This window comes from Roseomonas sp. BN140053 (genome assembly GCF_047690175.1).
Taxonomy (GTDB): Bacteria; Pseudomonadota; Alphaproteobacteria; order Acetobacterales; family Acetobacteraceae; genus Roseomonas.
In genome coordinates, this window is sequence record NZ_JBLLEB010000026.1 from 1 (window position 1) to 57671 (window position 57671).

Annotated in this window: 50 protein-coding genes (1 of these 50 running past the window's edge); 18 read left to right on the top strand and 32 right to left on the bottom strand. The window is 71.9% G+C overall.

Going from position 1 to position 57671, the window contains the following annotated elements; translation table 11 throughout:
* Window positions 1-291: 291 nt before the first annotated feature.
* The 5 genes from ACLIBK_RS18805 to ACLIBK_RS18825 form a co-directional block, all read right to left on the bottom strand.
* Window positions 292-1035, bottom strand: a complete 744-nt coding sequence (locus ACLIBK_RS18805) for an SDR family NAD(P)-dependent oxidoreductase (RefSeq protein WP_415388886.1) — start codon at window positions 1033-1035, stop codon at window positions 292-294.
* Between the two features lie 14 nt (window positions 1036-1049).
* Window positions 1050-2531: an amidophosphoribosyltransferase gene (purF, locus tag ACLIBK_RS18810; protein ID WP_415388831.1), complete on the bottom strand. Its 1482-nt coding sequence runs from the start codon at window positions 2529-2531 to the stop codon at window positions 1050-1052.
* A 13-nt stretch (window positions 2532-2544) separates the two neighbouring features.
* On the bottom strand, window positions 2545-3105 hold the full coding sequence (locus ACLIBK_RS18815) for a CvpA family protein (protein ID WP_415388832.1): 561 nt from the start codon (window positions 3103-3105) through the stop codon (window positions 2545-2547).
* A gap of 100 nt (window positions 3106-3205) precedes the next feature.
* A complete protein-coding gene (locus tag ACLIBK_RS18820; protein WP_415388833.1) occupies window positions 3206-3637 on the bottom strand; it encodes a hypothetical protein in 432 nt (143 codons plus the stop codon).
* Window positions 3638-3828: 191 nt separating this feature from the next.
* Window positions 3829-5184: a dihydroorotase gene (locus ACLIBK_RS18825; protein WP_415388834.1), complete on the bottom strand. Its 1356-nt coding sequence runs from the start codon at window positions 5182-5184 to the stop codon at window positions 3829-3831.
* 498 nt (window positions 5185-5682) lie between these two features.
* Between ACLIBK_RS18825 and ACLIBK_RS18830 the strand changes: the two genes are divergently transcribed.
* The 4 genes from ACLIBK_RS18830 to ACLIBK_RS18845 all read left to right on the top strand — a co-directional run bounded on the left by ACLIBK_RS18830 (window position 5683) and on the right by ACLIBK_RS18845 (window position 11871).
* A complete protein-coding gene (locus tag ACLIBK_RS18830; RefSeq protein WP_415388835.1) occupies window positions 5683-7485 on the top strand; it encodes a PatA/PatG family cyanobactin maturation protease in 1803 nt (600 codons plus the stop codon).
* 1282 nt (window positions 7486-8767) lie between these two features.
* On the top strand, window positions 8768-10474 hold the full coding sequence (locus tag ACLIBK_RS18835; protein WP_415388836.1) for a stimulus-sensing domain-containing protein: 1707 nt from the start codon (window positions 8768-8770) through the stop codon (window positions 10472-10474).
* A gap of 285 nt (window positions 10475-10759) precedes the next feature.
* Window positions 10760-11572, top strand: a complete 813-nt coding sequence (locus ACLIBK_RS18840; RefSeq protein ID WP_415388837.1) for an RNase A-like domain-containing protein — start codon at window positions 10760-10762, stop codon at window positions 11570-11572.
* A 14-nt stretch (window positions 11573-11586) separates the two neighbouring features.
* The gene (locus tag ACLIBK_RS18845; RefSeq protein ID WP_415388838.1) at window positions 11587-11871 is read left to right on the top strand and encodes a contact-dependent growth inhibition system immunity protein; all 285 of its coding nucleotides are present in this window, start codon (window positions 11587-11589) and stop codon (window positions 11869-11871) included.
* Window positions 11872-12188: 317 nt separating this feature from the next.
* Here the strand turns inward: ACLIBK_RS18845 and rpsO are convergent, their stop codons facing one another.
* From rpsO to ACLIBK_RS18890, 9 genes are all read right to left on the bottom strand, one after another.
* Entirely contained in the window at window positions 12189-12458 is a 270-nt protein-coding gene (gene rpsO, locus ACLIBK_RS18850) for a 30S ribosomal protein S15 (protein WP_415388839.1), read from the bottom strand.
* On the bottom strand, window positions 12442-13500 hold the full coding sequence (gene truB, locus ACLIBK_RS18855; protein WP_415388840.1) for a tRNA pseudouridine(55) synthase TruB: 1059 nt from the start codon (window positions 13498-13500) through the stop codon (window positions 12442-12444). The genes rpsO and truB overlap by 17 nt, the downstream gene beginning before the upstream one ends.
* A gap of 326 nt (window positions 13501-13826) precedes the next feature.
* Window positions 13827-14708: an alpha/beta fold hydrolase gene (locus tag ACLIBK_RS18860; RefSeq protein ID WP_415388841.1), complete on the bottom strand. Its 882-nt coding sequence runs from the start codon at window positions 14706-14708 to the stop codon at window positions 13827-13829.
* Window positions 14709-14822: 114 nt separating this feature from the next.
* A complete protein-coding gene (locus ACLIBK_RS18865; protein ID WP_415388842.1) occupies window positions 14823-15800 on the bottom strand; it encodes a Bug family tripartite tricarboxylate transporter substrate binding protein in 978 nt (325 codons plus the stop codon).
* Between the two features lie 116 nt (window positions 15801-15916).
* Entirely contained in the window at window positions 15917-16393 is a 477-nt protein-coding gene (locus tag ACLIBK_RS18870; RefSeq protein ID WP_415388843.1) for a cupin domain-containing protein, read from the bottom strand.
* A 197-nt stretch (window positions 16394-16590) separates the two neighbouring features.
* On the bottom strand, window positions 16591-18165 hold the full coding sequence (gene purH, locus ACLIBK_RS18875) for a bifunctional phosphoribosylaminoimidazolecarboxamide formyltransferase/IMP cyclohydrolase (RefSeq protein ID WP_415388844.1): 1575 nt from the start codon (window positions 18163-18165) through the stop codon (window positions 16591-16593).
* Between the two features lie 82 nt (window positions 18166-18247).
* On the bottom strand, window positions 18248-18847 hold the full coding sequence (locus tag ACLIBK_RS18880) for a hypothetical protein (RefSeq protein WP_415388845.1): 600 nt from the start codon (window positions 18845-18847) through the stop codon (window positions 18248-18250).
* A 152-nt stretch (window positions 18848-18999) separates the two neighbouring features.
* The gene (locus tag ACLIBK_RS18885; RefSeq protein ID WP_415388846.1) at window positions 19000-19749 is read right to left on the bottom strand and encodes a sulfite exporter TauE/SafE family protein; all 750 of its coding nucleotides are present in this window, start codon (window positions 19747-19749) and stop codon (window positions 19000-19002) included.
* 139 nt (window positions 19750-19888) lie between these two features.
* Entirely contained in the window at window positions 19889-21226 is a 1338-nt protein-coding gene (locus ACLIBK_RS18890; protein ID WP_415388847.1) for a Rieske 2Fe-2S domain-containing protein, read from the bottom strand.
* A 224-nt stretch (window positions 21227-21450) separates the two neighbouring features.
* Between ACLIBK_RS18890 and ACLIBK_RS18895 the strand changes: the two genes are divergently transcribed.
* From ACLIBK_RS18895 to ACLIBK_RS18920, 6 genes are all read left to right on the top strand, one after another.
* Window positions 21451-22416: a PDR/VanB family oxidoreductase gene (locus ACLIBK_RS18895; RefSeq protein ID WP_415388848.1), complete on the top strand. Its 966-nt coding sequence runs from the start codon at window positions 21451-21453 to the stop codon at window positions 22414-22416.
* Between the two features lie 14 nt (window positions 22417-22430).
* A complete protein-coding gene (locus ACLIBK_RS18900) occupies window positions 22431-23621 on the top strand; it encodes a Gfo/Idh/MocA family oxidoreductase (RefSeq protein ID WP_415388849.1) in 1191 nt (396 codons plus the stop codon).
* Window positions 23622-23635: 14 nt separating this feature from the next.
* Complete coding sequence (locus ACLIBK_RS18905; RefSeq protein WP_415388850.1) at window positions 23636-24616, top strand: Bug family tripartite tricarboxylate transporter substrate binding protein; 981 nt, start codon at window positions 23636-23638, stop codon at window positions 24614-24616.
* Between the two features lie 13 nt (window positions 24617-24629).
* A complete protein-coding gene (locus tag ACLIBK_RS18910) occupies window positions 24630-24824 on the top strand; it encodes a hypothetical protein (RefSeq protein ID WP_415388851.1) in 195 nt (64 codons plus the stop codon).
* A gap of 15 nt (window positions 24825-24839) precedes the next feature.
* Window positions 24840-25829, top strand: coding sequence for an ABC transporter substrate-binding protein (locus ACLIBK_RS18915; RefSeq protein WP_415388852.1), 990 nt, complete (start codon window positions 24840-24842; stop codon window positions 25827-25829).
* Window positions 25830-25913: 84 nt separating this feature from the next.
* Window positions 25914-26381, top strand: a complete 468-nt coding sequence (locus ACLIBK_RS18920) for a MarR family winged helix-turn-helix transcriptional regulator (RefSeq protein WP_415388853.1) — start codon at window positions 25914-25916, stop codon at window positions 26379-26381.
* A gap of 187 nt (window positions 26382-26568) precedes the next feature.
* Here the strand turns inward: ACLIBK_RS18920 and ACLIBK_RS18925 are convergent, their stop codons facing one another.
* From ACLIBK_RS18925 to ACLIBK_RS18990, 14 genes are all read right to left on the bottom strand, one after another.
* A complete protein-coding gene (locus ACLIBK_RS18925) occupies window positions 26569-27969 on the bottom strand; it encodes a M20/M25/M40 family metallo-hydrolase (RefSeq protein ID WP_415388854.1) in 1401 nt (466 codons plus the stop codon).
* 79 nt (window positions 27970-28048) lie between these two features.
* Window positions 28049-29539, bottom strand: coding sequence for an ABC transporter substrate-binding protein (locus ACLIBK_RS18930; RefSeq protein WP_415388855.1), 1491 nt, complete (start codon window positions 29537-29539; stop codon window positions 28049-28051).
* A 242-nt stretch (window positions 29540-29781) separates the two neighbouring features.
* Complete coding sequence (locus tag ACLIBK_RS18935) at window positions 29782-30240, bottom strand: PaaI family thioesterase (RefSeq protein ID WP_415388856.1); 459 nt, start codon at window positions 30238-30240, stop codon at window positions 29782-29784.
* A 49-nt stretch (window positions 30241-30289) separates the two neighbouring features.
* The gene (locus ACLIBK_RS18940) at window positions 30290-31399 is read right to left on the bottom strand and encodes a glycosyltransferase family 4 protein (protein WP_415388857.1); all 1110 of its coding nucleotides are present in this window, start codon (window positions 31397-31399) and stop codon (window positions 30290-30292) included.
* A gap of 271 nt (window positions 31400-31670) precedes the next feature.
* Window positions 31671-33311 carry a heparinase II/III family protein gene (locus ACLIBK_RS18945; protein ID WP_415388858.1) on the bottom strand — a complete coding sequence of 547 codons (1641 nt, stop codon included), beginning with the start codon at window positions 33309-33311 and terminating at the stop codon, window positions 31671-31673.
* Window positions 33308-33985, bottom strand: a complete 678-nt coding sequence (gene rpe, locus ACLIBK_RS18950; protein ID WP_415388859.1) for a ribulose-phosphate 3-epimerase — start codon at window positions 33983-33985, stop codon at window positions 33308-33310. The genes ACLIBK_RS18945 and rpe overlap by 4 nt, the downstream gene beginning before the upstream one ends.
* 334 nt (window positions 33986-34319) lie before the next feature.
* A complete protein-coding gene (locus ACLIBK_RS18955; RefSeq protein ID WP_415388860.1) occupies window positions 34320-34448 on the bottom strand; it encodes a hypothetical protein in 129 nt (42 codons plus the stop codon).
* A 67-nt stretch (window positions 34449-34515) separates the two neighbouring features.
* On the bottom strand, window positions 34516-35490 hold the full coding sequence (locus ACLIBK_RS18960) for an ABC transporter permease (protein WP_415388861.1): 975 nt from the start codon (window positions 35488-35490) through the stop codon (window positions 34516-34518).
* Window positions 35491-35795: 305 nt separating this feature from the next.
* On the bottom strand, window positions 35796-36881 hold the full coding sequence (locus tag ACLIBK_RS18965; RefSeq protein WP_415388862.1) for an ABC transporter permease: 1086 nt from the start codon (window positions 36879-36881) through the stop codon (window positions 35796-35798).
* The gene (locus ACLIBK_RS18970; protein ID WP_415388863.1) at window positions 36878-38422 is read right to left on the bottom strand and encodes an ABC transporter ATP-binding protein; all 1545 of its coding nucleotides are present in this window, start codon (window positions 38420-38422) and stop codon (window positions 36878-36880) included. The genes ACLIBK_RS18965 and ACLIBK_RS18970 overlap by 4 nt, the downstream gene beginning before the upstream one ends.
* A gap of 103 nt (window positions 38423-38525) precedes the next feature.
* On the bottom strand, window positions 38526-39536 hold the full coding sequence (locus ACLIBK_RS18975) for a BMP family lipoprotein (RefSeq protein WP_415388864.1): 1011 nt from the start codon (window positions 39534-39536) through the stop codon (window positions 38526-38528).
* Window positions 39537-39962: 426 nt separating this feature from the next.
* Window positions 39963-41516 carry a sensor histidine kinase gene (locus ACLIBK_RS18980; RefSeq protein WP_415388865.1) on the bottom strand — a complete coding sequence of 518 codons (1554 nt, stop codon included), beginning with the start codon at window positions 41514-41516 and terminating at the stop codon, window positions 39963-39965.
* Window positions 41517-41526: 10 nt separating this feature from the next.
* Window positions 41527-41889, bottom strand: a complete 363-nt coding sequence (locus tag ACLIBK_RS18985; RefSeq protein ID WP_415388866.1) for a hypothetical protein — start codon at window positions 41887-41889, stop codon at window positions 41527-41529.
* Window positions 41890-42113: 224 nt separating this feature from the next.
* Window positions 42114-42890 carry a response regulator transcription factor gene (locus ACLIBK_RS18990; protein WP_415388867.1) on the bottom strand — a complete coding sequence of 259 codons (777 nt, stop codon included), beginning with the start codon at window positions 42888-42890 and terminating at the stop codon, window positions 42114-42116.
* Between the two features lie 143 nt (window positions 42891-43033).
* On the opposite strand from ACLIBK_RS18990, the gene creD reads away from it, so the two are divergent.
* Window positions 43034-44452: a cell envelope integrity protein CreD gene (creD, locus tag ACLIBK_RS18995; protein ID WP_415388868.1), complete on the top strand. Its 1419-nt coding sequence runs from the start codon at window positions 43034-43036 to the stop codon at window positions 44450-44452.
* Entirely contained in the window at window positions 44449-45342 is an 894-nt protein-coding gene (locus tag ACLIBK_RS19000; protein WP_415388869.1) for a hypothetical protein, read from the top strand. Before creD ends, ACLIBK_RS19000 begins: the two co-directional genes overlap by 4 nt.
* A gap of 444 nt (window positions 45343-45786) precedes the next feature.
* Here ACLIBK_RS19000 and ACLIBK_RS19005 read toward each other — a convergent pair whose 3' ends face one another.
* The 3 genes from ACLIBK_RS19005 to gshB form a co-directional block, all read right to left on the bottom strand.
* On the bottom strand, window positions 45787-47742 hold the full coding sequence (locus ACLIBK_RS19005) for a bifunctional 2',3'-cyclic-nucleotide 2'-phosphodiesterase/3'-nucleotidase (RefSeq protein ID WP_415388870.1): 1956 nt from the start codon (window positions 47740-47742) through the stop codon (window positions 45787-45789).
* 448 nt (window positions 47743-48190) lie between these two features.
* Window positions 48191-49012 carry a mechanosensitive ion channel family protein gene (locus ACLIBK_RS19010; protein ID WP_415388871.1) on the bottom strand — a complete coding sequence of 274 codons (822 nt, stop codon included), beginning with the start codon at window positions 49010-49012 and terminating at the stop codon, window positions 48191-48193.
* Between the two features lie 431 nt (window positions 49013-49443).
* Window positions 49444-50412 carry a glutathione synthase gene (gene gshB / locus ACLIBK_RS19015; RefSeq protein ID WP_415388872.1) on the bottom strand — a complete coding sequence of 323 codons (969 nt, stop codon included), beginning with the start codon at window positions 50410-50412 and terminating at the stop codon, window positions 49444-49446.
* Between the two features lie 87 nt (window positions 50413-50499).
* Between gshB and ACLIBK_RS19020 the strand changes: the two genes are divergently transcribed.
* From ACLIBK_RS19020 to ACLIBK_RS19045, 6 genes are all read left to right on the top strand, one after another.
* Window positions 50500-51354 (top strand): shikimate dehydrogenase, encoded by an 855-nt coding sequence (locus ACLIBK_RS19020; protein ID WP_415388873.1) that lies wholly within the window; start codon window positions 50500-50502, stop codon window positions 51352-51354.
* Window positions 51355-51364: 10 nt separating this feature from the next.
* Complete coding sequence (gene coaE / locus ACLIBK_RS19025; RefSeq protein WP_415388874.1) at window positions 51365-52024, top strand: dephospho-CoA kinase; 660 nt, start codon at window positions 51365-51367, stop codon at window positions 52022-52024.
* A gap of 37 nt (window positions 52025-52061) precedes the next feature.
* A complete protein-coding gene (gene dnaQ / locus ACLIBK_RS19030; RefSeq protein ID WP_415388875.1) occupies window positions 52062-52751 on the top strand; it encodes a DNA polymerase III subunit epsilon in 690 nt (229 codons plus the stop codon).
* Window positions 52752-52867: 116 nt separating this feature from the next.
* On the top strand, window positions 52868-53833 hold the full coding sequence (locus ACLIBK_RS19035) for an acetamidase/formamidase family protein (RefSeq protein ID WP_415388876.1): 966 nt from the start codon (window positions 52868-52870) through the stop codon (window positions 53831-53833).
* 229 nt (window positions 53834-54062) lie between these two features.
* Complete coding sequence (locus ACLIBK_RS19040) at window positions 54063-54572, top strand: GcrA family cell cycle regulator (RefSeq protein ID WP_415388877.1); 510 nt, start codon at window positions 54063-54065, stop codon at window positions 54570-54572.
* 93 nt (window positions 54573-54665) lie between these two features.
* Entirely contained in the window at window positions 54666-55757 is a 1092-nt protein-coding gene (locus tag ACLIBK_RS19045) for a molybdopterin-dependent oxidoreductase (RefSeq protein WP_415388878.1), read from the top strand.
* Window positions 55758-55813: 56 nt separating this feature from the next.
* Here the strand turns inward: ACLIBK_RS19045 and ACLIBK_RS19050 are convergent, their stop codons facing one another.
* Window positions 55814-57671 carry the 3' portion of a PAS domain-containing protein gene (locus tag ACLIBK_RS19050; protein WP_415388879.1) on the bottom strand. It continues 281 nt past the right edge of the window, so 1858 of the gene's 2139 nt are visible here — the last part of the coding sequence; its start codon lies off the right edge, out of view; the stop codon is at window positions 55814-55816.

The following is a 57671-nucleotide window of genomic DNA, read 5'->3' on the forward strand; positions in this document are numbered from 1 at the left end:
CGTCTGGCTTTACCTGCGCGAGCGCTTTCTCTCCCATCGCTTGCTCCACAGCAACGCCGCCATCGTCGACGCCTGCTGCCAAGCCTGGAATGCCCTGACGCCAGATCGCCTCCGCTCCCTCACTAGCTATCCCTGGATTGGAAAAGTCACTTCATAAGCGCGCCGGCATAAGGTCGGGGGAGTGAACTCCCCCGAGCCCCCTCCTTTTTTCGGGAGTTTGGGGTGCCCTTGCGGCACCCCAAACTCCCGAAAATAGATGGGGGTCCGGGGGAATACCTTCCCCCGGCTTTCTTACCGCCGGACCACCGCGCCCTGGCGGCCCTCACCCGGCAGGCACAGCGCCGCCACGTCGGGCGCCACCTGCGCGGGCGTGGGCAGCGTCGCCGGGTCCTCGCCCGGCATGGCCGTGGCGCGCAGCCGCGTCGCCACCGCGCCGGGGTCGAACAGGTTCACCCGCAGCGGCGACCCCGCCACCTCCTGCGCCCAGGTCAGCACCAGGTGCTCCATGCCCGCCTTGCTGGCGCCGAAGGGCCCCCAGTAGGCCTTGGGCTCCGCCGCCCGCGCGCTGGTCAGGAACACCGCCCGCCCGGCCTCGGCCGCGCGCAGCGGCGGGTCGCAGGTGCGGATCAGCCGCCAGGCGGCGGTCAGGTTCACCCCCACCACCTCGTCCCAGTCGCGCGGGGTGATGTGCCCCACGGGGGTCAGCGCCCCCAGCACGCCCGCGGCGTGCACCAGGATGTCCAGCCGCCCGAAGCGCTCCACGATCGAGGGCCCGATCGCGTCGATCCGCTCCGCCCCCTTGCCGAGGTCGAAGGGCAGCAGCACCGCCCCTTCCCCGCCGGCGGCGCGGATCGCGTCGTCCGTCTCCTCCAGCCCGCCCTGCGAGCGCGCCACCAGCACGCAGCGCGCGCCCAGCCGGCCCAGCTCCACCGCCACCGCCGCGCCGATGCCGCGCGACGCGCCGGTCACCAGCGCCACCCGCCCGGCCAGCGGCTGCGGCCCGGTGCCGGTGGCCTCGGGCTGGGCGGGGTCGATCACCAGGGTCTGGCTCACGCGCCGTTCGCCATCAGCAGGGAGGGCACCCGCGCCGGGTCCTCCTGCACGTCGGTCAGGGGGATGGCGTAGTCGCCGGTGAAGCAGGCGTCGCAGAAGCTCGGCGCCCGCGGGTCGCGCCCCGGCTTGCCCAGGGCGCGGTACAGCCCGTCGAGCGAGATGAAGGCCAGGCTGTCCGCCCCGATGAAACGTGCCATCTCCTCCACCGAGTTGTTCGCCGCCAGCAGCTTGTCGCGGTCCGGCGTGTCGATGCCGTAGAAGCAGGGATGCGTGGTCGGCGGTGCGGCGATCCGCATATGCACCTCCGAGGCGCCGGCCTGGCGCACCATCTCCACGATCTTCTTGCTGGTGGTGCCGCGCACGATGGAATCATCCACCAGCACCACGCGCCGCCCCTGGATCATCACCCGGTTGGCGCTGTGCTTCAGCTTCACGCCGAGGTGGCGGATCTGATCGGTGGGCTCGATGAAGGTGCGGCCGACGTAGTGGTTGCGGATGATCCCCAGCTCGAAGGGGATGCCCGCTTCCGCCGCGTAGCCCATCGCCGCCGGCACCCCGCTGTCGGGCACCGGCACGATCACATCCGCCGGCACGCCGGATTCCCGCGACAGCTCCGCCCCGATGCGCTTGCGCGTGTCGTAGACGGAGGTGCCCTCGATCACGGAATCCGGCCGGGCGAAGTAGATATACTCGAAGATGCAGAACCGCCCCTGCTGCCGGCCGAAGGGCTTGATGCTGCGCAGGCCCTGGGCGTCGGCGATCACCACCTCGCCCGGCTCGATGTCGCGCACGAACTCGGCGCCCACGATGTCCAGGGCGCAGGTCTCGCTGGTCATCACCCAGGCGTTGCTCTCGGGCCCGCCCAGCCGCCCCAGCACCAGCGGCCGCACGCCCAGCGGGTCGCGCGCCCCGATCAGCGCGCCGTCATGCAGCGTCACCAGGGAATAGGCCCCCTGCACCTGCTTCAGCGCGTCGATCAGCCGGTCCAGCACGGTGGAATACAGGCTGATGGCGATGAGGTGCACGAAGACCTCGGAATCCGTCGTGCTCTGGAACAGGCAGCCCCGCCGCACCAGCGCCCGCTTCAGGGCGAAGGCGTTGGTCAGGTTGCCGTTATGCGCCACCGCCAAACCGCCGAACTCGAAATCGGCATAGAGCGGCTGCACGTTGCGCAGCGCCGACTCCCCCGTGGTGGCGTAGCGGTTGTGCCCGATCGCGGCGTGCCCCTTCAGCGAGGCCATCACCTTGGCGTCGCTGAACGTGTCCCCCACCAGCCCGCGCCCCTTGTGCGCGTGAAACTGCCCCTCTCCCGAGAAGGACACGATCCCCGCCGCCTCCTGCCCGCGGTGCTGCAGCGCGTGCAGCCCCAGCGCGGTCAGCGCCGCGGCATCCTGGGCGCCCCACACGCCGAACACGCCGCATTCCTCGTGGAAGGCGTCGTCCTCGGTCCGGGCGTGGGGATTGGTGGAAACATCCATGCTCAAGCGGTCCTCAGGTCCGGCTGCGCGGCGGCGGGCGCAGCAGGTCCTCCATGGGCGGCAACGGCCGGTTCGGCGCGTCCGGCACCCGGGGTCGGTAATCGGGCGGCAGGCTGGCCGCCAGCCACCGCGCCCCGTCGGCCACGAGGGGCAGCGCGCGGGCATCGCGCACCGGCTCGGGCCAGCGATCGGCGGAGGGCAGGAACAGCCCGCCCACGATGTAGGCGACCACCGCCAGGAATGCACCCCTGGCCAGGCCGAACACCGTGCCCAGCGCCCGGTCCACCCCGCCCAGCACCGAATTCTGCACCCGACGCGCAACGGCCGAGATCACCAGCTTCAGCACGATCAGCGCCACCACGAAGACCCCGCCCACCGCCACCACGTCCCGCAGCCAGTCCGGCTGCACGGCCGTGGCCAGCGCCGAGCGCATCCCCGGCAGCAGCAGGAAGGCGAAGAACAGCGCCCCCACCCAGGCGCCGACGCCCAGCACCTCCCGCACCAGGCCGCGCGAATAGGCGATCAGCGCCGACACGGCGAGCACCAGCAACAGGACGCCATCGACCCAGGTCATGCGCCGGCCCCATAGCAGGCCCGGCGGATTCCCGTCACGCGGAGTCGGCACGGCTGGGGTGTGGCGCCGCGCGGCCCGCGGGAAAGCGCGGGAGCCCGGATTACGGCACCCCGGGCACGCAGCGCAGCCGCACGGCCCAGTTCTGCCGCCGCTCGGTCCAGACCCGTCCGCTCCAGCGCTCCACCAGGAAGATGCCGGGTTCCTCCACGGTGACGAGGCGGAACTGCCAGTCCGTCGCCTCGCGCGACCCGGCCGGCGACTCCATGGAGAAGCCGTAACTGCTACTGGTCGTGTGGGGAACCGGCTCCATCGGGGCGATGGTGTCGTAGCCGCCCCCGCGCGTGAACAGGCGGCTCACCCGCCCCTCGGTCACCTCCACCCGGAATTCGCTCGGCAGCCCCTCGGTTTCCGACCCCTCGATCAGCGCCACCCGGCACGGCGTCATCCATTCCTGCGACCGCGCCGGCGCCGGCGCGAGCACGACCGGGGCGAGCAGGCAGAGGAGGGGCGCGGCGGCGGCGACGGGCTTCATGGATGCTCTCTCCTGCTCCGGCAGCGGACCCCGGGGGTCCCGGCGCGGCGCGCGGTGCGGGCGACCGGGCGCGGGCCGGAAGGCTACATCGCCCCGTCGGGCGCGGCAAAACTCGTTACGGTTCCCGAGAAAGCCGGGCAGCCCCGGCGGAGAACCCCGGGAGCGGCGCCCCCCCGGCCCGGACGGCCCCGCTACCCTTCCCCGCCGCGCGCCTCCGCGAAGCGCACCGGCGCGCCGCGCGGGGCGCCGAGGATCTCGTCCTCCCGCATCACCGCCTCGCCGCGCAGGATGGTCATGACAGGCCAGCCCGTGCAGGTCATGCCCGCGAAGGGCGTCCACCCGCAGGGCGAGGCGATCCAGCTGTCCTCGATCGTCCGCCGCCGTCGCAGGTCCACCACCGTGAAGTCCGCGTCATACCCCGCCGCCAGCCGCCCCTTGCCGGTCACGCCATAAACCCGCGCCGGCCCCGCGCTCATCAGGTCCACCAGCCGCGCCAGGCTCAGCCGCCCGGCGGCCACGTGGTCCAGCATGATCGGCACCAGCGTCTGCACCCCCGTCAGCCCCGCCGCCGTGGCGGGCCAGGGCCGCTCCTTCGCCGCGCGCGGGTGCGGCGCGTGGTCGGAGCCGATGCAGTCCACCGTGCCGTCCCGCACCGCGGCCCAGGCCGCTTCCCGGTGGCGCTCGTCCCGGATCGGCGGGTTCATCACGGCATAGCCGCCCAGGCGGTCATAGGCGTCCGGCGCCACCTGGGTCAGGTGGTTCACCAGCAGCTCCGCCGTGGCGAGCTCCCGGTAGTCCTTGAGGTAGTCCAGCTCCTCGGCCGTCGAGACGTGCAGGATATGCGCGGGCCGCCCGGTCTTGTGCGCCAGCGCCATCAGCCGCCGCGTGCCCAGGAAGGCGCATTCCACGTCCCGCCATTCCGCGTGCAGCGCGTAGGGGCCGCCCCCCGCGAATTCCGGCTTGCGGGCCTGGAGGCGGAACTCATCCTCGGAATGAAAGGCGATGCGGCGGCGGCCGGCGCGCATTACCGCCTCCAGGCTGGCATCGTCCTCCACCATCAGGTCGCCCGTGGAGGAGCCGGCGAAGACCTTGATCGCGCAGACATTGGGCTGCAGCTCCAGCGAGGGCAGCTCGGCGATGTTGCCCTTGGTGGCGCCCACGTAGATGCCCAGGTCGCACCAGGCGTGCCCGGCCACGTAGTCCCGCTTGTTGTCCAGCGTGGTGCGGTCGGTGATGGCCGGCGAGGTGTTGGGCATGTCGAACACCGCGCACAGCCCGCCCAGCACGCCGCCGCGCGTGCCGCTCTCCAGCGTCTCGACGCTGTTGTCCGCCCCGGTGCCCTGGCAGGGGTCGCGCAGGTGGACATGCGGGTCGATCAGCCCGGGCAGGATGTGCAGGCCGGAACAGTCCAGGGTTTCCGCGGCGGAGGCGGTGCGCAGGTCCCCCAGCGCGGCGATGCGGCCGTCCCGGACGCCGATATCGGTCGACTCGGCGCCCCAGGGCAGGACGCAGGTGCCGTTGCGGAGGAGGAGGTCGTAGTGGGGCATGGCGAGTGGCCTCGGGTGACGTGGAGGAGGTGTGCCACTCGGAGGGACGCAGAAGAAGAGGCGTCAAGACCGTAACCAGAGAGTGTGACAAGCCCAAAATCTGACCAAAACAGGCAAAGAAATAGTACTGCTTTGATCTGTCTAGACTAGCCCTTTTCTGCGTTGCAATTTTGATGATTATTCTGAAGTGGAAGCAGAAACAGATATTGCAGCACCGCTAGTATACTTGGCTGTTTCGCTTCTGTGTTAGCCGTTGATTCGGAGCGGTCGATGTCCCTGACGCAACTGTTCTTGCCAGCTATTTGATTGCAGCCATCAGTACCACCATCCCGGAAAATCTCAGGAGCAGGAAAATTCTGGTAGCGTTACGAAAACAAATTGTGGTTTCGTAACGTCGCTTCATCTCTGGTGAGGGTGTCGTTGGAACTAACGACAGAGTGGGAAGCACGGCTTCCCGGACTTTCGCAACTGTGGGCCGCCACAAAGGGTGACCCTCGCGTGCGCGTCGCTGTGCTTGACGGACCGGTCGATCCAGCTCTTTTCGAAGGCGCTGGTATCTTACCGGCAGGTGCAAGTGAGCACGGCACATTGGTCACCTCGATTCTTTCCGGAACAGCCGCAGGTAATATCCCGGGGCTATCCCCCAAATGCACAATTTTAAATATCGAGATATTTAAAGATGGGAACGGATATGTTCTACCCTGCTCACAAAGCGATTTAGCTGAAGCGATAAACAAAGCCACCGACCTAGGAGCTCATATAATAAATATAAGTGCCTCGAAGCTGCTAGATGCAGCTGATGTTTCAGTTGACCTTCTGATGGCGGTAGAAGCCGCAACGAACCGCGGCATCCTCATTATCGCCGCAGCGGGCAATCAAGGATGTTCCTGCGACACAATACCCGCATCCATATCAGGCGTTCTAGCAGTAGGCGCACACGACTCGGAAAAGCTCCCACTTCCAATTAGTAATTGGGGGCAAAGTCATCGATCCGAGGGGTTAATCGCGCCTGGTCTTGCCATTCCAGGAGCCTGCGTTGACGGCGGGGTCTGTCGGAACACAGGCACAAGTTTCGCCTCTGCTGTTGTTGCCGGAATAAGTGCTCTCCTCATGAGTTTTCTCCTCAAGCGCGGGGAAAAACCAGATGGAATGCGCATTAAGCGCGTCCTCCTTGGTACATGTGATCCGTGTCGGCCTGAGAGCACAGAATTATGCGCCCCATTCTTGAGGGGAACTCTCAACGTCGAGAGCGCGTTCAACAATCTATCCAGTGGCTTTGCATCAGATTGCAACCCGGAGATGCCCATGGCCTCGCACACAACTGACCTCAGCCAGAACAGCCAACCAGCCCTAAAAGGCGCTCTCCTTGAGCCGTTGAGCGTGAACGCCGTTTCTTCCTTCCATCCTTTCGCCCCTGACGGCATTGTTCCTGCCGATTGTGGCTGCAGTTGTGCCAACAAAGCTGAGAAGGGGACAAAATGCACTTGCGAGGGAGCAAAGCGCCCCCAACTTGTCTACGCAATTGGCCGCCTAGCCGTAAGTTTCACTACCGCAGCTAGACGAGATTCTATTTGGCGTACTGTCAATGGGACGCGTGAAGGCGACCTAAAGTCCATAACAGACGAAGCTCTTCGCTCCTTGATGCAGGCAAATCCTTATCAGGCACAAGCTGTAGTCTGGACACTAACTCGCAGTGAAGTGCCGATGTACGCGATTGTCCCAATGGGCGCATTCGCCGCAGAAACCTACAAGTGGCTCGTCGAGGAATGGTCGGATCAGGATGTTGAGTTTGTTTCCGTCCCAGGCGTAATTGCGGGGCAGATGCAACTTTACGATGGCATGATGGTAGACATCCTAGTTCCCGATCTTCGAGGAATGTTCAGTTGGGAGCATACGCGGTATACTGATGCTCTCGTGGCGGCTCGCACCCAGGAAGCGTCCGAACTTCCTGAAGATCAAATCAGGCGGGAAATTGATCGTTTCCTCGGAAAGATTTTCTTCAGAATCAGGAATCGCGGCATAACGCCGGAGGAACGGGCTCTGAATGCCGCCGCCACAAATGCTTTCAATGTCAGCAACGTGATAGTGGATGCTGGCAGAGAAGGTCTTACTCTGAAGGATGTATCTGCTGAACGGAGCCCCTTAAATCGCCCTGGCAGCGAATACTATGACGTACTACTAACGTTCTTCAATCCTCGAGACAGGATCGGAACGGCGCCGCTCCTGGCTAGGCTGACGATCGATGTAAGTGACACGGTACCGGTCGTCATTGGCGAGCCTGTTATCTGGTACGAGTATTAGTCAACGCACGAAAGGAGAACAGAAATGAAACTTCCAATCCAGATGCCCACTGTAGCGAGGCAGACAACGCACTCAGATGTGCGCTCACCGGAAGCACGTTCCGGTAGCTCTGAAACCTTGAGCCCGGCAGGTTGTTGCGGGGTGAAGGTGTGTTTGCCTTTTGTTGGTTGCCAATGTCAGGGTGTTGAAAGTCCACTCTGCCCGTAGTCTCAAACCTCAGTTAAAGGAGAGATTTTTCATGCGCCTCCCCACCTATTCGCCTGGCATAAGGCACGGCGTCGATCAAGCGAGCGTGACCTTGATGCGCCCTCGCCAAGAAGGATTGGTGCAGCAATCGTGCAACCCTCTCGAATGGGTAGGCTGTGCCGCAGCCGTCGCTGCATGTAGTGCCCTTACTGGCCCGGCGCTTATCGCATGTGTGGCGGCCGCTGCTCCTGGCTGTGTCAAGTGTGTCAGTTAAGAGCGCGACTCTAACTTGTTAGGATGCTTTGCGGCCGAGCCAACTCGAGTGGCTTGGCCGTTTCTTGGGTCACCGCTTATAGAGAAGCGTGGCAATTAACATCATTTGATCACAAGAGCATCATGGCACAATTTGCAAAAAGCCATGGTAGAGTTTAGCGATTACTTAGATTTGGCGTATATCTTCGCTCGGGAGCGGCGAATGTTGGGATACTTACCAAACCTCGGCGTTAGGCTCGTGCTCGCCGTTTCTCGGAGGCAAATGGGCCAATTCCAGTAAGAGGCTGCAACGGAGAAATACCTTTTGCAGGATGGGGCGCTGAATAGCTGCCGCAACTACGCCCAGGCCGTCCGCCGTACCGTGACTGCCAACCTTGTGGAAAGCTCGCGAATTATCGGCGGTCACGATATTTCCTGCGCCGGCTCGCGGCGGAGGAAGTCTGCATCCGCGTCCTCGTGGATAGCCGCAAGCACGCCATCATGGCTGTTAGGGGGCAGGGACCCGGCCAGCCCTGAAACCTGTGGCCGCACCTACCGTCCGAACCGGCCAGGAGGGCGCCCACCACCGCAGGACGTGGCACGCCAGCCCCGAAATGGCACAAACGCGCGAAAATGCCACATCGCACGCGTCGCTTGCTTCCCAACCCGCTGAAATGATACGCTTCCTACGGGCAAAACACCCCGAACCGCACCCCCGCGGTAAGGAAGTAAGATGGTAAGGAAGTAAGGCGAACCCGCCCCGCCTTCGTCCCGCCACACCGCCCACACGACACTGCCCCCGCCTGCCTGCTAACCTCCCGGCACTCCAGCGGAGGCCCCTTCCGTGCCCGACGGAACCGTCATCACCCAGCCGCCCCCGCCGGTGGTCCTGCTGGAACGCCGCGGCCGCAACCGCCGCGTTTCCCCGCTGCTGCGCCGCATCCTGCTGCTGAACGCCCTGCCTCCCTTCCTGCTCGCGGCCTCGCTGCTCTACCTCGACCAGTACCAGAACGGCCTTCTGGCGGCCGAGGTCGCGGGGCTGCGCACCCAGGCCCGCATCTACGCCAACGGCGTGGCCGAGGCCGCGGTGCGCCTGGACAATGACCGCCCCGTGCTGGTGCCCGAACAGGCCCGCCCCCTCCTGCGCCGCCTGGCCGAACCCGCCCCCAACACCCAGGCCAAGCTGTTCGACAACACCGGCCTGCTGGTGGCCGACAGCCGCGTGCGCGAAGGCGCGGGCGGCAACATCGTGGCCGAACCCCTGCCCCCGCCCGACCCGCCCTCCGCCGTGGGCGGCCTCGCGGACCGGCTGGTGACCTGGCTGCTGCGCTGGGGGGCGCCCAAGGCGCCGGACGACGTGGTGGTGGATATCGGCCCCGACGCCCCCTCCTTCGATTGGCAGCCCGGCTTCGGCGGCAACGCCCAGGGCGGCACCGCCGCCGATCGGGCGGAGGAGCTGAAGCTCGCCCTGGAAGGCGGCGTGAACCCCTATGTCCGCCGCACCGCCGATGGCCGGCTGCTGGTCTCGGTCGCCGAACCCGCCACCCGCGCCAACCAGCCCGTCGGCATCGTGCTGCTGACCAGCGAGGCGCGCGAGGTCGACGGCCGCCTGGTGCAGATCCGCGGCTCCGTGCTGGCGCTGTTCGGCCTGGCCCTGGCGCTGACCGTGGCGCTCTCGGCCTATCTCGCCCGCACCCTGGCTTCGCCCATCCTGGGGCTGGCCCAGGCCGCGCGGGAAATGCGCCAGGGCAAGGGCCGCGCCGGCACCATCCCCCCCGCCCTGATGGCCCGCCAGGATGAGATCGGCACCCTCGCCCGCTCCTTCCAGGAAGCCGCCACCGCCCTCTGGGCCCGGGTGGACAGCAACGAGCGCTTCGCGGCCGACGTGGCGCACGAGCTGCGCAACCCCCTCACCTCCGTCCGCTCCGCGATCGAAACCCTGCGCCGGATCGAGAACCCCGACAGCCGCGCCCGCCTGCTGGCCATCATCGCCCAGGACGCGGTGCGCATGGACCGGCTGATCGGCGACATCGCCGACGCGTCCCGCGTGGATGCCGAACTCTCCCGCACCGCGACCGAGCCGGTAGACGTGGCCCCCATCCTCGGCACCCTGTCGGAACTGCACGACGCCACCCGCGCGGAGGAAAGCAGCCCCACCGTCACCCTGGACGCCCCGCCCGAGGGGTTGGTGGTGCGCGGGGTGGAAGGCCGGCTGGTGCAGGTGTTCCGCAACCTGCTGGGCAACGCCCTGTCCTTCTCGCCGCCGGGCAACACCGTGACCGTGCGCGCCCGCCGCACCGGCGCCGTGGTGGAGGTGAGCTTCGAGGATGCCGGCCCCGGCATCCCCGAGGCCAAGCTGGAAAGCATCTTCGACCGCTTCTATTCCGAACGCCCCCAGGGCGAGCAGTTCGGCCAGCATTCCGGCCTGGGCCTGAGCATCTGCCGCCAGATCGTGGAAGGCCTGGGCGGTCGCATCACCGCCGAGAACCGCCGCAGCCCCGACGGCGCCGTGGCCGGCGCCCGCTTCGTGGTGCGCCTGCCCGCAGCCTGACCCCAAGGCCGGCCATCACCCCGGCGCTGGCCACCACCGCCCTCGCCCCAGCGCCCGCCCGCTGCTCGCTGGACGCCCTGCCACCGCCCGGTCAACCTGCGGTCCCCCGCCTCCCGACCGCCCGAACGTCCAGCCGGTCGGGCACCCCCGCGCCCCCTGCCTCCCGCCGCCCGCCCGCGCCGCGATCGTTCCACCCCCGCTTGCATCCGCCCGCCGCCAGCGCTAGCCCGCAAGGCTCCGTCACCGCCCCCGAAAAGGAAGCCGCCGCTGTCCGGATCCACCACCGTGAGTGAGGAGGACGGCCTCCAGGTCGTGCTGTCCCCCGTGCAGCTCGCGGCCGTGCTGCAGGGCGCGACCCTGGGCGAGAGCGCTTCCCTGGGCACCCGGCTCTGGGGCGCGGTGACGGTGCTGGGCGGCGGGCTGGAGCTGGTGGGCTCCGCCGGCCTGCTGCTGACGCCCGAACCCACCATGATCACCAAGGCCGGCGGCGTGGCCCTGGGGCTGCATGGCGCCGACAACGTGTCCTCCGGCCTGCAGCAGGTCTGGACCGGGCAGCGCACGGTGACCATGACGCACACCGCCGTGGCCGCCGCGGCGCGTGCCATGGGCGCCAGCCCGGACCAGGCCGACACCACCGGCATGGTGGTGGACATGCTGGTGCCGCTCTTCGTGGCTGGCGCGGTGGGCGCCGCCCGGGCGCTGGCGGTGCGCGGCGGCCGGCTCAGCCTGGCGGCGGAGGAGGCTGCCGGCGGCCACACCATCGCCCGCCATGTCGGCCGCACCGAGGCGCAGCTGCGCGCCCGCCTCGCGGCCGAGACCAAGATCCCCGCCGCCACCACCTTCCGCTCCCTGGCCGAGGCCGAGCGCTTCGTCAGCCAGGTGATGCGCGCCAGGGCCGCCGACATCGCCAGCTGGGCCCACACCGCGGCCCCCGGCGCCACCAAGGCCTTCACCCAGGATGCCGGGCAGGTCGTGGGGCGCGGCGTGGTGCGGGCCACCGGCGCGCTGCAGGACATGACCAAGCTGCGGGTGGTGCTGCGCAAGACGGCGGTGCAGGGCCGGATCTACTTCGTGCTCACCGCCTTTCCCGTGCCCTGAGAACGGCGCCCGCCATGCCCGACCCGGACCCCTTCCCCGCCCTGGCGCATTTCCTGGACGCCTACATGCACCTCGACTGGGCGGAGGAGGATGCCGACCTGCCGGAGGTGGTAGCCCGCTTCCGGTCGGTGGAACCCGCCGCGGCCATCGCGGCCACCCGCGACGACATCCGCCGCTTCCTCCGGCAGCCCGACGCCGAGGCCGCCTACGCGCGCAGCTTCCCCATGGCGCCGGTGCCCGGTGGCTGGAACCTGTCGGCGCGGCAATGGCTGGAATGGCTGGAGACGCTGCTGGGCTGATGCCGGCCGGCGGCGCCAGAATATTCAGGCCGCGGCCAAGGGGGCTCCGCCCCCTCGGGCTCCCCCGCGAGGGGCTTTCAACTCCTCGACCCCAGGAGCGCTCCGCGAGGAGGAGTTGCGGCCAGGGTCGCGCCGGGGGCCGCCACGATCCGGATGCCCGTCATCGCAGGGTCCGGGGAGGTCCTATCTTGCAGATCGGGCAAGGGTTTCGCCCTCGCCCCGGGGGTCCAGGGCAGTGCCCTGGCGATCCATACCCCCGAAGAACCGGCCCACGGGCCGGCTCGCAGCACGGGCCGCCGATGGCGGCCCGATGCCATTCAGCGGCGGAGGTTGAGCCGCCCGATCAGGGACTCGTAGCGGCCCTGGTTCTTGCGCTTCACATAGTCCAGCAGCCCGCGCCGCTGGCCCACCAGCACCAGCAGCCCGCGCCGGGAATGGAAGTCCTTGGCGTGGGTCTTCAGGTGTTCGGTGAGGTTGGAGATGCGCTCGCTCAGGATCGCGACCTGCACTTCGGGCGAGCCCGTGTCGCCGGGCTTCTGGGCGTATTCGGCAATAAGCGCGCTGCGGCGCTCAGCGGTGATCGACATCGGAGGACTCCGGTTGGTCGTGGACGGGAACGCCCTGGGTCAGCCACCGCTCCGGACGCAACAAGCCGTCCGAGAGCAGGCCCAAGCCCACCAGGCGCCCCCCCGCCAGCACGCGCACCAGGCCCCCATCGGGGTTGGCGGCGGGCGGAACCCGGCCCATGAACTCCACCAGGGACAGGTCCTGGCCGAAGGAAAGGCGGGCGGCCTCCGCCTCGGTCACGGCCAGAGCCGGGATGTCGGCCAGCGCGGTCGTGACGGGGAGCAGGAGGTCCGGGGAAGGAGGCGGGCCATCGCCCGTTGCGGTCACGCTGTCAAGCGAAACCGCGTGGGATTCGTGGAAAGGCCCCACCCGCAGCCGCCGCAGCGCCGCGATGTGCCCCACCGTTCCCACCGCCCGGGCCAGATCCCGGGCCAGGGCGCGCATATACACGCCCTTGCCGCTCTCCACCGCGAAGATGGCGGTGTCGGCATCCACCCGCTCGATCAGCTCGAAGAGGTCCACCCGGGCCGGGCGCGGCATCAGGACAGGCGCGTTGCCTTCCCGCGCCAGATCATAGGCCCGCTGCCCGTCCACCTTCAGGGCGGAATAGGCCGGCGGCACCTGCATGATGTCGCCGCGGAAGGCCGGCAGCGCCTCGCGGATCGCCTCGTCCGTAGGGCGGGCGTCGTCCGTGGCCGTCACCTGCCCGTCCGCGTCATCGGTGTCGCGGGCTTCGCCGAAGCGCAGGGTGAAGTGGTAGGCCTTGGTGCCGTCCATCACGTAGGGCACGGTCTTGGTGGCCGCCCCGAAGGCCACCGGCAGCAGCCCGGTGGCCAGCGGGTCCAGCGTGCCGCCGTGGCCCGCCTTCTGCGCCTGGAAGGCGCGCTTGACGCGGTTCACCACCTCCGTCGAGCCGATGCCGGAGGGCTTGTCGATGATCAACCAGCCGTCCAGCGGCCGCCCCTTGGGCTTGCGGAACTGTCCCCCGCGCCCGCCGGGCCGGCCGCCGCCATGCCCCCCCGGACGCCCGCCCCGCTGCGGCCCCCGCTGCTCGCCTGCCATGGCGGAAACTCCTCGATGATCGCGTGTCGGGGCGCGGCCTATCACGGACGCGCCGCGGCGCGCAGGCCCCGCCACGCAGGGGAGAAACGCGCCAGGGCGCCCGGCGGTGCGGTGTTCGCGCCGCCCTTCCGGCCGCGATCACCCTCCCGGGCGGGCGCCGTCCTCCGGCGTGGCTCCGGGCCGGCGGGGACGGTTTCTCCTCAAATGCGCCCGGCCGGACGATGCCTCGCTCCCCGCGTCCCTGAGCCGGACGACGCCCCGTTGCCCAGGGCCCCGGGCGGAACGGCGCTTCACTTCCCGGGCGACCCGGCCAGGCGGCGCCCCGCTCAGCCCGCTCCGGCGGTTTCGGCGGGGGCCGCCTCCACCCGCCGGATGAAATCGCCGAAGAGCCGCGCCAACTCGCCCTCCGCCGCCTTCCACTCGGCCCGGTCCCAGTCCTCCAGCAGCCCGCCACCCGGGCCGCGTCCCTGGGCCACGACGTGGTGGACCTCGTTGCGGGGAAACAGCCGCGCCACCGCCTCGGCCGTCACCGGCGTGTGGATCACGTCGTTGCCGGGCACCAGCAGCACCGGTGCGCGGATGGAGCGCAGGTCGGCCTCGCTGGCGCCGATCACCGGCTGGTCGGCGCCGCGCGTGAAGTAGTCCTTCCAATGGGACATGACGCGGATGAACTCTTCCGGCCGCATCGCGATCAGCCGCGCGCGGTTTTCCGGGCGCGCCTCGATGCGTTCGCGGAAATGCTCGGTGTCGCAGACGGCCGCCATGCCGCCGCGGCGCGCCGCCTCGATAAACTGGCCGTAGTAGGTCTCGGCCAGGCGCTCCGCCGCCGTGTGCCCGCCGGTGACGCGCCAGAGCAGCAGCCCCTTCGCCGCCTCCGGATGGCGCAGCGCGAAGAGGATGGCCAGCCGGCAGCCGGCCGAGGAACCGCCCACGAAGGCCGAGCGGGCGCCGAGATGCTGCAGCAGCGCGTGGAGGTCGTCGGCCCAGATCTCGTACTCGGACTCCTCGCCCTCGATCGCGACGTCGGAGGCGCCGCAGTTGCGCCGGTCGTGCAGCAGCACGCGGTGCCCCTCGGCGGCCAGGGCCCGGGCGATCGGCACCAGCTCGTCATAGGGGCGCCGGCTGCCGGGCGAGAGCGACACCCAGGCACCCCCTTCCCCGATCACCTCGTAGTTGATGTGGATGCCGCGAACTTCGGCGAGTGGCATGGCGAGGCCTTCCCTTTTTCCCCAAGCCCCGTCGAGCACGATCGACGAAGCAGCACGTGCCGGTTTGTGTCCCGGCTGTCCCTTCGGCGGCGCCTGCCGGCGCGCGCCCCGGCGCTATTCCGGCTGGATGCCGGCCGCCCGCACCAGCTCGGCGTAGCTGCGCACCTGATCCACCAGCACGCTGCGGTACTCGGCCGCCGTGCTGCCGCCGGGCTGCAGGCCCAGCGCGTCCAGACGCTCGCGCATGGCGGGCAGCGCCACCGCGGCCGCGACCTCTGCCTGCAGGCGATCCAGGATCGGCGCGGGGGTGCCGGCGGGGGCGAGCATGCCGTACCAGCCGCCATCCATCTGCAGCTCGGGCATCCCCTCCTCCACCACCGTCGGCAGCTCCGGCAGGAAGGCGGCGCGGCGGCGGCCGGTATAGGCGAGGGCGCGGATCTTGCCGGCGCGGATATGCGGCAGCGACAGCGGCGGCGTCAGGCACATCACCTGCACCTCGCCCGCCAGCAGCGCCGTGATCGCCGGGCCGGCGCCCTTGTAGGGCACGTGCACCATGCGCAGCCCGGTGCGGAAGTTGATCATCTCCGCCGCCAAGTGCAGCCCGTTGCCCACGCCGGGCGAGGCGTACATCAGCTCGCTGCCGTGCTGCCGGCCATAGCGCACCAGATCGGCCAGGCTGTGCACGGGCAGCGCCGGGTTCACCCCGATGATCAGCGCTTCCGTGGAGCAGATCATGGAAACCGGCGCGAAATCCCCCAGCGTGTCGAAGGGCAGGTTGCGGTACATGCTGGGATTCACCGCGAAGGAGCTGGAGGTGACCAGCAGCGTGTAGCCGTCGGGCGGCGACTTCGCGACGAGGTTGGCGCCGATGGTGCCGTTGGCGCCCGGCCGGTTCTCCACCACGAAGGGCTTGCCGAGCTGGGCGCCCAGCTGCTGCGCCACGAGGCGCGCGATGGTGTCGGGCGCCCCGACCTCGAAGGGAACGATGATCCGCACGGGGCGGGACGGGTAGTCCTCGCTCCGCGCCGGCCCGGTCTCGAGCACGGCGCAGCCGAGCGCGCCCGCACCGGCCAAGAAGACTCGCCTCAACATGACTTTCCTCCCCGAAGCGCGGCCGGCCCGTTTGCGGGTCCTGGCCGTGAATGTCCGATGCCTTCGTTCTGCTGTTCTCGCTTCCCTGCTCGCGGTTTTCCCTGGCCGCCGCGGCCCTAGCCGGTGGCGGCGAGCGGCTTTCCGCCGGCGGTGGCGGGCTTGGCCCCCACCAGCACGAAGGCGATTCGGCAGGGTTCGGTGCCGCGGTTGATCCAGTTGTGGATGGTGCCGCGCTGCACCAGCACGTCGCCGGCCTTGAGGTGCACTTCCGTGTCGTCCAGCGCCATGTCGATCTCGCCCGAGATCACCACGGCGTAGTCGATGGAATCCGTGCGGTGGTTGCGCGGCGTCACGCCGGGCGCGTATTCGACGACGCGGAACACCGTTCCCGCGTCGAGGCTGGTGCCGACCGCCCGGCGGGCGGCGTCCTCATTCCCGTCATTGTCGGCCGGCACGGATTCCGTGGTCCAGATGACGCAGCCGGCCTGACCCGGACGGCCGGACACGATGTTGTCCGAGATTTCGTCGAACCGCACCACCGACTTACCCTGCGGATCATGTCCGGTGACCACGCGGCGGATCGCCAGCGCCATGCACGCCTCCCTGCTTCATCGCGGCGGCTCTGTGTCCGCCCTCGCAACGAGGTTCGCAGGATTTCACCGCTCGTAGCAAGGCAGGGCGGGCATCTGGCAGGGGAAGCGGCCGGCTGCGGGCCGCCGCCGCCATGACGGAAGAAGGTCGGGGGAGTGAACTCCCCCGATCCCCCTCCTTTTTCGGGGGTTTCCGGCGCTCAGTGGCGGAAGTGGCGCATCCCTGTCATCACCATGGCCAGCCCCGCCGCGTCGGCCGCGGCGATCACCTCCGCGTCGCGCACGGAGCCGCCGGGCTGGATCACCGCCGTGGCGCCCGCCGCCGCCGCCGCCTCCAGACCATCGGCGAAGGGGAAGAAGGCGTCCGACGCCACCACCGAGCCCTGGGCCAGCGGCGCCTCCAGCCCCGCCGCCCTGGCCGCCTCGGCCGACTTCCAGGCGGCGATGCGGGCGCTGTCCACCCGGCTCATCTGCCCCGCGCCGATGCCCACCGTGGCGCCGCCCTTGGCATACACGATGGCGTTGCTCTTCACGTGCTTGCACACCCGGAAGGCGAAGAGCAGGTCGGCCAGCTCCGCCTCCGTGGGCGCGCGCTTGGTCACCACCCGCAGTTCCGCCACCGACACCCGCCCGCTGTCGCGCGACTGCGCCAGGAAGCCGCCCGACACGGAGCGGAACACGGTTCCCGGCGCCGCCGGGTCGGGCAGCCCGCCGGTCAGCAGCAGGCGCAGGTTCTTCTTGCGGGCGAAGACCGCGCGCGCTTCGGCATCGGCGTCGGGGGCGATCACCACCTCGGTGAAGATGGCCGCGATCTTCTCGGCGGCGGCTGCGTCCAGCACGCGGTTGGCCGCCACGATGCCCCCGAAGGCCGAGACCGGATCGCAGCGCAGCGCCTTGTCCCAGGCGGCCGCCAGGTCGTCCGCCATCGCGACGCCGCAGGGATTGGCGTGCTTCACGATCACGATGGCCGGCGCCTCGAACTCCGCCACCGCCTCGAAGGCCGCGTCCGTGTCGTTGAGGTTGTTGAAGCTCAGCTCCTTGCCCTGCACCTGCTCGGCCGTGGCGATACCCCGGCGGTGCGTGGCATCGGTGTAGAAGGCGGCGCGCTGGTGCGGGTTCTCGCCGTAGCGCAGGGTCTGCCGCAGCACGCCCGGCAGGCTCAGCCGCGGCGGGAATTCCTGGCCTTCCTGCCCGGCGAACCATGCGGCGATGGCAGCGTCGTAGCCCGCGGTGCGGGCATAGGCCGCGGCCGCCAGCTGCCGCCGCAGGGCCAGGCTGGTGCCGCCGGCGGCCAGCGCCTCCACCACGGCGCCGTACTGCGCCGGCGCCGTCAGCACCGCGACATGGGCGTGGTTCTTAGCGGCTGAGCGGATCATCGCCGGTCCGCCGATGTCGATGTTCTCGATGCAGTCGTCGAAGGAGGCGCCGCGCGCCACCGTGGCCTCGAAGGGGTACAGGTCCACGCAGACCAGGTCGATCGGGGCGATCGCGTGCTGCTCCGCCTGCGCCACGTGCGAGGCGTCGTCGCGGCGGAACAGCAGCCCGCCATGCACCTGCGGCACCAAGGTCTTCACCCGCCCGTCCAGGATTTCCGGGAAGCCGGTGTGCTCGCTGACATCCTTCACCGGCAGGCCGGCGGCGCGGATCGCGGCCGCAGTGCCGCCGGTGGAAAGCAGCTCCGCCCCGTGTTCCACCAGGGCGCGGGCGAATTCCAATAGCCCCCCCTTGTCCGAGACGGAGAGCAGGGCGCGGCGGATCGGGAGGGTGTCGCTCATGCCGGGGCTTTTCTGCCGCCCGCCGCACCGCCGCAAGAGCCGTGCGCGGGCAGGCAGCCCTGCGGCCGCACCGCCAGGCGCATCAAAGGTGCTTCAGCTTGGCCAGATTCAGCTCGGTGACCGCGGTCATGGCGCATTCCACGTGCAGCACCGCGCGCGGCGGCAGGATGCGCACCGCGCCGTTCCCGCTCTGCACCCGGAACTGGAACTGGGAACACGGCACGCCCGCCCCCGTGTTCCAGGCCCCTGGCAGGGCATAGACGATGCGGAGCTGGTTGTTGGCGGCGCCGCGGCTGGTCCGCACGGCCACCCCGGAGCCCGCCGCGCTGCGGCGATACGCGTCGGTGTCCTCGTAGGTGATCCTGCCGCGGTAGCCGAAGGCTTCGCGCAAGGTGCTGCGCAACGGCGCGCCGAACACCGTGCGGGGGTCGCCTGCATCGGCCACGCTGCGCTTGGCGACATTGCCCACCAGGAAGAGCCGGTCGATCCGGCCCCCGAGCATGCCCGTCATCCGCCGCCCCACGGACATGAACTCGTCCGCGGTGGTCAGCAGGGTGGCGTGGAAGCCCGCCATGCCCTGGTGCAGCGTGCTGGTGGCGATCACCGCCATGCAGGATTGCACGTTGGGAAAGGTGAGGGCCGACCCGACGCTGAAATGGTCCTCGTTGAGGTAGTCCGGCATCGTTCCGCCTCCAGACCGGCGCGGACGCTAGAATTCCAGCGGGTGGGAAACAAGTGCGACGGGCGCCCGCGCCATGGCCTGGCCGCGCCCCCGGTGATGGGCCAGTGCCGCGGCGCGGTGGGCGCGGTTCCGTGCCCGTGCTGCCCCGTGCCTCAGCTCCAGGCGCGCCAGAAGAACCCGATCGTGGTGGCGATGCTGAACAGGATGATGAACAGCCGCAGCCGCTCCGCCGGCACCCGCCGCGCCAGCCGTGCGCCGAAATAGCCACCCACCACGGCGCCCACCAGCATCAGCAGGGTTTCCGGCCAGTGCACGGGCGCGAACAGGGCGAAGCACACCACCGCCACGGCATTGGCGACGCTGACCAGCAGGGTGCGGGCCGCACTCATGGCGCGCACGTCCATGTCGCCCAGCAGGCTCCACATCGCCATCATCATGATGCCGACGCCGCCGCCGAAATACCCCGCATAGACCGAGAGCAGCACCTGCGCCGCCAGCACCACCCCCGTCCCGATCCGCACCCGCCGGCGCAGCGCGGCGCCGAGCTGCCGGCCGAAGGCGAAGGCCAGCGTGCCCACCAGCAGCAGCCAGGGCAGCAGCCCGTCGAAGGCGCGCGTCGGCGTCACCAGCAGCAGCACCGCCCCCACCAGCCCGCCCACGAGGCTGATCAGCAGCAGCACGCGCAGCGGGATGCCGTCCAGCGGGCGGAACTCGTCGCGCCAGGCCCAGGCGCTGGCCAGGGTGCCCGGCAACAGGGCGATGGTGCTGGACGCATTGGCGGACAGGGCGGGCAGCCCCACCAGCACCATGGCGGGAATGGTGACAAAGGAGCCGCCGCCCGCGGCCGCGTTCATGGCGCCTGCGAGAAGCCCGGCCCCCAGCAGGATCAGCGTCGTTTCCATCCGCCCGGAGCTTAGGCCCGGTTCGGGACGGGGGGAACATGGGTGCCCCGCCGCGGGTCCCGCGGGCGGGACCGGGCGCCCCGGAACGGCCGCTCAAAGCTCGCCCGGTTCCCGTGGCAGGGCCGCGGCAGCCGTGCTCTCAGCCGGCCGCCTCGGCCATCTCCCGTTCCGTCTCGTCCGGCTCCATGCCGTCGAGGTACTGCACCTCTTCCTTCGAAGCGCCGAGCTTGCGCCAGTCCTCGGTCTTCGGCACCACGCCCTGGTAGGAGCGGAGCTTCGCCTGCGGCAGCTTGTCGCGCGTCTGGCCGATCGGCTCGCCCCCCTCCTCGAAACGCGCCAGCGCGTCCAGCATGATGCGCCGGAACTGCACCACGGCGATGTCGCTGGCACCCAGCCGCTCGCTCGTGCGGTCGGCGATCGGGCCCATGCTTTCCCACATGGCGATGTCCTGGTTCGGGATCCCCGGGATGCCGGTGAAGCTGTCGCCGCTCTTCATCCACGCGCGGTCCTGCAGGTAGTCGTTGGAAGCGTGCCGCTTGATCGGGCGGAAGTTCTCGTCCACGTCCACCCCCACCTCCACGACGCAGAACTTGCGCCAGGCCGCGGTGGAGATCGCTTCCCGGCTCTCGTGCCAGGCGATGAAGTGGAAGTAGCTGTTCTGGTCGTCCTTGGGCACGATCACGGTGGCCACGTTGTAGGTTGCGTTGGGCGGGATCAGCGCCGTGAAAGGGGCAACAAAGGTCGTGATGCGGACGTAGTCCTTCACCGCCGCCTCGGTGATCGGCCGGCGGATCGCGGCGTAGCGCATGCCGTAATTCGTCACCTGCACCTGGATGCGCGGGTTCTTGTCGGTGGAAGGGCGCACCCAGTGGGTGTCCTTGGCCTCCGCCTCGCCGCGCGCCGGCCGCATGTCCGAGGAATGCAGGGAGGAGGAATGCGCGCTGTCGATCTGCCCTTCCATGATCTGGGCCCAGTTGCAGGGCAGGTCGATGCGGACGATCGCGGCATGCGCCTCGGGGGTCGGCGCCCAGGGCGGGGGCTCGAATTCCGGCATGTCCTCCGGCGCGCCCATGAAGACGAACACGAAGCCGCCCGCCTCGCGCGTCGGATAGCTCTTGTGCTTCACACGCTCGGCGAAGCCGCTGCCCTTGGGCTCGGAGGGCATCTCGGTGACGTTGCCGTCCACGTCGATCTTCCAGCCATGGTACAGGCAGCGCAGCCCGCATTTCTCGTTGCGGCCGAAGGCGAGCGACGCCTTGCGATGCGGGCACATCTCGCCGAGCACGCCGACGCGGCCATTGGTGTCGCGATAGGCCACGAGCCTCTCGCCGAAGAGCGTCACGCGCACGGGCTTGCCGTCCGGCTCCGCCACCTGTTCGGACAGCAGGGCGGGGACCCAGTGGCGGCGCATCAGGCGGCCCATCGGGGCATGGCCCTCGACGCGCGTGAGCAGATCATTCTCCTCGGCCGTCAGCATCCGCTGGGTCCTCCAAAGGCATGGCGACGCCGATATAGTTAGTTTACTAAGGGGATGGAAGTCTCCTCCTGGCCAGCGCCTCCGGGTCCCGATGGTATCCTGGGGCGGGAAGCGAGGCGGGTTCTGGATCATCGGAGGACCGCAGCACCTGCCACTTGATGGATAATCCTTAGTATTCTAAGTGTGTGCCGTGTTCCCCGCGCTGGAACAGAAAGGGACTGCCCTTGGATCAGGACGGCACCGAGCTGATGTCCCTGCGCGTCACGCGCTGCGAGGCGGCGGCCGACGGCATCCAGCTCTTCGAGCTGCGGCACCCGGACGGTTCCGAGTTGCCGCCCTTCACCCCCGGCTCGCATCTCTCGGTGAAGGTGCCCTCGGGCGCCATGCGCAACTACTCCCTCAGCAACGACCCGCATGAGCGGGACCGCTACGTCATCGCCGTGAAGCGGGAAGCGGGCGGGCGCGGCGGCTCCGTCGGGCTCATCGACGGCGTGCAGGCCGGCGACACGCTGGACGTGTCCGTTCCGCGCAACCTCTTCGAGCTGGATGCGAGCGCCCCGGCGTTCATCTTCGTCGCCGGCGGCATCGGCATCACGCCGATCCTGTCCATGATCCGCTACCTCACCGCCGGCGGCGACAAGCCCTGGCACCTCTACTACCTGACCCGCAGCCCGGGGCTCACCGCCTTTCTGCCAGAGCTGAGCGCCGCGGAGTTCGCGGAGCACGTCACGGTGCACCACGACGAGGGCGATCCGGCCCAGGCCTTCGACCTGTGGCCGGTTTTCGAGGAACCGACGGAGGCGCATATCTACTGCTGCGGCCCGCGGCCGCTGATGGATGCCGTGCGCGACATGACCGGCCATTGGGACGAGACGGCCGTGCATTTCGAGGATTTCGGCTCCGACCTCGTCCGGCCGCGCCCCGACGACAAGCCCTTCCGCATCCGCCTGGCCGCCAGCGGCGCGGAGCTGGAAGTGCCCGTCGGCACCACCATCCTCGAAGTGCTGCGCGCGCACGGGCAGCGTGCCCCCTCCTCCTGCGAGAGCGGCACCTGCGGCACCTGCCGTACCCGCTACCGCGAAGGCGAGGTGGACCACCGCGACCTCGTGCTGACCGAGGGCGAGCGGAAAACCAGCCTGATGGTCTGCGTGAGCCGCGCCACTTCCGATCTGCTGGTGCTGGACCTCTGACGGTGGCGGGTGAGGTGATCCGCCTTGGGGTCATCGGGCTCGGCCGGGCCTTCATGCTCATGCTGCCGACGCTGGTGCACGACCGGCGCCTGCGCCTGACTGCCGCCTGCGACCCGCGGCCCGAGGCGCTGGACCGCTTCCGCGCGGATTTCCCCGGCTCCCGCACGCATGCGGCGGCCGAAGACCTTTGCGCCGATCCGGAAGTGGATGCGGTCTACGTCGCCAGCCCCCACCAGTTCCACCTCGCCCACCTGCGTGCCGCCGCGGCGCGGGGAAAGCACGTGCTGGTGGAAAAGCCGATGGCGCTGGCGCTAGAGGATTGCGCCGCGATGGTGGCCGCGGCGCGCGGGGCCGGCATCCACCTCCTGGTCGGGCACAGCCATTCCTTCGATGCGCCCTATCTGCGGACGCGGGAGATGATCCGCAGCGGGGCCTTCGGCGCGCCGCGCATGATCACGGCGATGAACTTCACCGACTACCTGTACCGCCCCCGCCGCCCCGAGGAACTGGACACGGAGCAGGGCGGCGGCGCCATCTTTTCCCAGGCACCGCACCAGATCGAGGTGGTGCGGCTGCTCGCCGGCCGCCCCGCGCGTTCCATCCGCGCCGCGGCTTCCGTCTGGGACCCCGCCCGGGGCACGGAGGGCGCCTATCAGGGCTTCATCGACTTCGGCGACGGGCTTTCCGCCAGCCTGACCTATAACGGCCACGCCCATCTCGACACGGACGAGTTCCAGGACTGGACGGGGGAGATGGGCCTGCCGCGCGACCCGGCGCGCTACGGCGAGGCACGGCTGGCGCTGCGCGGCGTGTCCTCCCGCGCGGAGGAAGCGGCCCTGAAGAACCGGCGCGCCTACGGGCTGACGCTGGATGCCGCCGAGGCGCGCCGGGCGCCGCCGCCGCCCGCCCACAACCATTTCGGCCTGGTGATCGCCTCGCTGGAAGGCGCGGATCTTCGCCCCACCCCGCGCGGCGTGATGGTCTATGCCGATGGCGAGCGCCGCTTCGAGGCGCTGCCGCCCCCCGCCGTCGCGCGGGCCGAGGTGGTGGACGAGCTCTTCGCCGCCGTGGTCCACGGCATCCCGCCGCTGCATTCGGGCGAATGGGGCATGGCCACGACCGAGCTCTGCCTCGCCCTGCTGCAATCCGCGCGGGAAGGCCGGGAGATCGCGCTGCACCATCAGCCGGACGACGCGGCGCGGTAAGGAGGACATCCAGCATGGCAGAGCGAACCCTGACGCGGCGGGCGGGCCTGATGCTCGGCCTCGGCGCCGCGACCGGCCTGCGCGCCACCGGCGCGACGGCGCAGGCGCGCAACGTGGCGCGCGTGGTGGTGCCCTATGCGCCCGGCGGCACCACGGACGTGACGGGACGGCTGATCGCCAACCCGGCCGCGGAAGGGCTGGGCCAGACCTGGGTGATCGAGAACCGCTCGGGCGCCAACGGCGCGATCGGCGCGGGCGAGGTGGCGCGCGCCGCGCCGGACGGCAGCACGCTGCTCTACTCGAACGAGGTGCACATCCTGCTGAAATACGTGCAGCGCGGCGTGCCCTTCGACTCCCTGGCCGATTTCACGCCCGTGCTCCGGACCGTGCGCATTCCCTATGTGTTAGTGGGCGGCCCCGCCATGCCGCAAACGGAGGTGCGGGCGGTGATCGACGCGCTGAAGCGCGAGCCGGGCCGCTATTCCTTTGCCGGCTCCACCCTCGGCTCGGTGGGGCAGATCGGCGCGGCGGCGCTGGGGCAGAAGCTGGGCGCGGAGTTCACGATCGTGGCCTATCGCGGCACGGCGCCGGCGGTGAACGACGTGATCTCGGGCGCGGTGGCGGTGATGATCGCGCCGCTCGGCGCCGTGCAGCCGCTCATCGCCGGCGGCCAGCTCAAGGCCTATGCCGTCACGGCCCGGGCGCGCGTTGCCATCCTGCCCGATGTCCCGACCATGACGGAGATCGGCTTCCCCGAGATGGTGTTCGACGGCTGGACCGCGATCTGGGGTCCCAAGGGCCTGCCCGCCGGGCGGATGGCGGAGATCCACAGGGCCGTCTCGGCCACGCTGAGGGACCCCGCGGTGGTCCAGCGCCTGACCGACCTCGGCTGCGAGCCGATCGCGGAAAGCAGCGCCGACTTCGCCCGCTTCCAGGTGGCCGAGCAGGCGCGCAACGCGGCCATCATCGAGGCTGCCGGCATCAGGCCGGAATAGCAGGAGACGAATCGTGTCGCTCATCCGCATCGAACCCCGCAAGGACGAGGCCTCCGGCCGGTTCTTCCTCGAGATCTACAGCCCGCACGACGCCGCCGCGCCCTTCGTGACCACGCAGCCGCGCTATGCCTCGGCGGCCGCGGCGGAAACGGACACCATCGCCATCCTCGCCGCCGCGGCCAGCGCGCCGCGCAAGGCGAACGGGTAAAGCGAGGAACGGATCATGTCGAAGCTTCCCCTGTCGCTGGCCATCGGCGACTACGACCGCATCCGTCCCATCGCGGACGGCACCGTGCAGATCGACGGCGTCGATCCGGTGATGAGCATCCTCGACCCGGAGGAAATCTTCTTCCGCGCCTTCAAGTTCGCGGATTTCGACATCTGCGAGCTGTCGCTTTCCTCCTTCACGGTGAAGACCGCCGCGGGGAACTGCCCCTATGTCGGCATCCCCGTCTTTCCCTCCCGCGCCTTCCGGCACACCTCCGTGTATATCCGCACGGATCGCGGCATCGCGCGGCCGGAGGACCTGAAGGGGCGGCGGATCGGCGTGCCGGAATACCAGCTCACCGCCAATGTCTGGGTGCGGATGATCCTGGAGGAGTACGGCGTTTCGCCCGCCGACGTGACCTGGGTGCGGGGCGGCTACGAGCACCCCGACCGCGAGGAGAAGATCGCCCTGGCCCTGCCGCCCGAGGTCAGGCTGGAAAGCCTGCCGGCCGGGCAGACCATCTCCTCGGCCCTCGCGGAGGGCACGCTGGACGCGGTGGTCGGCCCCCGCGCCCCGTCCTGCTTCGAGCAGGGCCATCCGCATGTGGGGCGGCTCTGGGAGGACCCGATCGCGGTGGCCTCCGACTGGTATCGCAACCACCGGATGTTCCCGATCATGCACCTGCTCGGCATCCGGCGGGACGTGGCGGAGCGGCACAGCTACCTGCCCGGCGCCCTGTTCAAGACCTTCGAGGAAGCCAAGTCGGTGGCGATGGCCAGGCTGTCCAACACCGCCGCCACCAAGGTCACGCTGCCCTTCGTGGAGGAACAGCTGGGCCGCGCCCGCGCGCTGATGGGCGACGATTTCTGGAGCTATGGGCTCGAGCCCAACCGCCACGTGCTGGACGCCTTCCTGGCGGCGCACCACGCGCAGGGACTCTCCGCCCGCCGCCTGCAACCGGAGGAACTGTTCCACCCCGCCTCGCTGGAGGTGTTCCGCCTGTGACGGCGTGGGCCCTGGACCATCGCCCCGGGCCGGGCGTGCGGGGCCGCCTGTCCGGCCGCCGGCGCAGGGCCTGAACCCCTCGCGATGTCGCAGGACGCATCGCCCCGGCCCCTGCCCTTCGAGGAAAGCCTCGGCTTCCTCGTGCGCGACCTGAACCGCCTGATCCAGCGGGAGATCGGGGCGCAGATCAGCGTCCACGGCGTGTCGCCGGGTGCCTGGTACTTCCTGCGCATGCTGTGGGAGGAGGATGGGCTCACCCAGCGCGAGCTGTCGCAGCGCATCGGCATGATGGAGCCGACCGCCGTGGTCGCGCTGCGCGGCATCGAGGCCGAGGGCTGGATCCGGCGGGAGCGGAACGCGCAGGACCGGCGCAAGGTCCATATGTACCTGACCCCGGCCGGGTGGGCGCTGCGCGAAAAGCTGCTGCCGATCGCGCATGCGGTCAACGCGCAGGTCGTGCAGGGGCTGACGCCGGACGAGGCGAACTTCCTTCGCGCCCTCCTCCGCCGCGCGCGGGCGAATTTCGGGCCGGGCATGGCGGAGGAGGGCTGACGCGCGTCCTGGCCGGCGGGGTGGGCTTTGGCCGGCGAGAGCAGGAAGCCGGGGGGAAGTATCCCCCCGAACCCCCTTCTATTTTCGGAAGTTTTCGGGGCGCGCCGGTTGCTGGCGGGGCTCCACCAAACTTCCGAAAAAAGGAGGGGGCCCGGGGGAGTTCACTCCCCCGGCCTTCTTTCCCCCTTCAGCCCGCAGGCCGGCCCCGCTCGGCGATGTCCCACCACACCCCGGCCATCAGCCCCAGCCCTTCGCGGAACAGCGACCCCAGCCCGTGCTCGTCCGGCCCGTGCTGGCCGCAGCCGCCATAGGAATGCGGGATCCACATCACGGGCGTGCCCAGCACCTCGCGGAAGTATTCCGACGGGCCGGAGGCGCCGATATTGGGGATCACGTTGGGCGGCCGACCCGCGGTGCGTGCGAAGCTGTCGGCCACCAGCCGCACCCAGGGATCGTCCGGGTCGGTGCGCGAGGCCGGGAACATGTCGCGTTCGGTCACCGGCACCACCTCGACCTCGGTGAAGCCCTGCGCGTCCAGGTGCGCGCGCAGCGCCGGCACCACGTCCTCCGTGCGCGTGTCGGCGATGTGGCGCAGCTGGATGCGGGCGCGCGCGGCGCCGCCCACGGCGTTCACCGGCCCTTCCGGCTGGCCGGAGATGGAGGCCAGCACGATGGCGCTGTTCCAGGCATAGATGCGGTCGGAGCGCGACAGCCCCGGCTCGCCCCAGCCTTCCTCCGGCACCGGTGCCCCGGGCAGCGGCTCGCTGATCACCGCGGCGCTGGCGCGGCGAACCGCCTCGGGCACGTTTTCCGGCCGCCAGCCCGGCACCAGGATGCGCCCGTCGCGCGAGATGATCGCGGCGATGGCATGCGCCAGCACCACGCCGGCATCCTTCAGCAGCCCGCCCCAGTGGCCGGAATGGTGGCTGCCCTCGCGCAGGTTCACCACCAGGTCCATCGCCACCCCGCCGCGGGTGCCGAGGTGGATGTCGGGCACGGAACGCGACACGCGCGGGCCGTCCAGCGCGATGAACACGTCCGCGGCGAAGCGCTCGCGGTGTTCCCGCAGAAAGGGCAGCAGCCCGGGCGAGCCGGCTTCCTCGCCGGTTTCCACCATCACCTTGGCGTTGAAGCCGAGCGAGCCACGCTCGGCGATCACGGCGCGCATCGCCTCGATGCCCAGCAGGTGTTGGCCCTTGTTGTCCACCACGCCGCGCCCGTAGATGCGGTCGCCTTCCACCGTCAGCGTCCAGGGGTCGAGGTCGGGCCGCCAGCGCTCCGGCATCGCCCGCACCACGTCGCCGTGGCCGTAGAACAGCACGGTGGGCAGGCCAGGGTCCTCGATCCGCGTGCCCAGCAGCACCGGGCCGTGCACGGGGTCGGGGTTGGGCAGCACCTCCACCGTGAAGCCCATCTCCGCCAGCATCGGGCCGAGCACGGCGTGGCAGTAGCGCTCCAGCTCCGCCTTGCGCTGCGGCGGGTGGCTCTCGGTCGGCACCGCCACCAGCTGCCGCAGCCGCTCCACGAAGCTGCCGTCATCGAACAGCTGCTGCGCGCGCCGCACGGCGCCGTCCCTGGTTCCGCTCATGCCTCGGTCGATCTCCCGTCGCTGATGACGCTGAAAAGATTGCCGGCCCGGTCATACCCGTGCCGCCGCAGGACCGGGGTCACGGCGAGGCGTGCACGTCGGCGGCCTGCATCACCTCGTCCACCCGCGGGGCGTAGCGCAGGCCGCTGCGCAGCGCGAAGGTGGCCTTCTGGATGTACAGGGGCAGCAGCGCCCCGTCTTCCACTGCCATCGTCACGGCGCGCTGCAGCAACGTTTCGCGCGCCGCGGGATCGGCGGTGCGGCCGGCTTCGTCCAGCACCGCCTCGAAGGCGGGGTTGTCGTAGCGGCGGTTCTGCCGCTGCGCGTCGCGCAGGTTCAGGATGGAGCGCAGCAGGTAGGAGGCCTCGCCCGTCGCCGCCGTGCCGCCCAGCAGGTAGGCCGAGAATTCCCGCCGCGCCTGGCGGCCGGAGAAGCTGGCCCAGGGCAGCACCTCCACCGTGGGCTGTAGGCCCGCGCGCTGCCACATCTGGCCCACGGCCTGCAGCACCCGCGCGTCGTTGGGGTAACGGTCGTTGGGCCCGTGCAGCGTGATCCGCGTGCCGCGCGCCACCCCGGCCTCGGCCAGCAGGCGGCGCGCGCCGTCGAGGTCGAAGCGCGGCTGCAGCGCCGTGACGTAGCCGGGCAACCCGTCGCGCACCAGCTGCGCCGTGGGCACCGCGGAGCCTTCCATCACCCGTTCGGCCAGCGCGTCGCGGTCCACCGCCAGCGACAGGGCGCGGCGCACCTGCGGATCGCGCAGCGGGCTGCGCGGCAGGGCCGCACCGTCCGGCGCGGCCATGAAGGGCGTCTCGTCGCGCAGCGTGTCCAGCATCAGGTACACGAGGCGCAGCCCGACGGTTTCCTCCACCCGCACCCGGCCATCGGCGCGCAGCCGCGCGAGGTCGGCGGTGGGCACGCCGTTGATCACGTCCACGTCGCCCGACAACAGCGCCGCGGTGCGCGCCCCGGGGGTGCGGATGGTGCGGTTCAGCACCGCCTGCCATTCCGGCTTCGGGCCCCAGTAGGCGTCGTTGCGCCGCAGTTCCACCCGCTCACCCGGCACGAAGGCGGCGAAGCGGAAGGGCCCGGTGCCGATCGCGAGGCGGCCGTCGTTGAAGGCTTCCGTGGTGGCGTTCGCATGCAGGGTCCGGCTGAGCATCCCGACCCAGGCGAGGTTGGCCGGCACCAGCGGGTCGGGCCCGCGCGTGTGCAGCCGCACCGTGCGGGGGTCCACCACCTCGACGCGGTCGATGGAGCTGGTGAATATCGTGAAGGAGCCTGGGCTGTTGGGCACCTGCGGCACGCGGGCAACCGTGAAGCCCACGTCTTCCGCGGTGAAGGGCGTGCCGTCGTGGAAGCGGACGCCGTCGCGCAGCCGGAACTCCCAGGTTTCCGGTCCCACCGCGCTCCAGGACTCCGCGAGGCCCGGCACCACCTGGCCATCCGCGGCCATGGCGGTCAGCCCGTCGAAGACCTGCCGCGTCACCTCCAGGTTGGGCGTGGCGGTGTAGAAATGCGGGTCCATGCTGGTGACGGTGGCGTTGTTGCCGAAGCGCAGCGTTTGCGCCACGGCCCGGGTGGTCCCTGTTCCGGATGCACCGGCCAGCAGCGCCGCTGCCAGGATCCAGGCAGTGCACCGGGGTGTCCGGGGTTCGCCATCCCTGTTCCGCACGATCGAGTTCCCCGTTCCCAGCCGCGCTGCGGCTCGGGTGAACCGGCGCGAACAATGCGGCGATCTCGGCGCGGTCACGACGGACTGTCAACAGCGGTGCAGCAGCGAACGGCCAGTCGCTGCTGCCAGCCTCGATCCACCTAATGCCCGCCCTTGAGATTCGCGTTGCCGGTCGGCGCGGTGTCCAGCCGCATCACCGTGGCCGTTGCCGTGGCGCAGAGCACCTCCCGCCCTTCCCCGAGGGCAAACAGGTCGCAGCTCGCCACCGTCAGCGTCCGCCCCGGCTTGATCACCCGGGCCCGCGCCAGCAACACCTCGCCGAGCGCGGGACGCAGGAAGTTCACCTTGTATTCCACCGTCAGCGCCGCCGCCTCGGCCGGCATGGTGGACACGGAGGCGCAGGCCGTCGCGGCATCGGCCATGGTCCCCACCACGCCGCCGTGAAAGAAGCCGCGCTCCTGCGTCAGCTCCGCCCGCCAGGGCAGGCGCAGCTCGCAGTGTCCGGGCTCGGGAAAGGTCGCCGTCGCGCCGAGGTGGCGCAGAAAGGGCTGCCGCCCGAAGCCGGCCTCGGCGCGGCTGCGCCAATCCGCATCGCTCATCGCTCCACCTTTCGTCGCAGCGGTTGCCGGCCGGGAAGGAACCGGTGGCTCACAAGCCCAGCAGGTCCAGGGTGCGGGCCACCACGGCCGCTTCCGCGTAGCGTTCCAGCGCCCTCGCCTGTCCCGCCGCGCCCATCCGGGCCCGCAACGCGGGATCCTCCGCCAGCCGCGCCAGGGCCGTCGCCAGGGGGGCCACGCTGCGGGGCGGCACCAGGAAGCCGGTTTCGCCCTCGGCCACCATCTCGCGCGGGCCGCTGATGTCCGTGGCCACCACGGGCAGGCCGGTGAGCATGGCTTCGATTACCGACATCGGCAGGCCCTCGAAATGGCTGGGCAGGCAGAACACGTCCGCCCCGGCCAGGACCCGCGCCACGTCGTGCCGGTAGCCCAGGCGCTTGAGCCGCGGGCCCAGCGCCGCCTCGGCGCGCGCAAAGGCGGGTTCGAGATCCTCGCCATGGTCGGAGGGGAGGCGTTCCCCCACCACCCAGAGCGTGGCGTCCGGCACCGCTTCCATCGCCGCCAGCAGTTCCGGATGGCCCTTGTGCCGCACCAGCCGCGACACGGCGCAAACCACGCAATCCCCCGGCGCGGCGCCCAGTTCCGCTCGCACCGCCGCGCGCGTTTCCGGGTCGGGGTGGAACAGCGCGGGGTCGCGGCCATTGCCGGTGGCGGTGGCGCCGCGGGAGATGCCCAGGCGCCGCGCGTCGCCGGCCTCTTCCTCGCTGACGGTCAGCAGCGTGTGGGTCAGCCGGCCGCCCAGCCATTCCAGCCCCAGCGACAGCCCCCGCCGCCACAGCGGCCCCGGCTGGTTGAACAGGAAACCGTGCGCCGTGTAGGCGACCCGCGGCACCCCACCCAGCCGCGCCGCCACCCGCGCCAGCAAGCCGCTGATCGGGAAATGCGCGTGCACGAGATCCGGCCGCACCTCCCGGATCAGGGCCCGCAAGGCCCGCAGCGCCTGCCAGTTCGCCCGCGGCGACAGCGACCGCGCCATGGGCAGCCCCACCACCCGGAACCCCTCCGCCCGCGGCAGGTCCAGCAGCGGTCCCTCGGCGCAGGCAGCGATCACCTCGTGCCCGCGCGCCCGCGCGCCGCGCATCAGCGGCAGCACGAAGTGCCGCAGCGCGAAGTCCACGTTGGCGACGAAGAGAACCCTCATGCCGGGGGGTGTGGTGCTGAGTGGCCTCGCAGGGGGCTCTTCCCCCTGCACCCCCGCCGGGGCCCTCGTAGGTCCCCGGACCCCGCCATGAGTTGGCGCTTGCGGAGAGGGGGGCACTGCGACGCGGCGACGCCGTCGCAGTGCCCCCCTCTCCGCAAGCGCCCTTCTTTTACGAACGGAAGGTCCAGGAAACTCAGTTTCCTGGCGGGGGAGCGCGAGGGGGCAGAGCCCCCTCGTGGGCCACTCAGCGCAACGCCACCGGGCATCGGGTTCAGTCCGCGCCACCTCGGGCCGGGGCGCGGCGGATGGCCCATTGCACGCTGGGGGTACCGGCCTCGGCGGACAGGACGACCTGCCGCGCTTCGGCCGGGCCGGCGGGGCCGAGGTGCAGGCTTTCCTCGATCGCCACCTCCGCCCCCTCGGCGCGCAGGCGCCAGGCGACGCCGGAGGGCAGGCGCAGCAGCACGCCTTCCTCCGCGTCTTCCAGCATCTCGGCCTTCACCGCGGGGTGCAGGTGGAAACGCACCGCGAAGCCGGGCGGACCGTCGCCTTCCACCGCATCCTCGCCGCGCAGGTCGTCCCCGGATTCCGACAGCCACAGGCGGCGGCGGTGGATCACCCCGAAGCCGCGCTTCCAGCCATCATGCGTGGCGTCCAGCCATTGCGCGCCCTCGGCTTCCTGGCGGTCCGCCTCCACCTGCTCGGGGCGGCGGCCGAGCCCGTCGTCGCGCAGCTCGGCGCTGTTGGTGTCGGCCAGCACCAGGGTGGAATGCGCGGCGGTGGCGCGCAGCGCGTCGCGCCAGGCCGGCTCGGCGGCGGGTGCGGCGCCGCAGTTCACGATCAGCCGGTCGCGGCCCACGGAAAGCTCGAAGCTCAGCGTGCCGGCATGATGCAGGCGGTCGGCGCCGCGCGGCATGCCGCCGGGGGTGGCGGGCGGGCGGTGCGGCGGCGGGGCGCCGCAATCGGTGATCACCAGCGTGCGCCCGGCCTGCAGGCGCTGGAAGCCGCCCTCGGGCAGGATCAGCGGCGCGCGGCCGCGGGTCTGCGCCTGGGTCAGCACGAGGTCCAGCAGCGTCGCCGTCTCGTCGCGGGTGCCGTTGAAGCTGGCCAGGCCGCCATCGCCGTGGCGGAACACCCGCAGCGCGGGGCCGGCGCGGTCCAGCGTCAGCGACAGGTGCGGCGGCGCTTCCAGCCCGGCGCCGTGCAGCAGGTTGCGGATCTCGATCAGGTCCTGCAGCGCCAGCAGGTGCATCGCCGGCGAGCGCTCGACGTGGCAGCCATCGGGCAGGAACTGGCGGTCCAGCTCGGCCGGCAGCACGCGCAGGCAGCGGGTGAGCCAGGCTTCCTCCTCCAGCGCCACAGCGGCTGCCAGCGCCCCCTTCAGCGCCACCAGCCCGCCGCGATGGGTGCATTCGGCCGGCAGCGACAGCACCAGCGAGCGAGCATCATGCGCCAGCCGCTGCATCAGGGCGCGGCGGAAGCCGTCCTCGGCGGTGGCGGCCAGGAAGTCCCAGTGGCCGAGCCAGGCGGACAGGCGGGCACCGGCGACCTCGGGCAGGTCGGCCATGGCCTCGTTGCCGGTGCGGCCCAGCCAGTCCTGCGCCAGGGCGCGGGCGCGCAGCCGGGCGCCATCCGTGCCCAGGGCGCGCAGGTCGCGCAGCCAGGCGAAGCCGTGCATCGCCGCCCGCCAGGCCTGGCTGCCGCCCCGCGCGGGGCCCTCAGCGCGGGTGGCCTCGGCCGGGCGCAGCGGGTGGACGGTGCCGGCCACCTCGAACTCGCCCTTCATCAGCCGCTGGCCGCGCGCGGCGTCGCCGGGCCACAGGTCCCGGAAGGCGCGGGCCGGGGCGTCCGGCACGCGCATCGGCTTCAGGCCGGCGAGGGTGCGGCGGGCGCCGCGCATCCAGTCGCTCATGCGGACAGGGTTCCGGGCTCCGGGCCGCGCAGGGCCGCGATGGCGGCGGCGTAGTCGGGCTTGCCGAAGACCGCGGTGCCGGCCACCAGCACGTCGGCGCCGGCGGCGACGCAGCGCCGGGCGGTGTCGGGCGTCACGCCGCCGTCGATCTGCAGGGCGATGTCGCGGCCGCTGCGCTCGATCATGCGGCGCAGGCGCTCGACCTTGCTCAGCTGGCTGTCCAGGAAGGACTGGCCGCCGAAGCCGGGGTTCACCGTCATCACCAGGAGGAGGTCGGTGAGGTCGAGCACGTGCTCCACCGCGCTCTCGGGGGTGGCGGGGTTCAGCACCACCCCGGCCTGCACGCCCAGGGAGCGGATGGTCTGCAGCGAGCGGTGCAGGTGCGGCCCGGCTTCCGGATGGAGGGAGATCAGCCCCGCCCCGGCCTCGGCGAAGGCGGCGAGGTACGGGTCGGCCGGGGCGATCATCAGGTGGACGTCGAAGAACAGCCGGGTGTGCGGCCGCAGCGCCTTCAGCACCGCTGGGCCGAAGGAGATGTTGGGCACGAAATGCCCGTCCATGATGTCGAGGTGCAGCCAGTCGGCGCCGGCAGCCTCGATCGCGCGCACCTCTTCCCCCAGCCGGGAAAAATCGGCGGCCAGCAGCGACGGGGCGATGCGTATAAATCGTGACACACCGGAGTTTTGCCAGCGGGGATCAGGAGGGGCAACCGGGCGACGGCCGGATAAACCGTCACCGTACCAGCTAACTGACGGGCCAGCGGCACGGATCGCTGAAGCATCCGCGAGGTGTTGTCAGGATGTTCCGCAACCTGCCTTTGCACGGTGCCAGATGGGCCGGTCCCAGGCCCGACAAAGGCAACCACGGCATGCGGAAAAAGGCGGTGATCCCGGCGGCGGGGCCGTTCGTCGGTCCCGGCCGCCAAAGCGTGCTGGAACGGTCAGGCCGCCTGGATCAGCTTCCCCGGGCTTCTGCCGCAGCGTGTGGACCAGGTTGCGGTGGCGCGGCTCAGAAAACGCCGAACAGGTAGAGCAGGATGATGATCGGGATGGGGATGCCGATCAGCCAGAGCAGGATGCCGCGCATGATGACCTTTCCACAATAGTGACGGTTTTCCCAACGTGACGCGGAGTTCACGGTTGCGGCTGCGCCAGCGGCGGGATGCCTCACGCCGGTGGTGCCGCCGGCCGGGCGAAGCGCGGCCTCAGCGTTCCTTGACGTAGGGGATGCCACTCGCCTTGGGCGGAATGGCGCGGCCCACGAAGCCCGCCAGCAGCACCACCGTCAGCACGTAGGGCAGCGCCTGCAGCGCCTGCACGGGGAACTCCCCGAGGCCCGGCAGCGCCACGCCCTGCAGGCGGATCGCCGCCGCGTCCAGCAGCCCGAACAGCAGGCAGCACAGCAGCGTCGGCCAGGGCCGCCACTTGCCCAGGATCATCGCCGCCAGGGCGATGAAGCCGCGCCCCGCCACCATGTCGCGTACGAAGCCCGCGCCCTGCGCGGTGGCGATCGCCGCCCCTGCCACGCCGCACAGCACCGCCGCGATCAGCACCCCCGCGTAGCGCAGCCGCGCGACCGAGATGCCCGCCGTGTCCACCGCGGCCGGGTTCTCGCCCGCCGCGCGCAGCCGCAGGCCGAAGCGGGTCCGAAACAGCACGAAGGCCGAGAGCGGCACCAGCCCGAAGGCCAGGTAGACGGGCAGCGTTTGCCCGCCGATCACCGCCGTCAGCAGGCGCCCCAGCACCGGCAACTCGGCCAGCGCCGCCGCCCCGGGGATCGGCAGCGGCAGGAAGCGCGCCGCCTGCGGCAGCGGCGGCGTCTGCCCACCCTGGCGGAACCAGGCCAGCGCCAGCGTCGCCGTCAGCCCCGAGGCCAGGATGTTGATCGCCATGCCGGAAACGACCTGGTTGCCGCGCAGCGTCACGCAGGCCCAGCCATGCACCAGCCCGAAGGCCGCCGCCGCCAGCACCGCCGCCCCCAGCCCGGCCGCCACGCTGCCGGTCACCGAGGCCGCGGCCGCCGCGGCAAAGGCGCCCACCAGCATCTTGCCCTCCAGCCCCACATCCACCACGCCCGCGCGTTCGGAGAACAGCCCGGCCAGCGCCGCCAGGATCAGCGGCGTCGCAGTGCGCAGCGTCGCCGCCACCAGCGGCCAGAGCATGTCCTCGAAGCCGGTCATGCGGGGTGGGGTCCTTCGGGGGCGGGTGTGGCTCCGCTTGGCCCGCGGGAGGGCGCCGCCCTCCCGCACCCTCCCGCCGGGGACCTCGTAGGTCCCCGGACCCCGCCGTGAGTTGGCGCTGCTGGACCCGGGGTCACTTCGCGGGCGTAGCCGCCGCGAAGTGACCCCGGGTCCAGCAGCGCCGTTCTTTTACGAACGGAAGATCCAGGAAACTCAGTTTCCTGGCGGGGGGTGCAGGGGGGCAGAGCCCTCCCTGCAAGGCCACGCAGAGCGACGCCCGCCCCCGAAGGCCCCCTCCCTCGCATCTACCCCGCCCTCGGGGACAGGATGCGCGCCAGGGCAGGGCGGAGGAGGTTGCCGAGGGCGCCGGTGAACAGGATCACGAGCCCCTGGATCAGCACCACCAGTTCGGTGGGAACGGAGGGCATCTCGAAAGCCAGCTCGGCGCCGCCCTGGGCCAGGGCGCCGAAGAGCAGGGCGGCCAGCAGCACGCCGACCGGGTGGTTGCGGCCCATCAGGGCCACGGCGATGCCGGTGAAGCCGTAGCCGCCGGTGAAGCCCAGCAGCAGCTTGTGCTGCGCGCCCAGCAGCTCGTTCACCGCGACACCGGAAGCGAGGGCGCCGGACAGCGCCATCACCAGCACGATCTGGCGCGACTGGTTGATGCCGGCGTAGTGCGCCACCGCCGGGCTGGCGCCCACCACGCGCACGCCGAAGCCCCAGCCGGTGCGCCACAGCAGCAGCCACATCCCCAGCGCGCAGCCCAGCGCCAGCGGCAGGGCGAGGTTGACGGGGGTGCTGGCGGGGAAGCCCAGGAAAGCCAGCGTGGGCAGCGCGGCCTGCGGCGGGAACTCGCGGCTCTCGGGCGCCATGGAGCCGGGCGCGATCAGCACGTTGACGATCAGGTACACCATCAGCGCCGCGGCGATGAAGTTGAACATGATGGTGGTGATCACGACGTGGCTGCCGCGATGCGCCTGCAGCCAGCCCGGCACGGCGCCCCAGGCGGCGCCGAAACCCGCCCCCGTCAGGATGGCCAGCGGGATCAGCAACGGGCCGGGCAGCGCGGCGCCGCCCAGGCAGACCAGCGCCACGCCGAGGCCGGAGATGTAGGCCTGGCCCTCGGCGCCGATGTTGAAGAGGCCGCACTGGAAAGCGACTGCCACGGCGAGGCCGGCGAAGGCCATGTCGGTGGCGTAGTACAGCGTGTAGCCGATCGCGTCCGCCGAACCGAGGCTGCCCACCGCCAGGGCCTGCATCGCCGCCCAGGGGGATTCGCCCACGCCCAGGATCACCAGCGCGGCGATCAGCATGGCCAGCGCGAGGTTGACGAGCGGCAGCAGCAGCAGGTCGGCCCAGCGCGGCAGGGTGCGGGTGGTGCTGCCGCTCACGCCGCGACGCCCGCCATCAGCAGGCCCAGGCGGCGCTCGTCGGCCTCGGCGGCGGAAAGCTCGCCGGTGAAGCGGCCGTCGAACATCACCAGGATGCGGTCCGAAAGACGGGTGATCTCGTCCAGCTCCACGGACACCACCAGCACCGCCTTGCCGGCGGCGCGGGCCTTGCGCAGGCGGGCGTGGATGGCCTCGATGCCGCCCACGTCCACGCCGCGGGTGGGCTGGCCGACCAGCAGCACCTCGGGATCGCGCTCGATCTCGCGCGCCAGGATCAGCTTCTGCTGGTTGCCGCCGGAGAACAGGGCCGAGCGCAGCGCGGGCACGGGCGGGCGCACGTCGTAGTCGCGCATCAGCCGGGCCGCATGGGCGGCGATGCGGCCGCCGTCCAGCAACCCGAAGCGGCGCAGCGCCGGATCGTGCTGGTAGCCCAGGATGGCGCTGTCCTGCGCCGCGAAGCCGCGCACCAGGCCGGTGCGCAGCCGGTCCTCCGGCACGTGCGCCAGGCGCTGGGCGCGCATCGCGGCGGGGGTGTGCTGGCCGCCCGGAAACACCGTTTCGCCGCGCAGGCGGATGCGGCCGGCGGTGGGCGCGCGCATGCCGGCCAGGGCTTCCAGCAGCTCGCTCTGCCCGTTGCCCGCGACGCCGGCGACCCCCAGGATCTCGCCGGCGTGCAGGGCGAGGTCCACGCCGCGCACGCGTTCCACCCCGGCATCGTCGGCAACGTGCAGGGCGGACACTTCCAGCAGCGCCGGGCCGCGGGGGACGGGCTCGCGGGCGGCCTCGGCGGCGAGGCGGCGGCCGATCATCAGCTCACCCAGTTCGGCCGGCGAGGTTTCGGCGGTGTCGCGGTGCGCCACCATCTGCCCGGCGCGCATCACCGAAACGCGGTCGGTGATGGCCATGATCTCGCGCAGCTTGTGGGTGATCAGCAGCACTGTCTTGCCCTGGTGCCGCAGGGCGCGGAGGACGCGGAACAGGTCGTCGGCCTCCTGCGGCGTCAGCACGCCGGTGGGTTCGTCCAGGATCAGCACTTCGGCGCCGCGGAACAGCGCCTTGAGGATTTCCACCCGCTGCTGCGCGCCCACGGGCAGGTCGCCCACGACCGCGTCGGGGTCGACGTGCAGGCCGTATTCCGCCGCCAGGCGCTTCAGCTCGGCGCGGGCGCGGCGGGAACCGGCGCGCAGCAGGGCGCCGCCCTCGGCGCCCAGCATGACGTTCTCCAGCACGGTGAAGCGGTCCACCAGCATGAAGTGCTGGTGCACCATCTCGATCCCCAGGGCGATGGCGTCGGCGCTGGAGCGCAGGGTGACGGGGGTGCCGTTCACCCGGATCTCGCCCGCATCGGCCGTGTAGAAGCCGTTGAGGATGCTCATCAGGGTGGACTTGCCGGCGCCGTTCTCGCCGACGATGCCGTGGATCTCGCCGCGGCGGACGATGAGGTCCACGTCGCGGTTGGCGTGCACGGCGCCGAAGCTCTTGCGGATGCCGCGCAGCTCGATGGCGGGCGGCGGCGCGGCGGTGGCTGCGGGCGCCGTCATGCCGCGGTCCCGGACCGGGCGGGGGCGAGGCCCGGGGCGGCCGCGTCGCCTTTCCCGGGCCGCGCGGCGGTGTGGCGGGACGCGGCCCGGTTCCGCGGCACCCTCAGTTCGGGCAGCTGTTGTCGGTCATGTAGTCGTGCACGCGCAGGCGGCCGGCCACGATGTCGGCGCTGGCCTGCTCGATGCGGGTGCGCATCTCGGGCGTTACGGCGGCGGCGTTGTTCTCGTCGAAGGCCAGGGCCACGCCGTCCTGTTCCAGGCCCAGCACGGTGGTGCCGGGGCGCCAGGTGTTGGCGCGGATGCTCTCGAAGGCGGTGCGGGTGGCGACGTCCAGGCGCTTGACCATGGAGGTCAGTACGCGGCCGGGATGGAGGTGGTTCTGGTTGGAATCCACGCCGATGCCGTACTTGCCCGCATCCGCCGCGGCCTGCAGCACGCCGATGCCGGTGGCGCCGGCCGCCTGGAACACCACGTCGGCGCCGCGCTCGATCTGCGAGCGCGTCAGCTCCGCCCCGCGCACCGGGTCGTTCCAGGCGGTGGGCGTCGAGCCTGTCATGTTCTGCAGCACCTCGACCCGCGGGTTGGCGGCCCGCGCCCCTTGCACGTAGCCGCAGGCGAACTTGCGGATCAGCGGCACGTCCATGCCGCCCACGAAGCCGATGCGGCCCGTGGAGGAGCGCAGCGCCGCCAGCATCCCCGCCAGGAAGGAGCCCTGCTCCTCCCGGAACAGGATGGACTGCACGTTGGGCGCCTCCACCGTGGCGTCGATGATCACGAAGCGGACGCGCGGGAATTCGGCGGCCACGGCGCGCACGGCGCTGGCTTGGTTAAAGCCCACCGCCACGATCGGGTCCTGGCCGCGGCGGGCGAAGTTGCGCAGTGCCTGTTCGCGCTGGGTGTCGTTCTGCGGCTCGAACTCGCGCACCTCGATGCCGGTGGCGCGCTGGAAGGCCTGGCCGCCCTGGTGCACGGCCTCGTTGAAGGATTTGTCGAACTTGCCGCCCATGTCGAACACGATGGCGGGGCGGATCTCCTGCGCCCAGGCGGCGCCGGTGGCGCCACAGGCGCCGGTGGCGAGCAGGAGGCACAGCGCGATGGCGAGCAGCCGGGGCATGCGGGGTCCTCGGAAACGGGGAGCGAAACCGTTCGAGGCTGTAGTGCCCGCCGGGGGCAAGTCAATGCCGTGACACCGGGGAAAGCGGCGGGTTCGCCTTACTTCCTTACGATCTTACTTCCTTACCGGGCTGCCCCGAAATGCCCGGAACGCAGCTCGACCGCCGGCAAAAACACCATACGGAACAATGCCCTGCGCGTCAAGCCGTTTCGCCCCCGGTTGTTGCGCCTGCCACATTCGCGCCGATGTGGCACAAACCGCGATTCCTGCCACATCGGCGCGGATGTGACACCGGGCGGGGCGAGGTTCCGGCGTCGGGGTGGCCGGCGGGTGCGCCTGGGTGTTCGGGCCTCGGCCAAGGGGGCTCTGCCCCCTTGGAGCCCCCCGCGAGGAGCCCGGGGCAGAGCCTCCTGGCCACGGCCCGGGTCACCCGGAACCCTCCACGGCCGCCGCGGGCAGGGCGATGCGGAAGGCGGCGCCGCGGGCGGCGGGCTGCAGGGCGATGCGGCCACCGGCGCCTTCCACCAGGGCGCGGGCAATGGGCAGGCCCAGGCCGGTCCCGCCGCTGTTGCGGGCCGTGGTGAAGAAGGGATCGAAGGCGCGGGCGGCGTTGGCGGGGCTCAGGCCGGGGCCGTTGTCGGCCACCAGCATGGTGGCGGTGTCGCCCTCGGTGGCCAGGGTGAGCGTCACGGCGGTGCCCGGCCCGGCATGGGCGCGCACGTTGCCCAGCAGGCTGCCCAGCACGGTGGCCGCGGCCTCGGGGGCGATGGCGGCGGCGGCGGCGCCGTGCACGGTGATGCGCAGATCGGGGTGGGCGGCGGCGGCGGCCTCGGCCAGGGGGCGCAGCGCGGCGCGGCCGCCGGCGGCGGCCATGTCGGCGCGGGCGAGGTCGAGCAACCCGCGCACCAGCCGGTCGAGGCGGGCCACGCCGTCCTCGACCGCGGCGGCGAAGCGGGCGCGTTCGGCGGCGGTCATCTCCTCGCCGTGCTCGGCCAGCAGTTCCGCCGCACCCCGCATGGCGGCCAGGGGCGTCTTGAACTCGTGGCTGATGTTGGCGGCCAGGCCGCGGACATAGGCCGCGCGGCCTTCCAGCGTGGCGGTCATGCGGGCGATGGCCTCGGACAGTTCCGCCGCCTCACGCACGGCGGTGCCGGGAACGGGGGGCAGCTTCGCCGTGCCGCCGGCCGCCACCGCCCGCGCCGCGGCCACCACGGCGGCCAGGGGGCGGGTGATCAGGCGCGAGGCGAGCGCGGCCAGGGCAGCCACCAGCAGCAGCAGCAGCAGCGCCACGGCCGCGATCTCCGGCACCTTGCCGCCCACGGTCTGCAGCACGGTGGCGGGGGTGCGCGACAGCAGCACCACCGCGTCCAGCCGGTCGCCGTCCAGCACGGGCATGGCGAGGTGGACACGCAGGCCGGCGGTGCGGCTGATGCCCTCGGGGACCTCGGTGGCGATCTTTTCGCGCCGGCGCAGCACGGCCAGGGGGTGGCCGGCGCGGGCGGCCTCCACCTCCTCCAGCCCGGCCAGCGACAGGCCGGTGTCGGCGCCGGTGGAGGCCACCACCGTGCCGGCGGCGTCCAGCAGGCGCAGCGCCGCCAGGGTCACCGCCTGGGTGTCGCGCAGCACCGGCAGCAGGCGGGCGCCGGCGGCGGCGGCCTCGGGGATGGGGGGCGGGCCGGGACGCGGGTCGGGGGCGAGGGGGAGGACGGGGTCGTGCGCCAGGTCCAGGCCGCGGCGCCGGGCGGTTTCCAGGGCGCGCGGGGTCAGGCCCTCGGCCAGGCTTTCCCCGGCGATGCCGCGGGCGGCGCGCCAGGTGCCGGCCAGTACCGCGGCCTGGGCGCGCAGCTCGGCCTCGGTCTGCCGGATCAGAGCGCTCTCGTACAGGCGCAGCGCCCAGAAGCCCGAGAGCGGCAGGGCGAGTACCACCACGTTGCTCAGCAGCAGCAGGGTCCGCAGCCGCGGCCGGCGCAGGCGGGGCATCGGGGCGCGGCTAGCCGGGCTGCTGCTTCAGCAGAGGGGGCGCTTCCCGGGGGATCGGGGGACGGCGGGGCTCCTCCTCCGTGATGATGACCCGGGTGCCGAGCAGGGCGGCGAACACCAGCATCGGCAGCGCCCAGACCTGCACCGGCAGGCCCCAGAGCGCGTGTTCCGCCGGCTGCCCGGGCGCCCCGCCGCGGTTCCAGCGCAGGCCGAGAAGCAGCGCCGCCAGCGCGGCGATCCCCATGGCGAGGCCGACGCCGCGGTCCACCGCCGGGCCGTCGATCTGCCGCAGCACGAGCATCGGCAGGACCATGGCCGCGGCCACCAGCAGGATCACCAGCCAGCCCCGGCCGCGCCACGTCGCGAAGATCAACCGCCCGGTCCCCCATAGCGCGTCCGGCCCGTCGCGGCCGCGGGCGGATTGGTGGCGGGCCGGGCGGAACTGTCCAGGGGGTGGCGGGGGCCGCGGTGGCGCGGGCGGCGGCCGGAGCGGGCGTCGCGCCGGGTCGGGCGTCGCACCGGCGCGGCCCCTGGGCCCGCCCTTTCCGGGCTCCGCGGCGCCGGGGGAAAGTGCCGGGGGAAAAACGCCGGGCGGTGCTACTCGCAGGGCCCCAGGCGGTAGCCGAATCCCGGCAGGGTTTCCACCGGCGCGGCGCCCAGGGCGGCGAACTTGGCGCGCAGGCGGCGAACATGGCTGTCGATGGTGCGGTCCGACACCACCCGTTCCACCGTGTAGGCGCCGTCCATCAGCGCGTCGCGGGTCAGCACCCGGCCGGGGCGGCGCAGCAGGGTGCGCAGCAAGCCGAACTCGGTGGCGGTCAGCACCACCTCCCGCCCGTCCCAGGTGACGCGGGCGGTGTCGGGGTCCAGCAGCAGCCGGCCGTGGCGCAGCGCAGCCTCGGCGGCCGGGGGCGGCGCTGCGGCCGGACGGGCGTGCGGCGGGCCGGGCGGGGCGCCGGCCACCGGGGGGATCACCGGGGCGGCCAGCGGATCGGGCTGCGGGGCGCCGCGGCGGAGAACGGCACGCACCCGCGCCACCAGCTCGCGCGGCGAGAAGGGCTTGGTGAGGTAGTCGTCGCCGCCGATCTCCAGCCCCACCACGCGGTCCACCTCGTCGTCGCGCGACGACAGGAACAGCACCGGCACGGCGGCCGCGGCGCCGCCGGACGCGCGCAGGGCGCGGCACACCGCGGTGCCGTCCATCTCGGGCAGCATCACGTCCAGCACCACCAGGTCGGGCAGCGACTCGCGCGCCGCGCGCAGGCCGGCCGCGCCGTCGGCGGCCTCGGCCGTCTCGAAGCCGGCGCGGTTCAGCGCGAAGCGCAGCACCTCCCGGATCGCCGGGTCGTCGTCCACGAGGAGGATGCGCGGCATGGGTCCTGGCTGTCGCGGTGGCGGGCGGGGCTGCGTCTGCACCGGATTTGCACCGGCTTGGCAAGGCTTCTCCTCCGCCGCGTCATCCGGGCGGCACGGCGGGTGGCGAGGATGGCGGCACCCATCCCGAGGAACCCCCGCCCGTGAGCGACATCCCCCCCGACCCTGCCGCCCCCCTGCCCGCCCCCGCCGAAGCCCCGCCCGCCGCCGCCCGCCCCGCCCCGGTGCGGTCGCCGATGCGGCTCAACCGCGCGGGCAAGCTGGCGCTGGTGGGCGGGCTGCTGCTGTTGCTGCTGGTGCCGCACCTGATGATCGAGGGCGTGATCGCCGAGCGCGAATCCTACGGCGAGCAGGTGCGCGACGGCATCGCCCGCGCCTGGGGCCCCGAGCAGAGCGTGCTGGGCCCGGTGCTGATCGTGCCGACCCGCACGCCGGTCCCGCCGATGGCGGGCGAACCCCTGCCGCCGCGCTGGCAGGCGGGCGACACCCTGCCGCCGCGCTGGCAGACGGGCGCGGTGGCCGTGCTGCCCGGGCGGCTGCGCGCCGATGCCAGGCTGGCGCCGGAGCGGCGCCGGCGCGGGCTGTTCGAGGCGGTGATCTATGGCGCCGAGGTGCGGCTGGAGGCCGAGCTGGCGGTGCCGGCGATCGTGGCCGAGCCGGGCACGGAGCTGCGCTGGCGCGAAGCCTTCCTGGTGACCGGCGCCACCGACCTGCGTTCCGCCACCGCCGAGGCGCGGCTGGCGCTGGACGGGCGCGACATGGTGGCGCGCGACGCGGCCGACGCGCGCTGCATCGGCAGCGACCTCCTGCGCTGGGACCTCGGGCTGGACGGGCCGCCGGAGCCGGGGCGGGTGCTGGCGCTGTCCGGCTCCCTGGCTCTGCGCGGCACGGGAAGCTTCAACCTGCTGCCCCTGGCGCGGCGGGCGGAGCTGGCGGTGGCCGCGCCCTGGGCGACGCCCTCCTTTACCGGCAGCGGCCTGCCGGTGCGCTCGGACGTCAGCGAAACGGCGTTTTCCGCGAACTGGAGCGAGGGCACCGGCCAGCCGCTGGTGCGCCACCTCGGGTCCAGCTGGTGCCAGGAGCTGGTGCCGGCGACGCCGGCGGTGGGGGTGGCGCTGCTGGAAGCGGTGCCGACCTACCGGATGGTGACGCGGGCGTCGAAATACGCCGCGATGTTTCTGGCGCTGACCTTTCTGACCTACGTGCTGTTCGAGCTGGTGGCGGGGGTGCGCATCCACCTGGTGCAGTACGGGCTGCTGGGCCTGTCGGTGGTGCTGTTTCCGCTGCTGCTGCTGGCCTTCGGGGAACCGCTGGGCTTCGCCGCGGCCTATGCCGTGTCCACCGCGGCGGTGCTGGGGCAGGCCTCCGCCTATACCGCGGCGGTGACGCGGCGGCCGCGGCTGGCGGGGCTGTTCGCGGGCGTGCTCGCGGGCATGTTCGGCTTCCTCTACGTGGTGCTCAGCCTGGAAGCCTACGCGCTGCTGGCCGGCACGGTGGCAATCTTCGCCGCGCTGTCGGTGGTGATGGCGGTGACCCGCCGCATCGACTGGTCAGCGTCGTGAGGCGCCCCGGCGGCACCGTGCTGCGTCCCGCTACCAGCGGCACCGTGCTGCGGGCCACCGTTGGCGGCCGGGCGCCGGTCGCGTCGCTTCCGCCGCGGCGCCGCGAGGATGGCGTGCTGCTGCTGCTGGCGCTGGGGGCGCTGGCGGACGGCGCGGCGCCGCGGCGCTTCGGCGGCGGGGCGCTGCTGCTGCTGCTGGCCCTGGGCGCCCTGTTCGCCCCGGTGCCGGCGCCCGCGGCGGGCCCGGCGCGGTCCGGCCGCTACGGAGAGCTGGCGCTGGTGGTCACGGGAGATGCGGTCAGCGGCGTGCTGTTCGCGTGGCACGGCGGCACGGCCGCGGCGCCGCAGTTCAGCTGCCGCTTCTTTCTGCGCGGCCGGCTGCGGCACGGGCGCGGCGCGGTGGAAAGCTGGGGGCCGGACGGCACGGCCATCCCCGGCAGCTTGGCCGTGTCCGACGGCGGGGTCGCCCTGCTGCTGAGCGACAACCACGCGGGCTGCGCGGCCACCGCGGGCGACATGACCCGGCAGCCCTTCCAGGCGGTGCGCACCCTGCGCGGCGAGGGCTGGATCGGCGTGGCGGCCGTGGGGGCGCGGCGGGCGGTGCTGCGCCCCGCCCCCGCCGACCCGCCGCCGCGCCGGCCGGCCGTGTTGCCGGGCGAGGCGGTGGCGGTGCTGGAACGGCGCGGGGCCTGGGTGCGGGTCAGCCGGCTGGACGGCGAGCGGCCCCCGGCCGGCTGGCTGCGCGCCGCCGAACTGGCGCCGGACGCGGGCCCGGGCGGGTCCCGGGCGGCGCCGGCCGCTGCGCCGGAGGCCGCGCCGGACTCTGCGCCGCGGGCGGCGCCGGGTTTTGCGCCGGACCCTGCGCCGCGGGCGGCGCCGACGGGGCGTTGAGCGGCCCGGTGTCCGGCGCCCGCGGCACGCCGGCTCGCGCCCGCGGGCGGTGTCGTGCCGCGGGTGGCCGCCCTATCGGTCGCGGGCGCAGCTCGGGTCGTGGGTGCGGGTGGCTGCGGTGGTTCTGAGGTGTTCGGGCCTGGGCCAGTGGGGCGCCGCCCCTCTGGACACCCCGCGAGGAGCCCGGGGCACCTCGTGTCTCATGAGTGCCTCCGGCGGGGGCGGGTCAGGACAACGCTGTCCTCAATGACTGCCGTCGGCCATCCCGCCCCCGCCGGAGGCGCTCAACGCGGCGTCCGGGGAGTTCGTAACTCCCCGGCTCGGGACAAAGGCTTCGCCTTTGCCCTGGGGTCCAGGGGCAGCGCCCCTGGCCACGGCTCTAGCCACCCCGACCAACCGACGCCACCGAAACCCCGCGGCGCCGAGGGCGCAGTCGGCGTGAAGTTAGTTGCCGAAGACCAGGCGGTACTTGGCGAAGCCGCCTTCGGCGGAGCCGCGGGGTTCGGCGCGCAGTCCGTTGGGCAGCTGGCCGGAGGCGGCGGGGCCGGTGACGAAGGTGGCGACGACGGAGGGGGGCAGCGGGACCAGGGACCAGTTGCCGTCGGCGGCGGGGCTGATGGTCTTCTCCTCGACGATGTAGCGCACCAGCACGTCGCGGTTCAGGTCGGGGGCGTCGATCACGATGGTCTTGCCGTCGGCGCCGGGGAAGTTGCCGCCGCCGCCGGCGCGGTAGTTGTTGGTGGCGACGATGAACTGCCGCTCCGGGTCGATCGGCTGGCCCTCGAAGCGCAGGTCCACGATGCGGTGGCTGTCGGGGGCGACCAGCTTGCCGTCATTGTCGTAGCGGGACGGCTGGGTGACGTCGATGCGGTAGGTGACGCCGTCGATGATGTCGAAGTTGAAGGAGGGGAAACGCGGGTCGATCAGCTCCTGCTCGGCGGTGGAGGCGGGGTCGATGCGGTTGAAGATGCCGGCGGAGCGTTCCAGCCATTCGCGCACCTGCGCGCCGGTGATGCGCACCGCGCGCACCGTGTTGGGGTAGAGGTAGAGGTCGGCCACGTCCTTGATGGCGATCGGGCCCGGCTTGACGTCCGTGTAGTAGTCGGGGCCGGAGCGGCCGCCCGCCTTGAAGGGGGCGGCGGCGGACAGGATCGGCAGGCCGCCCAGGCCCGCGGCTTCGGCGATGGAGCGGACGTACCAGATCTGCGCGTTGCTGACGATCTGCACGGAAGGGTCGTCGGCCACCAGCGCCCAGTAGCTGTTGATGGGCACGCGGGTTTCGCCCACGGGCTGGCGGACATAGGCCAGGGTCGCGTCGTGCTCGGTCTGCGCGGCGCGCAGCACCGCGGGGGCGGCGTCCACCTTGGCCTGGATGGAGCGGTCGGGCTTGCGCTCGTAGATCGGGCGCGCCTCCACGGCGAAGTTCGCGACCTTCCAGGCATTGTTCTGCCGTTCCAGCGCCAGGTCGATCACGCCGAGATGGCTGCCCCAGAAGCCCGCCATCACGGCGGGGACGCCGTGCAGCGTGCCCTTCACGTTGTCGGCGCCGGCGATACCCGCGAAGTCGCGCGTGCCGGGGAAGACGAGGTGCTGGTGGCCGGTGAACATGGCGTCGATGCCCGGCACCTTGGCGAGGTAGAGGGCGGCGTTCTCGGCGCCCGCCTCGCCCTCGCCGCCGGCGATGCCGGAATGGCAGAGCGCGATCACCAGGTCGGACTTTTCGCGCAGCGCGGGGAGGTAGTGGCGTGCGGCCTCCACGATGTCGATGGTGGTGGCCTTGCCGTCCAGGTTGGCCTTGTCCCACTGCACGATCTGCGGCGGCACGAAGCCGATCACGCCGATGCGCAGCTTGTGCTTAGTGCCGGCCTCGTCGGTCAGCTCGCGCTCGAAGACGCGGGTGGGCTCGATCAGCGGCGTGCCGTCGGGCTTGAACACGTTGGCGCAGACGGAGGGGAAGTTCTGCCCGCCCAGCGAGGTGCCGAGGTAGTCCAGCCCGTAGTTGAACTCGTGGTTGCCCAGCGTGCCGCAGACGTAGTCCAGCCCGTTCATCGCCGCGATGATCGGGTGCACCTGCCCGGGCTTCAGGCCGTGGCTGTAGGCCATGTAGTCGCCCAGGGGGCTGCCCTGGATCACGTCGCCGTTGTCGAACAGCAGGGCGTTGGGGACCTCGGCGCGGGCGGCGGCGATCAGCGTCGCGGTCTTGGCCAGGCCCACCGTGTCGTCGGTGCGGTCGCGGTAATAGTCGTAGGGAAAGACGTTGACGTGCAGGTCGGTGGTTTCCAGCAGCCGCAGCCGGATGCGCGCGGGGCCGGTCGCCCCCTGCGCGCGGGCGGCCACGGGCGCCAGCGCCGCGGCGGCACCGGCCAGCAGAAGGGGACGGCGAGAGATCGGAGCGGTCATGGGAACCTGCCGGGCACGGGGCCGAAGGGAAACCGCATTCTCCCGCCGCCCTCCCCCGCGATCAATCCCCACCCGCGCTGCGGTGGTACCAGCCTCGGGATTGGTTGCACTCGCGGGGGATGGTCCTGTTGGCCGCGGTTGGTCCGTGGTGTTCGGGCGTCGGCCAGAGGGGCTCCGCCCCTCTGGACACCCCGCGAGGAGCTTAGGCTCCTCGACCTCATGAGTGCCTCCGGCGGGGGCGGGATGGCCGACGGCAGCCATGATGGACAGCGCTGTCCAACCCGCCCCCGCCGGAGGCACTCAACGTGGGGTCCGGGGAGTTTAAACTCCCCGGCGGGGTCCAGGGGCAGCGCCCCTGGCCAACGCCAGAGCATCAGGGACAAACAGCCGCCACCGGAACACCCCCGCAGTGCGACCGACCCCGAGGCAGGCACCACCGGGGAGCGGGTCAGGCGGCGCGGGGCTGGGAGCGGCGGCGGTCGTCGTTGAGGGCGGCCTTGACCTGTGTGAGGACTTCGTCGCGGCTGCTGAAGACGTCGCGGGCCTTGGGGGGTTCGATCCACCAGCGGGCGCGCAGCACCACGCCGTCGCCGTCCAGGCCGACCAGCATGACCTCGGGGGCAGGGTCGGACAGGACACTGTCGGCGCGGCGTACGGCCTGGATCATCAGGCGTCGCTTGCGCTCCACGTCCTCGCCGTCGGAGATGGAGAAGTCGTAGTCCAGGCGGCGCTTCTCGAAGGCGGTGTTCACCGTGACGGTGCCGGTGAACAGCGTGGAATTGGGGATCACGACGCGGCGGCCGTCATAGGTGCGGATGGCGGTGGCGCGGGTCTCGATCTCCTCCACCGTGCCTTCGGTGTCGTTGACGCGGATCTGGTCGCCGATGCGGAAGGGCTCGGTCAGCAGGATCAGGATGCCCGCGAGAAAGTTCTGCAGGATGTCGCGGAAGGCGAAGCCGATGGCCACGCCGCCGATGCCCAGCACCTGGATCAGCTGCGCCGGCTGAAAGGAGGGCAGCGCGATCACCATGCCCACCATCACGCCCAGCAGCATGATGCCGCCCTGCGCCAGCCGGCCCAGCACCAGCCCGACGTTGCGGTGCCGCTGGCGCTTCGCGGTGAAGCGCGTCACCAGTTTTCGCACCGTGTTGGCGGTGAGGTGGAAGGCCGCATAGACCAGGAGGGCGATGGCCAGGTAGGGCAGGCGTTCCAGAAAGCCGCTCACCATGCCGTGGACCGATTGCAGGGCGGTGCTGAGGTCGAAATCCATGTCCCCCGAGACGCCTCAGCCCGGGGAAGGATGCGAGTTGAAGGCCGTTTTCCCCACCCGTTCCGCCCGGTGAACGGCCGCGGGGCGCCGGTTTTCCGGTGGTGCGGGCGGCGGGCGGACGGGTGGAATTCCTCGTTCCCTCACCCGTTCGGGTGATGGGCGGGGCTGCCGGCCGGGCGGGCCGGTGTGATGGTGGGCGGCATGCCGGTGGCGATCCCGCCGGGGCTGCTGGGCGGCCTGCGCGGCAGCGTCCTGGTCAGCCTGGACGGCGCCGCGCCGGTGCCGTGAGCGCGGACGCCGTTTCGCGGCCGGGCGGCCGGCGGGGTGAACCGCCGGGCCGTACTGGTCCGGCCGTGGCGCGTCGGTGGCGGCCGGAACGGGCCGCGGGCGCGGCCGGACGGGCTCTCTGCCCGCCGGGGCGGAACGGGTGTTCAGCCCGCCGCGGCGGGGGCGCCGAGGCGGCGTTCGATGGCGTCCCAGATGGCTTCCTCCAGGTGGACGCCGTCGAAGCGGGCGACCTCCTGCAGGCCGGTGGGGGAAGTGACGTTGATCTCCGTCAGGTGGTCGCCGATCACGTCGATGCCCACGAAGATCAGCCCGCGCTCGCGCAGCATCGGGCCGATCGCCGCGCAGATCTCGCGCTCGCGCGGGGTGAGTTCGGATTTCTCCGGGCGGCCGCCGACATGCATGTTGGACCGGGCCTCGCCCTGGGCGGGGACGCGGTTGATGGCGCCCAGCGGCTCGCCGTCCACCAGGATGATGCGCTTGTCGCCCTGCCGCACGGCGGGGAGGTACTGCTGGATCATCAGCGGCTCGCGCGACAGCCCGCCGAAGAGTTCCAGCAGGGCGGCGAGGTTGGGATCCTCGGGGCGCAGGTGGAACACACCGGCGCCGCCATTGCCGAAGAGCGGCTTGACGATGATGTCGCCGTGCTTGGCGCGGAAGTCGCGGATGCGGCGGATGTCGCGGGTGATCAGCGTGTCCGGCATCAGCTCCGGGAAGTGCGTCACCAGCAGCTTCTCGGGCGCGTTGCGGACCGAGGCCGGGTCGTTCACCACCAGCGTCTTCGGGTGGATGTGCTCCAGCAGGTGGGTGGCGGTGATGTAGGCCATGTCGAAGGGCGGGTCCTGGCGCATCAGCACCACGTCCGCCTCGGTGCCGAGGTCCAGGACCGTCTCGGCGCCCAGGGTGTGGTGGTTGCCGTGCTCGCGCCGCACCTCCACCGGCTGGGCGCGCACGGAAACGCGGCCGGATTCCAGCGCCAGGTCGCGCGGGTGGTAGTGCCAGAGCTGGTGGCCCCGGCGCTGGGCTTCCAGCATCAGGGCGAAGGTGCTGTCGCCCTTGATGTCGATCTCCCCGATCGGGTCCATCTGCACCGCCACCCTCAGCGCGCGCGCCATGCCGAGTTCCTTCACCCTGTGCGTCCGGCGCAGTTGGTGGCATCCCGCCTGCCGCAATACTAGGGGGTGGGTTCGGGGATGGCGGCTGTGGCGCTGACGGGGCATGCGCGGGTGGCGGGGGTGATGGGCTGGCCGGTGGGGCATTCGCGCTCGCCGCGGCTGCACGGCTTCTGGTTGGAGCGGCACGGGATCGACGGCGCCTATGTGCCGCTGCCGGTGCCGCCCGAGCGCTTCGCGGAGGCGGTGCGCGGCCTCCTGGCGGCGGGCTTCGCCGGGGCCAACGTTACGGTCCCGCACAAGCAGGCGGCCTTTGCCTGCTGCGACGTGGTGGAGGATTCCGCCCGCCGGGCCGGGGCGGTGAACACGCTGGTGTTCCGCGACGGCCTGATCCACGGCTCCAACACCGATGGCTGGGGCTTCCTGGAAAGCGTGCGGGAGCAGGCGCCGGGCTGGGAGGCCGCCGCGGGGCCAGCGGCCGTGCTGGGCGCTGGCGGCGCGGCGCGGGCGGTGGCGACGGCGCTGCTGGAGGCCGGCGCGCCGCGGGTGGTGCTGTGCAACCGCACCGCGGCGCGGGCGGAAGTGCTGGCGCGGGACCTGGAAGCGGCCGGGACGGGGCGGATCGCGGTGGCGGCCGACCCGCCCGCGGCGCTGCGAGGGGCGGCGCTGCTGGTCAACACGACCTCGCTGGGCATGGCCGGGCAGCCGCCGCTGGAGCTGGACCTCGCGCCCCTGCCGGAAGGGGCGGTGGTGGCGGACATCGTCTACGTGCCGCTGGAAACGCCGCTGCTGCGAAGCGCGCGGGCGCGCGGGCTGCGGGCGGTGGACGGGTTGGGGATGCTGCTGCACCAGGCGCGGCCGGGCTTCCGGGACTGGTTCGGCGTGCTGCCCGTGGTGGACGCGGCGCTGCGGGCGCACGTGGCGGCGGATATCCCGCTCCGCTAGAAGGCTGCGCATGCGCATCCTCGGCCTGACCGGCAGCATCGGCATGGGCAAGTCCACCGCCGCCCGCGCCTTCCGGCGGCTGGGGGTGCCGGTGTTCGACGCCGACGCCGCCGTGCACGCGTTGCAAGGGCCGGGCGGCCGCGCCGTGGGACCGCTGGCCCGGGCCTTTCCCGGCACGGTGCGCGACACCCCGCGCGGCGCCGCCGTGCACCGCGAAGCGCTGCGCCGCGCCGTGATCGGCGACGAGGCGGCGATGCGGCGGCTGGAGCGCATCATGCACCCGCTGGTGCGCGCGGCGGAGCGTCGCTTCCTGGCGGCGGCGCGGCGGCGGGGCGAGCGGCTGGTAGTGCTGGACGTGCCGCTGCTGTTCGAGACCGGCGGCGAGCGGCGGGTGGACGCGGTGGTGGTGGTGACCGCCCCGGCCGCCGTGCAGCGCGCCCGGGTGCTGCGCCGCCCGGGCATGACGCCGGACCGTTTCGCCGCCATCCTGGCGCGGCAGGTGCCCGATGCCGAGAAGCGGCGGCGGGCGCAGCACGTCATCCACACCGGGCTGTCGCGCCACGCCGCGCAACGGGCGGTGCGGGCGCTGGTGGGCCATGCGCCGCCGCCGCGACACCCTTCACGGCGGGGCCCGGCGCGGCCAAGTTCCCCCCGACCGACGTCGCCCTGACGCCGCCTTTTGCGCCATCCCCGGTGAGACCGCCCGCATGACCCGCGCCCTGATCCTGGACACCGAGACCACCGGCCTCGACCCCGCCACCGGCGACCGCGTGCTGGAGGTGGCGGCGATCGAGGTGGTCAACCTCGTGCCCAGCGGGCGCGAGTTCCACCGGGTGATCGACCCCGAGCGCGACGTGCCGGAGGAAGCCACGCGCGTGCACGGCTTCACGCGCGAGATGCTGCGCGGCAAGCCGGTTTTCGCGCAGATCCTTCCCGAGCTGCTGGACTTCCTGGGCGACGACCCGGTGGTGGCGCACAACGCGCCCTTCGACTTCAACTTCCTGGACCACGAGTTCGACCGCTGCGGCGTGCCGCGCATCGCGCGCTCGCGCATGGTGGACACGCTGGCCCTGGCCAAGACGCGCTTCCCCGGCCTGCCCAACAGCCTGGACGCGCTGTGCCGGCGCTACGGCATCGACAACACCATGCGCACCTCGCACAACGCGCTGCTGGACGTGCAGCTGCTCAGCCAGGTCTACCTGGAGCTGATGGGCGGCAAGCAGCCCGTGCTGGGCCTGGCCGAGCGCCACGTGGCGCCGCTCGCCACCGGCGCCGACGGCCAGCTGCGCACCCGCACGCCGCGCCCGATCGTGCCGACGCCGGAGGAGCTGGAACGCCACGCGGGTTTCCTGGGCAAGCTCAAGGACCCCGTGTGGTCCGGCTTCATCGAAGGCTGACGCGGCGGGCCGTGCGGCCCGGGTGTCGCGCGGGCCTTTCCGAACCGGGCGGGGTTGCGGGATACTGCGCCAAGCCGGCGCTTCCGCGCGCCGCTTGAACGCCCGGAGTGCCCTCCATGCCCGACACGCACCGCGTTTCCGCCACGCCCGACACGGTGCGCTGGGGCGCCTTCGACGCGGCCTTTCCGCCGGTGGCCAGCGTGGCGCCGGGCGACCTGGTGGTGCTGGAATGCATCTCCGGCGGGCCCGAGGCGCTGCCGCCCGCGGAGGCCGGGATGCGCGTGCCGGAAGCGCTGACGCGCTACCACGCCACGGAACCGGCGCGGCTGGGGCCGCATATCCTGACCGGGCCGGTGGAGGTGCGCGGCGCCGAGCCGGGCGACATGCTGCGCGTCGAGGTGGAGAAGATCGAGCTGGGCGCCGACTGGGGCTTCTGCGGCTTCCGCCCGCTGTTCGGCACGCTGCCGGAAGACTTCCCCTATGCGCGCATGCTGCACATCCCCGTGGACCGCGAGACGCGCACGGCGCGGCTGCCGATGGGCGCGGGCGTGACGCTGCCGCTGTCTCCGTTCTTCGGCGTGATGGGCGTCGCACCGCCGCCGGAATGGGGCCGCATCTCCACCAAGGAGCCGCGGGCGCATGGCGGCAACCTCGACAACAAGGAGCTGGGCGAAGGGGCGGTGCTGATGCTGCCCGTGCACGTGGCGGGGGCGATGTTCTCGGCGGGTGACGGGCACGGCGTGCAGGGCGACGGCGAGGTCTGCATCAACGCGCTGGAGATGTGCCTGACCGGGCATTTCCGGCTCGGGCTGGAAAAGGGCGGCGGCGCGGCCGACCCGGTGCTGCGCTTCCCGCGCGCGGAAACCGCGACGCATTTCATCACCATGGGCATGAACGAGGACCTCGACCTCGCGATGAAGCAGGCGTTGCGCGAGATGATCAGCTTCATCGGTGCGCGCGCCAACCTGTCGGCGGCGGATGCCTACCAGTTCTGTTCGCTGGCGGTGGATTTCCGCGTGACGCAGACGGTGAACGGCGAGAAGGGCGTGCACGGGATGCTGCGCAAGGGCCTGCTGTTCTGATGGGCGGCACGGCGATGGCGTGCGCCGGTGCGTTTCCGGTCACGCCATGTGCCGGAAGTGCCGCGTCCTGAAACAGTTCGGGAGAAGGTGCCGTGCAATGGCACGGTTCTCCCCAGGTTCCACAATCCGTCCACAACTTTTACGGGTGGAAAACGGTTCCGCATATTGTGGGGACGGCTCGGGGCGACCTACCGTATCTGGTAGGATAGCCGGGATTGGAGAGACCCTCATGGAGTGGACCGCTGAAGCGATCGACGCCTTGCAGGCCTTGTGGGCGGAGGGGCACTCCACGGCGGAGATCGGCCGCCGCATGGGGATTTCCAAGAATGCCGTGGTGGGCAAGGCACACCGGCTGAACTTGTCGGCGCGGCCCAGCCCGATCCGGCGCGAGGACGGCGCCGCCCGCGCGGCGCAGCCCGCGCCCGCCGCGGCGGAAGCGCGTCGTCCGGTCGAGGCACCGCAGCCGCAGGCCGCGCCACCGCCGCCCGCCGTGCTGCCGACGGTGCTGCCCGCGGCCGTGCGCGCGGAACGGCCCGCCGCGCCGCGCGCGGCCCCGGCGCCGGTGGTGCGATCCTTTCAGCGGATGGGCGGGCGTTCCTGCTGCTGGCCGCTGGGCGAGCCTGGCACGCCGGAGTTCCGCTTCTGCACCGCCGAGGCGGCGGGCGGCCGGCCCTACTGCGCCGAGCACGCTTCCATCGCCTACGTGAAGTCGCGCGACCGGCGCGAGGACGCGGCCTGACGCGACGCGCGGCCGGTTTCCCGGAAACCGGCCGCGCGCTGCCATCCCCTGCCCCGCTGCCGCGTTGCGGGTGAGCAGCGGGAGAGCGACTCCATGGTTCACAGCGGCAGCGCCCGGTCCGGCCTGATCGTCCATTCGCACCGGCCCTTCAACGCCGAGCCGCCGCTGGACCGCCTGCGCGCCAGCTTCCTGACCGCGCAATCCGATTTCTACGTGCGCAGCCACGGCGACGTGCCGCAACTGGATGCCGCCACGCACCGGCTGCGGGTGGACGGGCGGGTGGCACGGCCGCTCGACCTGTCGCCGGACGCGCTGCGCCGGGATTTCCCGCACAGCACGGTGCAGGCGGTGCTGCAATGCGCCGGCAACCGGCGTGGCGACCTGCGGCAGGTCCGGCCGGTGTCGGGCGATCCCTGGTCGGCGGGCGCCATCGGCTATGCTGCCTGGACCGGCGTGGCCCTGGCCGAGGTGCTGCGCGCGGCAGGGGCCGCGACGGGGGCGGAACTGCACGTCGCCTTCGCGGCGCCGGACGACTGCGAAGCCGAGGGGGAGCGCTACCGCTTCGGCGCTTCCATCCCGATGCGCAAGGCGCTGTCGCCCGAGGTGATCCTGGCCTGGGCCATGAACGGCGAGGCGCTGACGCCCGCGCACGGCTTCCCGCTGCGCGCGGTGGTGCCGGGCTTCGCGGGGGTGCGCAGCGTGAAGTGGCTGACGGGCATCACCGTGCAGGACCGGCCCAGCGACGCCCGGCCGCAGGCGCGGGACTACAAGCTGTTTCCGCCCGGGGTGACGGCGGCCACGGCGGACCCCGCGGCCGGACACACCATCGAGGAGATGCCGCTCAACGCGGCGATCTGCGAACCCGCCCCCTTCGCGGTGCTGCCGGCCGGTCCCGCCACCCTGCGCGGCTACGCGGTGGCCACGGCGCGGCGCATCGCCCGGGTGGACGTGTCGGCGGACGGCGGCCGCTGCTGGCAGCAGGCCGCGCTGGAATGCGACGCCGATGCGCCCTGGAGCTGGTGTTTCTGGCAGGCAGTGGTGGAGTTGCCGCCCGGCGAGCACGAGTTGGCGGTGCGGGCCTGGGACAGCGCCGGCCAGACTCAGCCGGCGCGACTGGACGACACCTGGAACTGCAAGGGCTACCTCAACGCCGCCTGGCATCGCGTGCGGGTCCGCGCCGGCTGATCCCCGGCGGCGCGCGGGACCGGCATGATCGGGCCCGCGTGGTCAGGTCGGCGTTGTCAGGCGGCCGGGGTGGGGCCGGGGGTTTCCATCATCTCGCGCACGCGGGTGGCCATGTGTTCCATGGCGAAGGGCTTGGTGATCATGGCCATGCCCGGTTCCAGGAAGCCGCTGGCCAGGGTGGCGTTCTCGGCGTAGCCGGTCATGAACAGCACCTTCAGCCCCGGCCGGGCTTCCCGCGCCGCTTCCGCCAACTGGCGCCCGTTCAAACCGGGCAGGCCGATATCGGTCAGCAGCAGGTCGATGCGACGGCGGGAGCGCAGGATGTCCAGCTCCGCCAGCCCGTCCGCCGCTTCCAGGGCGCGGTAGCCCAGCTCGTGCAGCACCTCCAGCATCAGGCCGCGCACCACGGGCTCGTCCTCCACCACCAGCACCGTTTCGCCGTCCTCCGCCTGGTGCGCGGGGGACAGTTCGGGCAGCGCTTCCTCCACCTCGCCCTCGCCACGGAAGCGCGGCAGGTAGAGCTTCACCGTCGTGCCCTGGCCGAACTCGCTGTAGATGCGCGCGTAGCCTTCGGACTGGCGGGTGAAGCCGTAGATCATGCTCAGCCCCAGCCCGGTGCCCTGCCCGATCGGCTTGGTGGTGAAGAAGGGGTCGAAGGCACGCTCGGCCACGTCGGGCGTCATGCCCGTGCCGGTGTCGGTGACGCTGAGGCAGACATACTGGCCGGGCTTCACGTCGCGCAGCTGCGCGGCATAGGTGCTGTCGAGGTGGGCATTGGCCGTCTCGATCGTCAGGCGGCCGCCGGCGGGCATGGCGTCGCGGGCGTTGATGGCCAGGTTCAGCAGCGCGCTTTCCAGCTGGTTCTGGTCGCAGCGCGTCAGCCACAGCCCGCCGCCGAGTACGAATTCCAGCGCGATGCGCTCGCCCAGGGTGCGGCGGAGCAGCTCCTCCATGGAAGCCACAAGCGCGTTGACGCGCACCGGGCGGGGGTCCAGCGGCTGGCGGCGCGCGAAGGCCAGCAGCCGGTGCGTCAGCGCCGCCGCGCGCTGCGCCGAGGCGGCGGCGGCATCCACGAAGCGGCCGCTTTCCGCCGCCCGGCCCCCGTCCAGGCGCTTCCGCACCAGGTCGAGCGAGCCGATGATGCCCTGGAGCAGGTTGTTGAAGTCGTGCGCGATGCCGCCGGTGAGCTGGCCCACCGCCTCCATCTTCTGCGACTGGCGCAGCGCGTCCTGCGCCAGTTCCAGCTCCGCCGCGCGCTGCTTCTCGGCGGTGATGTGGCGGCCGCTGGCGTAGAGCAGCTCGCCTTCCGGCACCGCGCGCCAGGAGAACCAGCGGTATTCGCCGTCGCGGTGGCGGAAGCGGTTCTCGAACTGCTGCGCCGCGCCGGGAGCGGCGCGCAGCAGCGACTCGCGCGTCGGCGCCGCGTCCTCGGGGTGGAGGAAGTCGGGCAGGCCGCGGCCCACCACCTCGGCCGGCGCGTAGCCGAGGATCGTGGTCCAGGCGGGGTTCGCGGCGCGGAAGATGCCGTCGGCGTCCAACACCGCCAGCAGGTCCTGGGTGTTGCGCCACACCCGGTCGCGCTCGCGCGTGCGCTCGGCGACCTGGCGCTCCAGCGTCTCGTTCAGCTGGCGCAGCTCAGCCTCGCGCGCGCGCAGGGCGGCTTCGGCCAGCATCTTGCCGGTGGTTTCCACCGCGGCGCAGAACATGCCGGGGATGCGGCCCTCGGCGTCGCGCAGCGGGGAATAGGAGAAGGTGAACCAGGTCTGTTCCGGCGCGCCGTTGCGTTCCAGCGTCAGGGGGAAGTCCTGGAAGAAGGTGGCCTCCCCGGCATAGGCGCGGCGGATCAGCGGCCCGATCTCGGGCCAGGCTTCGGGCCAGATGTCCTGGAAGCGCCGGCCCAGCGCCGCGGGGTGG

Coding starts and splice junctions, on each gene's coding strand:
- ACLIBK_RS18825 (WP_415388834.1), bottom strand. CDS start 5,184: ATGCCCCACTACGACCTCCTCCTCCGCAACGGCACCTGCGTCCTGCCC.
- ACLIBK_RS18935 (WP_415388856.1), bottom strand. CDS start 30,240: ATGAGCGATGCGGATTGGCGCAGCCGCGCCGAGGCCGGCTTCGGGCGG.
- ACLIBK_RS19010 (WP_415388871.1), bottom strand. CDS start 49,012: ATGGATTTCGACCTCAGCACCGCCCTGCAATCGGTCCACGGCATGGTG.
- ACLIBK_RS18915 (WP_415388852.1), top strand. CDS start 24,840: ATGTCGAAGCTTCCCCTGTCGCTGGCCATCGGCGACTACGACCGCATC.
- ACLIBK_RS19045 (WP_415388878.1), top strand. CDS start 54,666: ATGGTTCACAGCGGCAGCGCCCGGTCCGGCCTGATCGTCCATTCGCAC.
- ACLIBK_RS19040 (WP_415388877.1), top strand. CDS start 54,063: ATGGAGTGGACCGCTGAAGCGATCGACGCCTTGCAGGCCTTGTGGGCG.
- ACLIBK_RS18880 (WP_415388845.1), bottom strand. CDS start 18,847: ATGCCGGACTACCTCAACGAGGACCATTTCAGCGTCGGGTCGGCCCTC.
- ACLIBK_RS18920 (WP_415388853.1), top strand. CDS start 25,914: ATGTCGCAGGACGCATCGCCCCGGCCCCTGCCCTTCGAGGAAAGCCTC.
- ACLIBK_RS19035 (WP_415388876.1), top strand. CDS start 52,868: ATGCCCGACACGCACCGCGTTTCCGCCACGCCCGACACGGTGCGCTGG.
- ACLIBK_RS18925 (WP_415388854.1), bottom strand. CDS start 27,969: ATGAGCGGAACCAGGGACGGCGCCGTGCGGCGCGCGCAGCAGCTGTTC.
- purH (WP_415388844.1), bottom strand. CDS start 18,165: ATGAGCGACACCCTCCCGATCCGCCGCGCCCTGCTCTCCGTCTCGGAC.
- ACLIBK_RS18860 (WP_415388841.1), bottom strand. CDS start 14,708: ATGCCACTCGCCGAAGTTCGCGGCATCCACATCAACTACGAGGTGATC.
- purF (WP_415388831.1), bottom strand. CDS start 2,531: ATGGATGTTTCCACCAATCCCCACGCCCGGACCGAGGACGACGCCTTC.
- ACLIBK_RS18905 (WP_415388850.1), top strand. CDS start 23,636: ATGGCAGAGCGAACCCTGACGCGGCGGGCGGGCCTGATGCTCGGCCTC.
- ACLIBK_RS18975 (WP_415388864.1), bottom strand. CDS start 39,536: ATGCCCCGGCTGCTCGCCATCGCGCTGTGCCTCCTGCTCGCCACCGGC.
- coaE (WP_415388874.1), top strand. CDS start 51,365: ATGCGCATCCTCGGCCTGACCGGCAGCATCGGCATGGGCAAGTCCACC.
- gshB (WP_415388872.1), bottom strand. CDS start 50,412: ATGGCGCGCGCGCTGAGGGTGGCGGTGCAGATGGACCCGATCGGGGAG.
- rpsO (WP_415388839.1), bottom strand. CDS start 12,458: ATGTCGATCACCGCTGAGCGCCGCAGCGCGCTTATTGCCGAATACGCC.
- truB (WP_415388840.1), bottom strand. CDS start 13,500: ATGGCAGGCGAGCAGCGGGGGCCGCAGCGGGGCGGGCGTCCGGGGGGG.
- ACLIBK_RS18865 (WP_415388842.1), bottom strand. CDS start 15,800: ATGTTGAGGCGAGTCTTCTTGGCCGGTGCGGGCGCGCTCGGCTGCGCC.
- ACLIBK_RS18940 (WP_415388857.1), bottom strand. CDS start 31,399: ATGAGGGTTCTCTTCGTCGCCAACGTGGACTTCGCGCTGCGGCACTTC.
- ACLIBK_RS18980 (WP_415388865.1), bottom strand. CDS start 41,516: ATGCCCCGCCTGCGCCGGCCGCGGCTGCGGACCCTGCTGCTGCTGAGC.
- ACLIBK_RS18960 (WP_415388861.1), bottom strand. CDS start 35,490: ATGACCGGCTTCGAGGACATGCTCTGGCCGCTGGTGGCGGCGACGCTG.
- ACLIBK_RS18820 (WP_415388833.1), bottom strand. CDS start 3,637: ATGAAGCCCGTCGCCGCCGCCGCGCCCCTCCTCTGCCTGCTCGCCCCG.
- ACLIBK_RS18885 (WP_415388846.1), bottom strand. CDS start 19,749: ATGGAAACGACGCTGATCCTGCTGGGGGCCGGGCTTCTCGCAGGCGCC.
- ACLIBK_RS18945 (WP_415388858.1), bottom strand. CDS start 33,311: ATGAGCGACTGGATGCGCGGCGCCCGCCGCACCCTCGCCGGCCTGAAG.
- ACLIBK_RS18970 (WP_415388863.1), bottom strand. CDS start 38,422: ATGACGGCGCCCGCAGCCACCGCCGCGCCGCCGCCCGCCATCGAGCTG.
- ACLIBK_RS18845 (WP_415388838.1), top strand. CDS start 11,587: ATGCCCGACCCGGACCCCTTCCCCGCCCTGGCGCATTTCCTGGACGCC.
- ACLIBK_RS18890 (WP_415388847.1), bottom strand. CDS start 21,226: ATGCTGACGGCCGAGGAGAATGATCTGCTCACGCGCGTCGAGGGCCAT.
- dnaQ (WP_415388875.1), top strand. CDS start 52,062: ATGACCCGCGCCCTGATCCTGGACACCGAGACCACCGGCCTCGACCCC.
- ACLIBK_RS18815 (WP_415388832.1), bottom strand. CDS start 3,105: ATGACCTGGGTCGATGGCGTCCTGTTGCTGGTGCTCGCCGTGTCGGCG.
- ACLIBK_RS18990 (WP_415388867.1), bottom strand. CDS start 42,890: ATGCCGCGCATCCTCCTCGTGGACGACGACCCGGCGATCCGGGAGGTG.
- ACLIBK_RS18870 (WP_415388843.1), bottom strand. CDS start 16,393: ATGGCGCTGGCGATCCGCCGCGTGGTCACCGGACATGATCCGCAGGGT.
- ACLIBK_RS19005 (WP_415388870.1), bottom strand. CDS start 47,742: ATGACCGCTCCGATCTCTCGCCGTCCCCTTCTGCTGGCCGGTGCCGCC.